41 protein-coding genes and 2 pseudogenes are annotated in these 45,277 nt (G+C 67.7%); 27 read left to right on the forward strand and 16 right to left on the reverse strand.

Annotation, left to right across the window (positions count from 1 at the left end):
* Positions 1 to 169 precede the first annotated feature (169 nt).
* Positions 170 to 288 (forward strand): annotated as a pseudogene (locus ACFV9O_RS25480) (LysR family transcriptional regulator); the annotation flags it as partial.
* Between the two features lie 101 nt (positions 289 to 389).
* Here ACFV9O_RS25480 and ACFV9O_RS25485 read toward each other — a convergent pair.
* Positions 390 to 2,765: a transglycosylase domain-containing protein gene (locus tag ACFV9O_RS25485; protein ID WP_385421508.1), complete on the reverse strand. Its 2,376-nt coding sequence runs from the start codon at positions 2,763 to 2,765 to the stop codon at positions 390 to 392.
* Positions 2,766 to 2,999: 234 nt separating this feature from the next.
* Between ACFV9O_RS25485 and ACFV9O_RS25490 the strand changes: the two genes are divergently transcribed.
* The 6 genes from ACFV9O_RS25490 to ACFV9O_RS25515 all read left to right on the forward strand — a co-directional run bounded on the left by ACFV9O_RS25490 (position 3,000) and on the right by ACFV9O_RS25515 (position 8,008).
* Positions 3,000 to 3,800 carry an ABC transporter permease gene (locus tag ACFV9O_RS25490; RefSeq protein ID WP_385421510.1) on the forward strand — a complete coding sequence of 267 codons (801 nt, stop codon included), beginning with the start codon at positions 3,000 to 3,002 and terminating at the stop codon, positions 3,798 to 3,800.
* Positions 3,793 to 4,596: an ABC transporter permease gene (locus ACFV9O_RS25495; RefSeq protein WP_385421512.1), complete on the forward strand. Its 804-nt coding sequence runs from the start codon at positions 3,793 to 3,795 to the stop codon at positions 4,594 to 4,596. Before ACFV9O_RS25490 ends, ACFV9O_RS25495 begins: the two co-directional genes overlap by 8 nt.
* Positions 4,597 to 4,602: 6 nt before the next feature.
* On the forward strand, positions 4,603 to 5,625 hold the full coding sequence (locus tag ACFV9O_RS25500; RefSeq protein ID WP_385421514.1) for an ATP-binding cassette domain-containing protein: 1,023 nt from the start codon (positions 4,603 to 4,605) through the stop codon (positions 5,623 to 5,625).
* A complete protein-coding gene (locus ACFV9O_RS25505) occupies positions 5,622 to 5,798 on the forward strand; it encodes a hypothetical protein (RefSeq protein ID WP_385421516.1) in 177 nt (58 codons plus the stop codon). Before ACFV9O_RS25500 ends, ACFV9O_RS25505 begins: the two co-directional genes overlap by 4 nt.
* Positions 5,799 to 5,811: 13 nt before the next feature.
* Positions 5,812 to 6,498: a DUF1707 domain-containing protein gene (locus tag ACFV9O_RS25510; protein WP_385421518.1), complete on the forward strand. Its 687-nt coding sequence runs from the start codon at positions 5,812 to 5,814 to the stop codon at positions 6,496 to 6,498.
* 73 nt (positions 6,499 to 6,571) lie between these two features.
* The gene (locus tag ACFV9O_RS25515; RefSeq protein ID WP_385421520.1) at positions 6,572 to 8,008 is read left to right on the forward strand and encodes a DUF445 domain-containing protein; all 1,437 of its coding nucleotides are present in this window, start codon (positions 6,572 to 6,574) and stop codon (positions 8,006 to 8,008) included.
* 186 nt (positions 8,009 to 8,194) lie between these two features.
* Here ACFV9O_RS25515 and ACFV9O_RS25520 read toward each other — a convergent pair whose 3' ends face one another.
* Both ACFV9O_RS25520 and ACFV9O_RS25525 read right to left on the reverse strand, forming a co-directional pair.
* The gene (locus tag ACFV9O_RS25520; RefSeq protein ID WP_385421604.1) at positions 8,195 to 8,497 is read right to left on the reverse strand and encodes a hypothetical protein; all 303 of its coding nucleotides are present in this window, start codon (positions 8,495 to 8,497) and stop codon (positions 8,195 to 8,197) included.
* A 137-nt stretch (positions 8,498 to 8,634) separates the two neighbouring features.
* The gene (locus ACFV9O_RS25525; protein WP_385421522.1) at positions 8,635 to 9,534 is read right to left on the reverse strand and encodes a CHRD domain-containing protein; all 900 of its coding nucleotides are present in this window, start codon (positions 9,532 to 9,534) and stop codon (positions 8,635 to 8,637) included.
* Between the two features lie 237 nt (positions 9,535 to 9,771).
* Between ACFV9O_RS25525 and ACFV9O_RS25530 the strand changes: the two genes are divergently transcribed.
* From ACFV9O_RS25530 to ACFV9O_RS25540, 3 genes are all read left to right on the forward strand, one after another.
* Complete coding sequence (locus tag ACFV9O_RS25530) at positions 9,772 to 10,272, forward strand: hypothetical protein (RefSeq protein ID WP_385421524.1); 501 nt, start codon at positions 9,772 to 9,774, stop codon at positions 10,270 to 10,272.
* 276 nt (positions 10,273 to 10,548) lie between these two features.
* Entirely contained in the window at positions 10,549 to 10,989 is a 441-nt protein-coding gene (locus ACFV9O_RS25535; RefSeq protein ID WP_385421526.1) for an SRPBCC family protein, read from the forward strand.
* A 65-nt stretch (positions 10,990 to 11,054) separates the two neighbouring features.
* Positions 11,055 to 11,318: a DUF1876 domain-containing protein gene (locus ACFV9O_RS25540; protein WP_385421527.1), complete on the forward strand. Its 264-nt coding sequence runs from the start codon at positions 11,055 to 11,057 to the stop codon at positions 11,316 to 11,318.
* A 162-nt stretch (positions 11,319 to 11,480) separates the two neighbouring features.
* Here the strand turns inward: ACFV9O_RS25540 and ACFV9O_RS25545 are convergent, their stop codons facing one another.
* Both ACFV9O_RS25545 and ACFV9O_RS25550 read right to left on the reverse strand, forming a co-directional pair.
* Entirely contained in the window at positions 11,481 to 11,759 is a 279-nt protein-coding gene (locus ACFV9O_RS25545) for an acylphosphatase (protein WP_385421528.1), read from the reverse strand.
* Positions 11,760 to 11,846: 87 nt separating this feature from the next.
* Positions 11,847 to 12,293: a hypothetical protein gene (locus ACFV9O_RS25550; RefSeq protein WP_385421530.1), complete on the reverse strand. Its 447-nt coding sequence runs from the start codon at positions 12,291 to 12,293 to the stop codon at positions 11,847 to 11,849.
* 403 nt (positions 12,294 to 12,696) lie between these two features.
* Between ACFV9O_RS25550 and ACFV9O_RS25555 the strand changes: the two genes are divergently transcribed.
* The 7 genes and pseudogenes from ACFV9O_RS25555 (at position 12,697) to ACFV9O_RS25585 (ending at position 16,705) form a co-directional block, all read left to right on the forward strand.
* Positions 12,697 to 13,932, forward strand: coding sequence for a damage-control phosphatase ARMT1 family protein (locus ACFV9O_RS25555; protein ID WP_385421532.1), 1,236 nt, complete (start codon positions 12,697 to 12,699; stop codon positions 13,930 to 13,932).
* Positions 13,933 to 14,187: 255 nt separating this feature from the next.
* Positions 14,188 to 14,394 carry a hypothetical protein gene (locus ACFV9O_RS25560; protein WP_385421534.1) on the forward strand — a complete coding sequence of 69 codons (207 nt, stop codon included), beginning with the start codon at positions 14,188 to 14,190 and terminating at the stop codon, positions 14,392 to 14,394.
* A 1-nt stretch (position 14,395) separates the two neighbouring features.
* On the forward strand, positions 14,396 to 14,932 hold the full coding sequence (locus tag ACFV9O_RS25565) for a DUF6879 family protein (RefSeq protein WP_385421536.1): 537 nt from the start codon (positions 14,396 to 14,398) through the stop codon (positions 14,930 to 14,932).
* The gene (locus ACFV9O_RS25570; RefSeq protein WP_385421538.1) at positions 14,929 to 15,594 is read left to right on the forward strand and encodes a Scr1 family TA system antitoxin-like transcriptional regulator; all 666 of its coding nucleotides are present in this window, start codon (positions 14,929 to 14,931) and stop codon (positions 15,592 to 15,594) included. The genes ACFV9O_RS25565 and ACFV9O_RS25570 overlap by 4 nt, the downstream gene beginning before the upstream one ends.
* Positions 15,595 to 15,828: 234 nt before the next feature.
* Positions 15,829 to 15,903, forward strand: a pseudogene (locus tag ACFV9O_RS25575) (hypothetical protein); the annotation flags it as partial.
* 25 nt (positions 15,904 to 15,928) lie between these two features.
* Positions 15,929 to 16,114 carry a hypothetical protein gene (locus ACFV9O_RS25580; protein WP_385421613.1) on the forward strand — a complete coding sequence of 62 codons (186 nt, stop codon included), beginning with the start codon at positions 15,929 to 15,931 and terminating at the stop codon, positions 16,112 to 16,114.
* Between the two features lie 27 nt (positions 16,115 to 16,141).
* The gene (locus tag ACFV9O_RS25585) at positions 16,142 to 16,705 is read left to right on the forward strand and encodes a class IV adenylate cyclase (protein WP_385421540.1); all 564 of its coding nucleotides are present in this window, start codon (positions 16,142 to 16,144) and stop codon (positions 16,703 to 16,705) included.
* A gap of 261 nt (positions 16,706 to 16,966) precedes the next feature.
* On the opposite strand, the gene ACFV9O_RS25590 is transcribed toward ACFV9O_RS25585, so the two are convergent.
* Together ACFV9O_RS25590 and ACFV9O_RS25595 are read right to left on the reverse strand one after the other, a co-directional pair.
* Positions 16,967 to 17,176 (reverse strand): DUF397 domain-containing protein, encoded by a 210-nt coding sequence (locus ACFV9O_RS25590; protein ID WP_385421541.1) that lies wholly within the window; start codon positions 17,174 to 17,176, stop codon positions 16,967 to 16,969.
* Entirely contained in the window at positions 17,173 to 18,021 is an 849-nt protein-coding gene (locus ACFV9O_RS25595; RefSeq protein WP_385421543.1) for a helix-turn-helix domain-containing protein, read from the reverse strand. Before ACFV9O_RS25595 ends, ACFV9O_RS25590 begins: the two co-directional genes overlap by 4 nt.
* 198 nt (positions 18,022 to 18,219) lie before the next feature.
* Here ACFV9O_RS25595 and ACFV9O_RS25600 point away from each other — a divergent pair, with 198 nt between their 5' ends.
* On the forward strand, positions 18,220 to 18,876 hold the full coding sequence (locus ACFV9O_RS25600; RefSeq protein WP_385421545.1) for an ATP-binding protein: 657 nt from the start codon (positions 18,220 to 18,222) through the stop codon (positions 18,874 to 18,876).
* Between the two features lie 5 nt (positions 18,877 to 18,881).
* Here the strand turns inward: ACFV9O_RS25600 and drmB are convergent, their stop codons facing one another.
* From drmB to ACFV9O_RS25620, 4 genes are read right to left on the reverse strand one after another with little or no spacing between them, the layout of a single operon-like run.
* Positions 18,882 to 20,735: a DrmB family protein gene (gene drmB, locus ACFV9O_RS25605; protein WP_385421546.1), complete on the reverse strand. Its 1,854-nt coding sequence runs from the start codon at positions 20,733 to 20,735 to the stop codon at positions 18,882 to 18,884.
* The gene (locus ACFV9O_RS25610) at positions 20,736 to 23,951 is read right to left on the reverse strand and encodes a helicase-related protein (protein ID WP_385421548.1); all 3,216 of its coding nucleotides are present in this window, start codon (positions 23,949 to 23,951) and stop codon (positions 20,736 to 20,738) included.
* Positions 23,948 to 25,840 (reverse strand): UvrD-helicase domain-containing protein, encoded by a 1,893-nt coding sequence (locus ACFV9O_RS25615; RefSeq protein ID WP_385421549.1) that lies wholly within the window; start codon positions 25,838 to 25,840, stop codon positions 23,948 to 23,950. Before ACFV9O_RS25615 ends, ACFV9O_RS25610 begins: the two co-directional genes overlap by 4 nt.
* Positions 25,837 to 30,522 carry a DEAD/DEAH box helicase gene (locus ACFV9O_RS25620; RefSeq protein WP_385421551.1) on the reverse strand — a complete coding sequence of 1,562 codons (4,686 nt, stop codon included), beginning with the start codon at positions 30,520 to 30,522 and terminating at the stop codon, positions 25,837 to 25,839. Before ACFV9O_RS25620 ends, ACFV9O_RS25615 begins: the two co-directional genes overlap by 4 nt.
* A 431-nt stretch (positions 30,523 to 30,953) precedes the next feature.
* Here ACFV9O_RS25620 and ACFV9O_RS25625 point away from each other — a divergent pair, with 431 nt between their 5' ends.
* From ACFV9O_RS25625 to ACFV9O_RS25635, 3 genes are read left to right on the forward strand one after another with little or no spacing between them, the layout of a single operon-like run.
* Positions 30,954 to 33,038 carry a helix-turn-helix domain-containing protein gene (locus ACFV9O_RS25625; RefSeq protein WP_385421553.1) on the forward strand — a complete coding sequence of 695 codons (2,085 nt, stop codon included), beginning with the start codon at positions 30,954 to 30,956 and terminating at the stop codon, positions 33,036 to 33,038.
* Positions 33,035 to 34,021 (forward strand): hypothetical protein, encoded by a 987-nt coding sequence (locus tag ACFV9O_RS25630; protein ID WP_385421555.1) that lies wholly within the window; start codon positions 33,035 to 33,037, stop codon positions 34,019 to 34,021. Before ACFV9O_RS25625 ends, ACFV9O_RS25630 begins: the two co-directional genes overlap by 4 nt.
* Complete coding sequence (locus ACFV9O_RS25635; RefSeq protein WP_385421557.1) at positions 34,018 to 34,953, forward strand: DUF6339 family protein; 936 nt, start codon at positions 34,018 to 34,020, stop codon at positions 34,951 to 34,953. The genes ACFV9O_RS25630 and ACFV9O_RS25635 overlap by 4 nt, the downstream gene beginning before the upstream one ends.
* Here ACFV9O_RS25635 and ACFV9O_RS25640 read toward each other — a convergent pair.
* From ACFV9O_RS25640 to ACFV9O_RS25655, 4 genes are all read right to left on the reverse strand, one after another.
* Complete coding sequence (locus tag ACFV9O_RS25640; protein ID WP_385421558.1) at positions 34,944 to 36,302, reverse strand: DNA cytosine methyltransferase; 1,359 nt, start codon at positions 36,300 to 36,302, stop codon at positions 34,944 to 34,946. The genes ACFV9O_RS25635 and ACFV9O_RS25640 overlap by 10 nt on opposite strands.
* Positions 36,299 to 37,312, reverse strand: coding sequence for a DNA cytosine methyltransferase (locus ACFV9O_RS25645; RefSeq protein WP_385421560.1), 1,014 nt, complete (start codon positions 37,310 to 37,312; stop codon positions 36,299 to 36,301). Before ACFV9O_RS25645 ends, ACFV9O_RS25640 begins: the two co-directional genes overlap by 4 nt.
* Positions 37,313 to 37,365: 53 nt before the next feature.
* Positions 37,366 to 37,788 carry a very short patch repair endonuclease gene (locus ACFV9O_RS25650; RefSeq protein WP_385421562.1) on the reverse strand — a complete coding sequence of 141 codons (423 nt, stop codon included), beginning with the start codon at positions 37,786 to 37,788 and terminating at the stop codon, positions 37,366 to 37,368.
* A gap of 97 nt (positions 37,789 to 37,885) precedes the next feature.
* Complete coding sequence (locus tag ACFV9O_RS25655; protein ID WP_385421564.1) at positions 37,886 to 38,890, reverse strand: SEC-C metal-binding domain-containing protein; 1,005 nt, start codon at positions 38,888 to 38,890, stop codon at positions 37,886 to 37,888.
* Between the two features lie 87 nt (positions 38,891 to 38,977).
* Here ACFV9O_RS25655 and ACFV9O_RS25660 point away from each other — a divergent pair, with 87 nt between their 5' ends.
* Complete coding sequence (locus ACFV9O_RS25660) at positions 38,978 to 39,772, forward strand: class E sortase (RefSeq protein WP_385421606.1); 795 nt, start codon at positions 38,978 to 38,980, stop codon at positions 39,770 to 39,772.
* Positions 39,773 to 39,950: 178 nt separating this feature from the next.
* Positions 39,951 to 40,505, forward strand: coding sequence for a hypothetical protein (locus tag ACFV9O_RS25665; protein ID WP_385421566.1), 555 nt, complete (start codon positions 39,951 to 39,953; stop codon positions 40,503 to 40,505).
* A gap of 62 nt (positions 40,506 to 40,567) precedes the next feature.
* Here ACFV9O_RS25665 and ACFV9O_RS25670 read toward each other — a convergent pair whose 3' ends face one another.
* Entirely contained in the window at positions 40,568 to 41,971 is a 1,404-nt protein-coding gene (locus tag ACFV9O_RS25670) for an MFS transporter (RefSeq protein WP_385421608.1), read from the reverse strand.
* 200 nt (positions 41,972 to 42,171) lie between these two features.
* On the opposite strand from ACFV9O_RS25670, the gene ACFV9O_RS25675 reads away from it, so the two are divergent.
* The 4 genes from ACFV9O_RS25675 to ACFV9O_RS25690 all read left to right on the forward strand — a co-directional run bounded on the left by ACFV9O_RS25675 (position 42,172) and on the right by ACFV9O_RS25690 (position 45,132).
* A complete protein-coding gene (locus ACFV9O_RS25675) occupies positions 42,172 to 42,699 on the forward strand; it encodes a winged helix-turn-helix transcriptional regulator (RefSeq protein WP_385421567.1) in 528 nt (175 codons plus the stop codon).
* 216 nt (positions 42,700 to 42,915) lie between these two features.
* Entirely contained in the window at positions 42,916 to 43,227 is a 312-nt protein-coding gene (locus ACFV9O_RS25680; RefSeq protein WP_385421569.1) for a DUF6412 domain-containing protein, read from the forward strand.
* A 212-nt stretch (positions 43,228 to 43,439) separates the two neighbouring features.
* Complete coding sequence (locus ACFV9O_RS25685; RefSeq protein ID WP_385421610.1) at positions 43,440 to 44,144, forward strand: YidC/Oxa1 family membrane protein insertase; 705 nt, start codon at positions 43,440 to 43,442, stop codon at positions 44,142 to 44,144.
* Positions 44,145 to 44,271: 127 nt separating this feature from the next.
* Positions 44,272 to 45,132 (forward strand): fumarylacetoacetate hydrolase family protein, encoded by an 861-nt coding sequence (locus tag ACFV9O_RS25690; RefSeq protein WP_385421570.1) that lies wholly within the window; start codon positions 44,272 to 44,274, stop codon positions 45,130 to 45,132.
* The last annotated feature ends 145 nt before the right edge of the window (positions 45,133 to 45,277 follow it).

Here is a 45,277-nt window from a genome sequence, read left to right on the forward strand (position 1 = left end):
ACCCAATGCGCCAGCTCCGCCCGCTCCTCGGCAGACAGCACGACTTCAACAGCACGAGGACCCCGAGACACCATGAAAACAGCCTACACACTTAGTCTCGTCATTTCTGGCGCAGGACACTAGTACCCAGTGCCGCAGTGCCGCAGCGTCCCTACCGTGGGGAGATGCCGTGGATGCCGACCTGCGCAAGCTGCGCTACTTCGTGGCCGTGGCCGAGGAGTTGCACTTCGGCCGGGGCCGCCGGAGCGGCTGCACGTCACGCGGCCGGTGCTCTCCCGGCAGATCCGCGTGCGTGCGGGGGGCGACTGCCGGCCCGGCCGGCGACGTCCGGCGCGCCGGCTCGCCGGGTTGCCGGTGGCATCGGCGGAGGCGCCTTTGGGGGAGACCCCTCACAGGCGGCGCGGGAAGACGCTCAGGTCGTCGTCCTCCGGGCTGCGCGGGTTGTGGGTGGGGGCCGGGTCCGTGGTGCCGGGCCGGTCCGTGTCGGGGCCGCGCCAGGGGTCGGCCTCCTCAAGACCGCCCCTGACGGGGCCACCCGTGGGCGACCCGGTCGCCGGACCGGAGCCCGACGGGCTCGGCGTCGGTCCGTCCGTGCGCCCCTCGGCGCCCGCCGGAGTGTCGTCGTCGTCCTCGTCGCCGGGCGACTCCGACGCGTCCGGCCACGACGACTCGTGCGCCGGAGGCAGTTCCTCGCCGGCGCCCTCCTCCAGCACCAGGTCGAAGTCCTTCGCCCCGCCCCCCTTCAGCGCGGCCGCCGTGAACTGCCCCCAGATCGCCGCGGGCCGCCCGCCCCCGTTGATCCGGGTGTCCCCGAGCGCCCCGTACAGCGGTTTCTGCTCCGCCGTGTCGGGGTCCTGGCCCATCACCGCGACGACCGTCGCCAGCTCGGGTGTGTAGCCCGCGAACCAGGCCGCCTTGTCCTCCTCCGCCGTGCCCGTCTTCCCGGCCGCCGGCCGGCCCGCGGACTGCGCCGCGGTGCCCGTGCCCCCCTCGACCACGCTCTGCAGCATCGACGTCGTCGTGTCGGCCGCCTCCCGGCTGACGACCTGCCGGATCGGCGCGCCGGGCAGTTCGATCTCCTCGCTGCCCTTGGTGATGCTCTCGACGAGCGTGTACGCGCCGCGCCTGCCGTGGTTGGCGAGGGTCGCGTAAGCCTCCGCCATGTCGAGGACGCTCGCGGTGGCGACGCCGAGCGCGATGGACGGGGACGCGTTCAGGTCGGGGGTGTTCGAGGGGATGCCGAGGGCGATGGCGGTCTCCTTGACCTTCCCCGGGCCGACGTCCTGCGCCATCTGCGCGTACACGGCGTTGACCGAGCGGTCGGTGGCGTGGCGGACGGTGATGGGACCGTACGAGCGGTTGTCCTCGTTCTCGGGGGCGTAGCCGGTGGGGCCGTGCGCGCCGTACACCTCGCGCTGGTCGGTGCCGTCGTAGACGGTGTGGGGGGTGATGCGGCGGCCGTCCTGGGTGTGCGAGCCGTGCTCGACGGCGGCGGCGAAGACGAACGGCTTGAAGGTGGAGCCGACCTGGTAGTCGCGCCGGGTGGCGTTGTTGACGAACTGTTTGGTGTAGTCGATGCCGCCGTACATCGCGACGACCTTGCCGCTGGCCGGGTCGATCGCGGCGCCGCCGACGCGGACGTTGCGGTCCTGGGGGCGGCTCGTGGCGCGCTTGGACATGACGTGGTCGTCGACCGCCTCGACGAAGGCGTCCTGCTTGGGCTTCTCCAGCGTGGTGGTGATGCGGTAGCCGCCGCGCGCCAGGGTGTTGTCGTCGATGATTCCGTTGCCGGTGAGGTAGTCCTCGACGGCCTGGACGATGTAGCCGCGCTGGCCGGAGAGACCGGTCGCGGGGCGTGCGGTCTGCGGCATCGGGAAGGTCGTCCTGGCGCGCTCCGTGGCGCCGAGCCACTGCCGCTCGACCATCCCGTCGAGCACGTAGTTCCAGCGGGCGAGCGCGGCCCCCATGTTCTCGGGGTGCGTGGTGACGTCGTACGCGCTGGGGGCGTTGAGCAGCGAGGCGAGATATGCGCCCTCGGCCGTGCTGAGCTCCCCGACGTCCTTGCCGTAGTAGGCCAGTGCCGCGGCCTGGACGCCGTAGGCGTTGCGCCCGAAGTAGCTGGTGTTGAGGTAGCCCTCGAGGATCTCGCTCTTGCTCGCCTCGCGGTCGAGCTTGATCGCGATGAAGAACTCCTTCACCTTGCGGGTGATGGTCTGTTCCTGGACCAGGTAGTAGTTCTTGACGTACTGCTGGGTGATGGTGGAGCCGGACTGCTTGCCCTTGCCGGTGAGGGTGTTCCAGCCGGCGCGGACCATCGCGAGGGGGTCGACGGCCCGCTCGGAGTAGAAGTCCCGGTCCTCGGCGGCGAGTACGGCGTGCTGGACGCTGCTCGGGACCTGCGCGAGATCGACGTTCTCGCGGTTGACCTCGCCGTCGCGGACGATCTGGGTGCCGTCCTTGTAGAAGTAGACGTTGGACTGGGCGGTGGCGGTGGCGTTGGCCGGCGGGATGTGGACGAGCATGTAGCCCGCGACGAAGCCGCCCATGAGGACGAGCGCGACGATCAGGAACGTACCGAGCAGCGTCCGCCACGTGGGCACGAGGCGGCGCAGGCCGCGGCGCCGGGGGCGGGGGAGGGGGTGGGCGTGGGGTTGGGGCGGCCTGCGGTAGTCCCCGGGTGTGTACCGGGCCGTGTGACCGTCGATCGTCAGGTCCCGGGGTTCCCAGCCTCGCTGCGGTGGCTGCTGTGGCTGCTCGTCGCTCATGTCGGTGGAGACTCCTCGGCCCCGTTGTCACAGACGCTGTCATATCGGGCGATTGGCTTGGTGTGCCCATACTGCACTTCTCGCCCTTCTAACCCCCGGACCCCCGGAAGGAATACGGTCGCGTGGCCGATCCCGCTGGACTAAGGTCGTGCGCTTCGGTGCCGGTGGGTGGCGACAGGTGCCGATGGGCGCCCCACGGGTGCCGACGGCGGCGATCGCGGAAGGGAGGCTGCGGTGCGGCTCTACGCGGTCGTCCTGGCCGGTGGGTTCCGGCGCTATGCGACGTACCGGGTGGCAACGGCGGCAGGGGTGTTCACCAATACCGTCTTCGGCTTCATCGTGGCGTACACCTATATCGCCCTCTGGGATGAACGTCCGCAGCTCGGGGGTTACGACCTGTCCCAGGCGCTGACCTATGTGTGGCTCGGCCAGGCCCTGCTGATGACGTGCGCCATGATGGGCGGCGGCTTCGAGGACGAGCTCGCCGAGCGCATCCGTACGGGCGACATCGCCATCGACCTCTACCGCCCCGCCGACCTCCAACTGTGGTGGCTCGCGGCCGACTTGGGGCGGGCCAGCTTTCATCTGGCCGGCCGTGGCATCGTGCCGATGCTGTTCGGGGCGCTCGCCTTCGACCTCGCGCTGCCGCCCGACGCGCTGACGTGGCTGGCCTTTCTGCTCGCGGTGGCACTCGGCACCGTCGTGAGCTTCGCGCTCCGCTACCTGGTGGCGCTGTCCGCGTTCTGGCTGCTGGACGGCGCGGGCGCCCAGCAGGTCAGCATGCTGGCCGGGCTCTTCTTCTCCGGGATGCTGCTTCCGCTCACCCTCTTCCCCGGCCTGCTCGGGGAGCTGGCGCTCGTCCTGCCGTGGTCGTCCCTGCTCCAGGTGCCGGCGGACGTCTTCCTCGGCAAGCACACGGGATGGGGGCTGGTCGGGGCGTACGCCTTCCAGGCCGGATGGGCCGTGGCACTGCTGGGCGCCGGGCGGTTGCTGCAGTCGGTCGCGACGAGGAGGGTGGTGGTGCAGGGTGGTTGACGGGCTGCGCGCGTACGGGCTCATCGCCATGATGTGGATGCGCTCGACGATGACGTACCGGGCGTCCTTCGCCATCACCGCGTTCGGGAACTTCGCCGGGACGGCGGCCGACTTCGTCGTGATCCTGCTGATGTTCGCCCACACGGAAGCGCTCGGCGGGTATACCCTGCCCGAGATCGCGCTGCTGTACGGGGTGTCGGGCACCGCCTTCGGCCTGACCGATCTGCTGATGGGGTCGATGGACAAGCTGGGGCGGCGGGTGCGCGACGGCACCCTGGACACCCTGCTGGTGCGGCCGGTCCCGGTCCTCGCCCAGGTGGCGGCGGACCGTTTCGCGCTGCGTCGCCTCGGCCGGATCACCCAGGGGCTGTTCGTCCTCGGCTACGCCCTCTTCGCGCTGGACATCGCGTGGACGCCGCTGCGGGTCGCGATGGTCCCGATGTCGGTGCTGAGCGGGGCGGCGATCTTCGCGGCGCTGTTCGTCGCGGGCGCGGCGTTCCAGTTCGTCGCCCAGGACGCCGCCGAGGTGCAGAACTCCTTCACGTACGGCGGGAACACGCTCCTCCAGTACCCGCCGACGATCTTCGCGAAGGACCTGGTGCGGGGCGTGACGTTCGTCGTACCGCTGGCCTTCGTCAACTGGCTGCCCGTGCTGTACGTCCTGGGGCGGCCCTATCCACTGGACCTGCCCCGGTGGGCGGCCTTCGCGTCGCCGCTCGTCGCGGCGGTGTGCTGCGGACTCGCCGGGCTGGCGTGGCGCGTGGGCCTTCGTTCGTACCGGAGCACGGGAAGCTGAGGCGTCATGGACATCACCGGCAAAGTCACCGGCAACGTCACCGGAAACTCCATCGACGACTTCACCGATGACTTCATCGAGCTGGACGGCGTCGAGAAGGTCTTCGACGTACGCCGCAGGACCGGCCTGCTGCGCCGCGAGCGCACCCAGGTGCGCGCGGTGGACGGGATCAGCTTCCGTGTGCCGCGCGGCGAGATGGTCGGCTACATCGGCCCGAACGGCGCGGGAAAGTCCACCACCATCAAGATGCTGACGGGCATTCTGACGCCCAGCGGCGGGCGGCTGCGCGTCGCCGGGATCGACCCGTCGCGCGAGCGGACACGGCTGGCGCGGCGCATCGGCGTCGTGTTCGGCCAGCGCACCACGCTCTGGTGGGACCTGCCGCTCGTCGACTCGTACCGCCTGGTCCACCGCATGTACCGGATCCCCGACGCGCGCTACCGCGAGAATCTCGACCGGTGCGTGGAACTGCTGGACCTCGGCGAGCTGCTGAACGTGCCCGTGCGGCAGCTGTCGCTCGGGCAGCGGATGCGCGGCGACATCGCGGCTGCGCTGCTGCACGAGCCGGAGGTGCTCTATCTCGACGAGCCGACGATCGGTCTCGACGTCGTGTCGAAGGCGAAGGTGCGCGGGTTCCTGCGGGACCTGAACGCCGAGCGGGGGACGACCGTGCTGCTCACGACCCACGATCTGACCGACATCGAGCAGCTCTGCAAGCGGGTGATGGTCATCGACCACGGCCGGCTGATGTACGACGGCTCGCTCGCCGGGCTCCACGAGGTGGGGGCGAGCGAGCGGACGCTGGTGGTGGACCTGGAGCGGGAGCTGCCGCCGATCGAGGTGGCGGGGGCGCGTCCGGTACGGGTGGAGGGGCCGCGGCAGTGGCTGTCGTTCCCGGCGTCCGACTCGGCGGCGCCGATCGTGGCGGCGATCGCGGCGGAGTATCCGCTGGTGGACCTGTCGGTGCGGGAGCCGGACATCGAGGCGGTGATCGCCACCATGTACGCCGAGAGGTCGGCGTCGCTGTGAGAACGGACCGTGACTTCTCCGGCGAACAGCGTGCCGATGCCTGGGCCGGCGTCTGCGGCGAGTCCAGTGCCGGCGTCTGCGGCAGGTCCCGCGCCGAGGGCTGCGCCGGCGTCCGCCGCGAATTCTCCGGTGCGGGACGGCGCGAGACCAGGGCGGCGCGCCACCCCCTTTGATTACGCTTCTCATATGACGAGCGATCTTCCGGAGATGCGTGCCTCCGATGCCGAGCGGGAGCGGATTGCCGAGCGCCTGCGCGAGGCGGTGGCCGAGGGCAGGCTCGACATGGAGGAGTTCGAGGAACGGCTGGACGCGGCGTTCAAGGCGCGTACGCACGGGGAGCTGGAGCCGCTCGTACGGGACCTCCCGGTGCCGGACGGCCCGGGCGGGATCGGCGGTCCTGGCGGGAGCTCGGCCCGGCTCGCGGTCACGACCCCAGCGGGCGGCCTGTCGAACTGGTCGGGCCGTATCGGAAAGCCCGCGACCTCGAGCGGGGCGTTCGCCTTCTGGGGCGGATTCGGGCGCAAGGGCACCTGGACGATCGCCCGCAGGTTCACCGCCGCCGTGTTCCAGGCGGGCGGCGAGATCGATCTGCGCGAAGCGAACTTCGAGGACCGGGAGATCGTGATCCGCTGCTTCACGATCATGGGCGGCATCCAGATCACGGTCCCGCCGGACCTGGACGTCAACGTCAAGGGCTTCGGCCTCATGGGCGGCTTCGGCGAGGCGGGCGCGGGTGACGCCGTGCCCGCGCCGGGCTCACCCCGCGTGACGATCACCGGCTTCGCCCTGATGGGTGGCGTCGGCGTCGAGCGCAAGCTCCGCAAGGCCGACAAGCAGCGACTGAAGGAGGCCCGCAAGCGCGAGCTGGAGTGAGGGGAACTCGACGTGCGTCCCGGGAGTACCTCAGGTAGGGAAGGGACGATACGTACAGGGACGGGTGGAGCGGATGGAACGCACTGACCTCACCAAACCGGACGCGGCACCAGAACCCGGAAAGGGGACCGGAGCCCGGGACGGGGCCGATGCCGACGCCGGTGGCGGCCGTCGCCGTGGCGGCGGCGGTGGAGCCGGTGCCGATGCCCGTGCCGTCGGGGGCCGCGGCCGCACCGCCCCCCTCCCCTCCTTCGCGTACACCGCAGCCGACGAGGAGAAGCGCCGCGGCGTCCGCCATATGAAGCTCACGGCCACCGGCCTGCTCCTCCTCGTCGCGGTGATCTTCGTGCTCGCGACCTGGGCGAAGAACTCCGGCATCGACGGCTGGCCCGGCTATGTCGCCGCGGCCGCCGAGGCCGGCATGGTCGGTGCGCTGGCCGACTGGTTCGCGGTCACGGCGCTGTTCAAGCACCCCCTCGGTATCCCCATCCCGCACACCGCGATCATCCCCACCAAGAAGGACCAGCTCGGTGCCTCGCTCGGCTCCTTCGTCGGCGAGAACTTCCTGTCCGGCGACGTCGTACGGGCCCGGCTCCACGCCCTCTCCCTCGGCGGCCGCCTCGGCGCCTGGCTCGCCGAGCCCGCGCATGCGGACCGCGTCACCGCCGAGCTGTCCACCGCGCTGCGCGGCGCCCTCACCGTCCTGCGCGACTCCGACGTCCAGGCGGTCGTCGGCGAGGCCATAACGCGCCGCGCCGAGGCCGCCGAGATCGCCCCCGGCATCGGCAAGACCCTCGACAAGATCGTCGCCGACGGCGCCCACCACCGCGCCGTCGACCTGATCTGCGTCCGGGCCCACGACTGGCTCGTCGAGCACGGCGACTCGGTCATGGACGCGGTCCAGGGCGGGGCCCCCGGCTGGACCCCGCGCTTCGTGGACCGCAAGGTCGGCGAGCGGGTCTACAAGGAGCTGCTTCGTTTCGTCACCGAGATGCGCGACGCCCCCGCACACCCCGCGCGCGGCGCGCTCGACCGCTTCCTCGCCGACTTCGCCGCCGACCTCCAGGGCGACACGGACACCCGCGCGCGCGTGGAGCGCATGAAGTCGGACATGCTGGCCCGTCCCGAGGTGCAGGACATCATCGCCTCCGCATGGTCCTCCGTACGGGCCATGATCATCTCGGCGGCGGAGGACGAGCGCAGCGAGCTGAGGCTGCGCGCCCGGGCATCCCTGATGTCCTTCGGCGCGCGCCTGGCGACGGACGGCAGGCTGCAGCAGAAGCTGGAGGGCTGGGTCGAGGAGGCCGCGGTGTATGTGGTGACGACGTACCGCGCGGAGATCACGTCGCTGATCAGCGACACGGTCGCCAGCTGGGACGCCGAGCACACGTCCCGCAAGATCGAGGCCCACATCGGCCGTGACCTGCAGTTCATCCGTATCAACGGCACGGTCGTCGGTGCGCTGGCGGGCCTGGCCATCTACACCGTGGCGCATGCGCTGGGCGGGTGACTCCTGGGGCCTGTGCACATGCCGGGTGCGTAACCGGACCCTGTCGTCCGGTTACGCACCCAACCACCGTGGGGAGTGCCCTTATGTACGCAGGGGATGCCGCGGCCGTTCAACGCGGTCCCGAATTCTCCGCGACGACCGCGACTTCTCCGCGACGACCGCTACCGGCCGGATCCCCGTGCGGGGTCAGTGCTCCCCGCGCGTGACGGCCCACGACGCGAGCGCCACACCACCGGCCACGGCGAACACCGCGGGCCACGCCCCCACCTTCTTGGCCAGCGGGTGCGATCCGGCGAAGGCGGCGACGTACGCGGCGCCCAGCCCGGCCGCGGCCTTCGCGCCCGCCTCCTGCTGCCACTGCCGGGCGGCGACCGCACCCGCGGCGGCCAGTGCCACCCCGCCGAGCGGGCGCTTCCCGGTCCAGCGGGCGATTCCGTAGCCTCCGATGAGGCCGCTCGCCGCGACTGCGCCTGCCGGAATCCTGGCCATGGTGTGCTGCCCTTCGTCGGGTCTCATCGGCTCTTCGCGTGGGTTTCGAGCCTAAACGAGGGGTTTCGCCGACTGCCGGCCGGGGCGAAGAGCCGCGCGCTCGGCGGAAAGGCCGCGACGCTCAGCGGAAGAGACGCTCAGCGGAAGAGCTGCCCCCGAACGGCCCCGTCGGGGAACTCCGCGGTGTGGATGTTGGAGTAGTAGTTGCGCGGGTTGTCGCGGACCCGCTTCACGACGTCCGGGTTCTGCCCTGCGAGCCGCCCGGAGACGGCGAAGATCCCGTCGGGCACCGGCCGGTTGAAGAAGTCGAAGACGACGTCGCCGTTCGTGCCGAAGCGCCCCTTGTGAAGGTGCCCCTTGGACGGGCTCTGGATGTTCACCCAGGCGAAGGAGTAGTCGACGGCCGTGCCCTTCGGGTGCAGGAACGTCACCGCGTGCCCGTCCGGGTCGCCGACCTTCGACGTGTCGTTCTTCGGGACCTCCTGGTCGCCGTTGGAGAGCGCCCGCAGCTTGCCGCCCTTGATGATGTCGAGCGGGTTGACGCTGTGCTTGAGCGGCTTGAGCTGGCCGCGGACCGCACCGCCCGGGAACTCGGCGCTGTGGAGGTTGACGTAGAAACCGGACGGGTTGGTACGGATGCGCTCGGCGAGTCCGGCGTCGGTGATCGCGACCTGCCCGGCCGCCGAGTGCACCGTGTCGGGCATCGCGCTGCCGAACAGCGGCACCTTCACGGCGCCGTTCTTTCCGGCCGCGCCCTCGTGGATGTGGCCGAGGCTCGGTACGAGGCCCTTCCAGCGGAGCGCGAACGTGACCCGGTCGCCCTTCACCTTCACCAGGGCGACGGCCTTGCCGTCGGGGTCGTTCACGGCGGGACCGCCCTGGACCGGGACCTCGTTGGCGCCGGAGAGCTCGGCCGTGAAGGACACCGCCTTACCGGTGGCCGGCGTGGTGAACGCGGCGGCGACGCCCGCCTTCGTACCGCCGCCGCCCGAGCCGTGGCCCCCCGAACCGGGGCTGTGCGGGCCGCCGTGAGCCATCGCCGGAGCAACACCCGTAACACCGGCCACAATTGCCGCGGCTGCCACCGCAAGAATCCGCTTCTGCATTGTTCTCATCCTCCCGTTGGGCCCGGCCCGTGTGGCGCCGGGTTCGCCGGGAAGTACGCAGGGGAACTCGGCCTCGTTCAACGGAGAATTTCTCGAATTCGATTGAACCGTCGGTCAGTTGCCGGCGTACTACCTGGCGTAGGCACACACATCACAACGGGGGACACCATGCGCAGGACACGTACCAGGACGACGCTCGTCGCGGCACCGGCGGCCGCTCTCGCTCTGCTGATGCTGAGCGCCTGCGGCGGCTCGTCCGAGCCGGCGGACGACAGGCCCACCGGCTCGCCGTCCCGGCCCGGCACGGCGGCCGCCTCCGTCAAGATCGCCGATTCGTCCTTCGGCCGGATCCTGGTCGACGATTCGGGCCGTACGCTGTACGGATTCGCCAAGGACAAGCCCGGCGCCGGGAGCGCCTGCGACGCCGATTGCATCGCGGTCTGGCCGGCGCTCACCTCCGCCAGGGACGTCACGGCGGGCAGCGGCACGGACGCGTCGCTGCTGAAGGAGATCAAGCTGGCCGAGGGCGCCGAGCAGGCCACGTACGGGGACTGGCCGCTCTACTACTACGTCGGCGACGCGACGCCCGGCGACGTCAACGGGCAGGGTCTCGACGGCGAGTGGTTCGTGATCGGAGCGGACGGCAAGCTGATCAAAAAAGCACCCTGACGTCACCTGGAATTCACCGCTCCAATCGGTCGGAATGATCGGGATGATCGGGAATCCCCTCCCGCCGATCGGGAATCGTCCTCGCCCGATCCATAAGCCTGCGGCGGCCGGAATTCAGCTCCCTCTCCGCCCGCCGCGCCCCGCATTCCCGGTGGTCGCTCCGCCCAACTCCCCCACGGCGGACGACCACCGGGAATGCCGCTGTTCGCCCGCCCGGGACCTGGTTGCGGTGGCGGGCTGCGGAACGCACCCTGGAGGTGGAGACGGGAGTCCGATATGCCCAATCTCGAGGAACAGATCGACATCACGGCGCCTGGTGAGGTGGTCTGGGACCACCTGCATCAGGTCGAGGACTATCCACGCTTCGTCGGTGGAGTCCGAGATGCCCGGCGCGAGGGTGCGTCGGGCGTACATATGGATCTGGAGACCCGCGGTGCGGTCCAGGGAATCGACGCCGACACCAAGGATCTCAGACCCAACGAGACCATGACCTGGACGACCACGGAGGTACCGCACCTGAGCGGCTCCGTTTCGCTGCTCCCGATCGACGCGACCCACACCCGCGTGCAGGTACGCATGGAGTACGACCCTGCCGAGGCGCACGACGCCTTCGGGGGCCCCAAGGGATTTGCCCAGTCGTCCGCCATCGAGCGGACCATCCGGGAGGATCTCCACCAGTTCAAGGACCTGGTGGAACAGTCGCACCCCACCAGGTGACCATCCATCCCGCCCAGGCCCCGCGCGCCGGGGCTGACGGAACCGTACGGCGAAGGTGATCCGTCATGACGCAGCACTGGAACATCGATTTGTCGTTCGAGGAAGACGGGACCCGCACCGCCTGCACGGCTTCCCTCCAGGGCCCCAATGCCCCCGGCATCGAGGGCAAGGGGATAGCGAGGCGGAGCCCGGGCGACACCCCGGACGCCAAGATCGGCGAGGAACTCGCCGCCGCCCGCGCCTGCTCCGAACTGGCCCATGAGCTCGTGGGCCGCGCGGCGCAGGACGTGGAGAGCCACACCCACAGGCCGGCCGACATCGCCATGTGACCGACTACAGCACCAGGGGCCGGGCGTCCGCCCGGCCCCTGGTGCCTTCCTCACGACGTCCTCGGCGTCCTCGCGACGCGTCTGCGTCCTCACGCCCACGTACTGCGAACCTCGAACCCGGCGAGCCCACGTCCTCGGCGTCCTCACAACGCGTCTGCGTCCTCACGCCCACGTACTGCGAACCTCGAACCCGGCGAGCCCTTCGGGTGCCTCCTCCGACACCTCCACGCCCTCCACCACGGCGGCCGGCGGCCCCTGCCGCGCCCACCGCACGAGTGTCTCGACGGCATCCGGTTCCCCCTCGAACACCGCCATCACGCTCCCGTCCGCCAGATTCTTCACCCACCCGGCGACCCCGTACTCCTGGGCCACACGCCTGCACGTGTCCCTGTAGAACACGCCCTGGACCCGCCCAGTCACGACCACGCGCTTCCGCACCATGACTCCGGATCGTACGAGCCCCGGGAGCGCGGACACGGGGACGACGCGGCGCGTCGCGCCTCGGCGCCGATGGGCGCCGCACCCACGTCAGGGCCAGAGCTTGTACGTCACTTCCTGCTGTGCATGCGCCGGCTTGCTGTCGGTGGTGAAGACGATGCGCAGCTGAGTGAACCTCAGTTGCCCAGGATGCTTCTTCCACGGCTCCGGGCGCTCGAGCGTGACGTTCACGGGGTAGGAGTGGAACTTGCCCGCAGCACAGTAGGGGATGCAGTCGTTCACGTAGTTGAGCCCGTGGCCCTTGGCGGAGCTCGATCCCCACTCCGACCACTTGAGTTCGGTGAGGCCGTTGTTGCCGTCCCCGCAGGCGATCAGGTACTCGCCGGGACGTACCTGCGGATTCGAGAAGCAGTCGATGACCACGACGTGATCGCGCGGCTGTGACCCTGCGGAAACGGACGCGGATGCCGGTACAAGTGCTGCCGCGAGCGACGTAGCGGCAACCAGGACCGCTGTCATCAGCTTGTGTCTCTGCATGTCTGCTCCCCAGCGTCTCTCCGAGCCCACGTGGCCCTGCGTGTACACCTTGCCTCGCTGCGCCCTGCGATCTCCGCACCCGGAACGCGTGCCGGACGGGCGCCGCCGACCTCCTCCCACCGGTTGCTCCTGTTTCGACGCTACGACCGCACCCGGGGACTCACCACCCGCACGGGTGAAAGCTTCACGAATCAACAAATACCCGGCCGTGTGTCTCCCGCTGCATCAGACGGGAGCACGAGCGCTGCCGGCCGGTACGCGGGCCCCCGCAGCCGGGCCCGGCCTCCTCGCCGCCGCGACCGCTCCACCAGCGAGGAAGGTCGTCTAGTGTCGGCTGCGGCGGACGCGTCGTGGCCCTGGACATCAAGGGACACACGAGCGATATGCGAAGGGCTCAGACACCATGACAGCGAATACGCCCCGCGCCTCGGACGGCCGGACTCGCCCGACGCCCGGACAGACCTCCGAGCGCAGCGCTCCGGTGATCCGGAGCAACGAACCCGGCACGTTCGCCTGGGGTGTGATGGCCAAGCGCCATCCAGCCCTGATCCAGCAGGTGCGCAACGCCTTCCCGTACGGCCCGCGACAGCACCAGGCGCTCGACGCTCTGCGGGAGCAGACCACCAACGGGGTCATCGAGCCTCCTGACGCCTCGGAACACGACCACGACCTCTGGTCGGCCTGGGGACGCGACCACTTCGGACAATCGTGGTTCGACGCCCCGTTCCTGTGGGCCGAGAGCTACTTCTACCGCAAGCTCCTCGCGGCCCTCGACTACTTCGGGGACGGTCCCTGGCGAGGAGTCGATCCCTTCGCTCCCTTCAAGGCTGCCGAGCTGAGCAGCGCAGCAGTGGACGAGGAACTCGAGGCCCTCGACGCACTCGCTGCCGAACCCGCCGACGAGCAGGCCACTGCGCTCCTGCACGCTTCGCTCTGGGGCAACCGCGCCGACCTCGGTTTCCGCGTCGCGGCCGCGGAGCCGGCACAGGGCGATACCGATACCACCGATACCGGCCTGGTCGCCGACGACAGCGCCTTGCTGTGGTCGCTGCTGCCCGTGAGAGCGTCGGCCACGGTCGCCGTGGTGGCGGACAACGCGGGACGGGAACTGATCCCCGACCTGATCCTCATCGACCACCTCCTCGACCGCGGCCACGCGAGCCACGTCGTACTCCACGTCAAGCCCTACCCGTACTACGTCTCCGACGCGACGACCGCAGACGTCATCGACGGTCTCCGCCGTCTCGTCCAGGCACCCGGCCGGGCCGGCGAGATCGGCAAGCGCCTCTGGGAGGCCATGGGAGCCGGACACCTCGAGGTGCGCACTCACGCGTTCTTCTCTGCGCCGCTGCCGTACGAGGAGATGCCCGAGGACCTGCGCGACGAGTTCGAGGCCGCCACGTTGACCCTCTTCAAGGGCGACCTCAACTACCGTCGGCTCGTGGGTGATCGGCTATGGGATGCGACGACGCCGTTCACGGACGTCACGTCGTACTTCCCCGGGGCCGTGGCTGCTCTCCGCACGCTGAAGTCCGACGTCATCGTCGGCCTGGACGAGCAGACGCTGAGCGCCCTTGAGCGATCCGGCCGGGCGTGGCGCACCAGCGGGACGCATGCTCTGATTCAGGTCCGGCGGTAGGGACTGCACTGGCTTGCCTGCCTCTCCACACCTTGACCGCTGAGGCGGCCCGGGACCACGGGGGCCGAGGCCGCCTGGCCGGACTTCTCGGACTCGTACCGCCCCTGTCCTCGTCGGGCGCTACGGGCTGTGAGGCACTTGGCCGACTCCGCGGGCGGCGCACTCATCAGCCGAATGCGCCTCTTTCGTGTTTCTTGATCACCGAACTACGGTGCTCGTCCTGGCACCCCCGCCGGACCACGAGAGGGGACGACCATGAGTCGACTGCGTTTCGTCGGAAGTACGTCGGACAAGACGGGATGCCCGGCCGTCTTCGAGGACCTCGACACCGGAGACATCATCATCCAGGGTGACGAGGTCACCGACCCCGAGGATCGCGCGCAGATGTACGGCTACCGCGAGGGCGAAACCCTGGTTCGGGTTCCGCGCGAGCTGCTCACCCGCTTCGCACCCAAGGAGTGACGTGCCGAGCCTGGTTCCCTTCGCCGCCGCCTCCCACTTCTTCGACACCTTCCAACACACTGCATGGCGCCTCGAGTCGCGCCGCGGCTATGCCTCCGACCGGGAAACGGAGGAGTACGCGGCCTTCCTCCGCGGAGAGATCATCACGGAGGACATGACCGATCCGTACTACGTCGCCCGCCGCCGCCAAGCCGACGAGGGCAAGCGGTTCGAGCGAGTGCGCGTGGTCGACAATCCACCCACCGAGGGACAGCTGTACCTCCTGCACCGAGCGCAGTTCAACATCGCCGCAGGCGAGGACATCCGCCACCTGACCCGGACCGAAGCCCTACAACTCGACCTGCCGAACGCCGACGTCTGGTTGTTCGACTCTCGCACCCTGGTGACCATGCACTTCGATGGAGCCGACGAGATGCTCGGTGTCGAGATCACCGAAGAGCCGGTACACGTCGTACGGGCATGTCAGATCCGCGATGCGGCTTGGCACTATGCCGCCCCGCACAATGAGTTCAAGACGCGGGTACTTTCCCATGTGTGAGCACTGACTATCAGCAAGCCAGAATCGCCCTCGGTGCGCGGCTGCGCGAGCTGCGCACCGAGGCCGGGCTCACCGTCCGTGCCTTGGCCGCCGAGTGCGGCTGGGCGCCGTCGAAGATCTCCAAGCTGGAGAACGGCAAGCAGACCGCGACACCGGCGGACCTCGACGCATGGGCTATGGGTGTCCAGCGGCCCGAGTCCGCCGAGGAGTTGAAGGGACGCCTGGCAGGTCTGGAGTCGACGTACCGTTCATGGCGACGCCAGTTGGCAGGCGGACACAGGGCGGTTCAGGACGCAATCGGGGCGCAGCATCAGAGGACGCGCTCGTTCAGGGGCTTCACCGCCTCGGTCATCCCAGGGATATTCCAGACCCCTGAGTACGCCCGAAGCGTCCTGTCCCGGTACGCCGAGTTGCACGGCGTGGTGCGGGACATCGAGGCCGGTGTCACGTCCCGGCTGCGCCGGGAAGAGGGGCTGTACTCCCCGGAGAAGCGCTACCACGTGCTCTTGTGGGAGTCGACATTGCACGTGCGGATCTGCTCGCCGGCAGTGCTCGCCGACCAGCTCGACCGGCTGATGTCCATCAACGGGCTGTCGACGGTCGAACAGCGACGACAAGACCCTTCGCGAGGACCTGACCAATCGGCTCGCCGCCAGTGGTGATCTGCGATCGCCGCAATGGCGACGGGCTGTGCTCGACATCCCGCGCCACGAGTTCCTGCGAGGAGGCTTCTTCCAACGAGTGGACGGCGATGGCCCGACCAGCTGGGAGCCGGTCATGCCCGACGACCCCGCGTGACTGCTGGCCTGCTATTCGGACGTTCGCTGGTGACCCAGTCGCGGGCACTATCCCAGCCTCTCGTCCGCATGCTCGAGGAACTCCGCGTCGAGGACGGGATGCGGGTCCTCGAGATCGGCACCGGCACGGGCTACTCCACCGCGCTCATGTGCCACCGGCTCGGCGACGAGCAAGTGACCTCGGTCGAGGTCGACGAGGATGTGTCGAGCCGCGCCCGAGGTGCACTCGGCACGGTCGGCCATGCTCGGCGGCCACTTCACCGCCGGCTGGAACGTTCTGCTCACGCTGCGAACGAACGAGTTCACCGAACAAGCCCACGTCGGCGGGCTCCAGAACCACACCCACCGCATGGGCCTGCTCCTCGCGGCCCGCACCGCCAAGTAGCCGAGTACAGCAACCGAAAAGAGGACCATGAAGCACGAGTACGAGGCCAAATTCCTGTCCGTTGACGTGGTCGCCCTCCAGACCAGGCTGACCGCCATCGGTGCCATACAGGCATTCCCCCGGACCCTCCTCACCCGCAAGATCTTCGAGAACGACGCCCTCGACAACGGCCAGTGGGTCCGCCTCCGCGACGAAGGCACCCGCTCCACGCTCACGCTCAAGCAGGTCACCGACTCCACCACGATCGACGGCGCCACCGAGATCGAGACCGAGGTCACCGACCTCCACGCCATGGCCGAGATCCTGCGCCGCCTCGGTCTGCGCGAGGTCCGATACCAGGAGAACTACCGCGAGGAGTGGCGCCTGGGCGAGGTCGCCTTCGACTTCGACACCTGGCCCGATCTCCCCACCTTCGTCGAGATCGAAGGACCCGACGAGGCGTCGGTCCGCCAGGCGGCCTCCCTGCTCGGCCTCGACTACGCCGAAGCCCGCTTCGGCAGCGTCGACGAGATCTACAAGAGCGAGGCGGGCCGCGACATCCTTGCCGAACCCACCCTGCTCTTCGCCGAGGCCGAGAGGAGTACGAGCTGACTGGATGTCTTGGACGTGAGGGCCGGCCCCTGGGCTGCGCTGAGCCGAGACGGCAAACGGTGACTCGTACGACAGAGCGGCCCGGGCCGTTTGTTGGACGAGTCGAGGACTACGTTGCACGATGGCGCCGGGACTATGCACCTGGAGTCGATCAGTTCCTGATCACGGCGAGCCTCGGATGAGCAAACGATTGAACGGCCCCACCTGACAGGGCCAGCCGTCACGCCTCGTCAACCAGGACGAGGCCGGTCCGGCTGCCGGTCAGCCGAGCCGGCCCTCTCGCAGGGCACCGACAAAGTACTCCCAGGCTTCAGGGGTGGCGCTTACATGTGGGCCCCCGGGGCGCTTGCTGTCCCGTACTGCCGCTCGGGCGGTCACGAGGTGCACCTCGACGCACTCGCCGCCGGAGCCGTTGCTGTAGCTGCTCTTGAACCACCCGTCGTGGTCCCCGGGGCTGTTCGTGGTGCTCATCGGGAGTGCTCCTCCAGTACACGCTTGATCAATGCGGCCGATCGCGGCGGGCTGGAGGCGACAGCTCGCAGATTGTCGAACGCTCTCGTGTACTGGTTCACGTCGCCAGGTGTCTCCAGATAGATGGCGTCGGTCAGTCCGTCTCGATACACCACGTCGGGGTCCTCCTGCTCCGGGAAGCCGAGGATGGTGAAGGCACCGGTCGCGGGATAGGTTCCGGCGTCGAACGGAAGAACCTGCAGTGTCACATTCTTCAACTCGCCAACTTCCAGCATACGGTTGAGCTGTCGCCGCATGAGAGCTCGGCCTCCGACGACGTGGTGCAGCACACTCTCGTGAACGATGCACCAGAGGTCCGGCGCGCCCTCTCGGGTGAGCATCGCCTGCCTCTCCATACGTACGTTCACCGCCCGTTCCAGATCCGCAGCTGCGAGCTGGTTGGAGACCCGGTGCAACTCGGCGGCGTAGTCGGGTGTCTGCATCAGACCCGGGATGAACTCGCATTGGTACTGCCGCAGACTGGATGCGTCCTGCTCCAAGCCGATGTAGACGGAGAACCACTGGGGAACCCCCGCCCCGTGGGCCTGCCACCAGCCGCGGACCTTCGACTCCTTCGCCAGGGACTTCAGGAACTCGCGGAGCTCGTCCGTCGTGTCGTAGAAGCGGCAGAGCGCGTCCACATCCGAAGGTTGTACGCGGCCGCTGCCCGTCTCCAGCCGGTTGACCTTGGAACCGCTCCAGTCGAGAGCCTGACCGACCTGATTGCAGGTCAGCTTGTTGTCCTCGCGCAGCTTCTTGAGCTCGATCGCCAATCGGCGGCGACGCGCGGTCGGGGACCCGGCCAAGGCGACTCCTCGTGCGTTAGGGGATGTTCAGTCTCCTGGGAAGCCGGCGCGCAGCCAATCACTCGAACCGGCGAATCCCTTCGTGCACATTGCACGAGGGGATGTGCGCTGCCATGCTCACGCATGTCGACACGCCACGTAGTCGACAAATGTCATTCAGTAGCCGACCTTGAGTCGGCGCCGTGAAAGGGGTGCGGCATGGAAGTCGATCACTGCATGCCGAGGAAGCCTTGGGAACTGCCCTTCCTGGCAGAGCCTCGGGAGGTGGCCGGTCTGCGCCGCATCGTGCGGTTGCATCTCACAAGATGGGGACTTCATGAGTCGGTGGAGGCTGCCCAGCTTTGCGTCAGCGAGCTCGTGTCCAACGTCATTACGCACGTCGGCCGTGGCACGCCGACGACCCTCGTTGTCGCGATGCGGGGCACCCGGCTGCGAATCGAGGTCCACGACCCGGACACCCGCGCGCTGCCGACTCTCCTCGCTCCCGAACGGGAGGCGGAGGCCGGGCGAGGGATTGCCCTGGTCGATACTGTCGCAGACGCGTGGGGCGTCATTCTGCGCGCGGACACGAAGGTCACCTGGTGCGAGCTGGTGACCAGCCTCAGTTCAACCGAGGGGCATGCAGGCAGCCTCCATGTCACACGTGCAGAAGCATTGCTTGGTTTCTACACCGTCCCCGAGCTGCCGAGGGCTGAGGCGCGCGGCAGGCTGCGCCTCGCCACTGCGGAGGAGGCGGCGATCGATGTGATTGCCGACCTCCTCCACTGGCTCCACGCCCACGGATGCGACCCGGATGAGGCATTGGATCGCGCTCAGATGCACTTCGAGGCCGAAGCCCAAGGAGCCGTGCCGTAGAACGATCAACCCTTGCGGTAGAAGAAGCCGCTTGCGGGATCCTCGGGCGTACCGACCAGCATGCCGCGATCCAGGAACCGATTGAATTGCTCGCAGCTGGTCTCGGGGAGGAGAACACAGCAGTGACATGCGGCGAGGTTGACGTTGTCCGCACCGCTCACGGGCGACTCGATGCACAGGGGGTCCGCAGAGCACCACGTGGCTCGCGCGAGTGCGGTCTCCAGCGACCTGCGCAGGGCATCGGGCTTTCCCTGATTGACCAGCCCACCAAGACTGCCGGCCGAGTCACTGGTAGCCGTGTAGATCAGTACTCCGGTCATCTCGTCATCGACGTACAGCCGCTCACGCAAGGCGGAGGCGGGATATCCGCAGTCCAGGCTCCATTCGTTGATCAACACATGGGCCAAGGTGTGGACGAGCATCAGGCGCGGCGTGACAGGAGACAGTTCAGGATCCCCGTCCGGACCTGCTTGCGCGGCCAGAAGCTCCATGTGATGCTCGCGTACGACATTGGCCCGCCGGCGTACTTCGGCCTGCTCCTGTTCCCATCGGGCGACGCGCTCTCGGTCGAAGCGCAGGAACACCCCCTCGCCGATGACCTCTATGGCAGGCAGCCATCCCTGTGGATTGCGCGCCAACCCGGAATGCCGCTCGGGTGCGGCAGGACTCGGAGCGGTGAGCCGAGTGAAGTGGGTCATCGCACGCACTTCCCGCAGCCGGGGAACGAGCATCACCTGCTCGATGCCGAGGTGGTCCGCCAGATCACCCATGGGCCCGGGATCTTCCGTCTCGAAGTCAGGGCTGATGAGGTGATCGTGGACCGTGGCGCGCTGTAGTTGCTCGTACTCGTCTCGGCGCAGCGGGTCGATCAGGACCGCAGCGGTGTTCTCCTCACTCAACTCACGTGTCTCGGCAGCGCGCTGTGCGACACGAACCGCGGCTAGCAGATCCGTAGCCTCGTAACCGGATCGTGCCAGCTGGGGTGTCATCTCGATGTACGTCAGAATCTGCTCGTCAGTCCGATCACGGAACTTCGACATGTAGGGACGTATGAGCTTATTGGCGCCCTGCGACCACGGAGGAATCGTCAGTGCCGATGCGACCTGGGGGAACCAGGCAGCAGAGGAACCACGTTGGATGGCTCGCGGTGCTGCGGTGCAGCCCTCCGGATTCTCGTCGTTCTTGAGCCAGGGGCGCCGCCCCGTGCATCGGATGCCCAGGGATACGAGGGCCTTGCGCCCGAGGGCGCCTTCGAGGGACTTGGGGGCCACTCCGCACGAGCAGCGGATCTGAATGGATCGCAGGGACGCGGTGCGACCGGACATGTGGATCTCGAGCTGGTGGGTTCCGGAGCCTCCGTCCGAACCTTCTGCTTTGTGCACCCACTGCCAGTACGGAAAGTCGTCCAGGTGCCCGTTCTCGCAGGCCATGACGAATCGCGAGGGGGTGAGCTCGGTCGTCTCGCACTTGCCGCACTTGTTCTTCTTCGGCTCCGCCGTCAGCCGGCGGTGTTGGCTCAGGGCGTGGCACGTGGAGCAGGAATACCACTCGGGGAACCTCGCGACGTGGACGCCGTCCTTGGTTGCCCGGTCGTCGGTGGCAGCGGGCGGTAGATGGAATCCGTCGACGTTCAGCTGCTGCTGGAGCCGCGGTTCGGTGAGCTCGAATTCGGACGGCACATGCCAGGAGTCGATACCCCGCACGATGAAGGACTCGCTGTCGATGGCGATCATCGAGCCGACACCGTAGGTGGTGATCATTTGGGCGCGGCGGGCGGACCCCAGCTTGCGCGGACCATTCTGTGCGCGCAGCTGCTGCAGTCGGGAGCCGGAGCGCGCGCGCCGGGAGGGCTGGGGCATCTACTTCTCCTCGAACAGGTCGGACTCGGCGTCGACGTCGCGCATGCTGGTCAATGTGGGGAAGGCCTCTGCGTTCTCGGCCTCGGCGTACGGAACCAGCAGGGCCGGGCGTCTGCCGAACCACCCCTCGTAGACCAGGTCCTCCGGGTGGCTCTCGGCGAGTGTGTGCCAGTCGTTGATGATCTCTTCGAGTTCTTCCCTCACGTTGCCGGCGCGATCCTCGTCGATCGCCTCCGCGCGTGCGGTGATGGCTGCGCAGATGTCCCTGAGTTCTTGGTCGAACCGTGCGATCTTCGAGGCCCCGCTTTTGGGGCGGGCCGTCTCGATGGTGAGCCGGGCGAGGCCGATGAGGACGGCGTGCAGGGCGCGGTCGCGGGCGCGCGGTGAGAACGGAGTGACGCTGGTCGACTCGACCTGCCGGTAGAGGGCGGAGTGATAGGTGACGAAGTTCTCGTAGTGCGAGCGGTCCCGCGAGCGTGCCGAGTTGAGCAGCGTCACGACAAGACCGGGGTGGCTGCGGCCGACGCGGCTCGTCGCCTGGATGTATTCCGCAGTTGTCTGCGGCTGTCCCATGACCGCCATGAGGCCGAGCCGGTCGATGTCCACGCCGACGGAGATCATGTTTGTGGCGAGCAGTACGTCCACCGCGTCCGGGTGAGGCAGGCGTCGTTCCAGGTCCTTGAGGTACTTGGGAATTTCGCTCGCATCGACGCGGCTGGTCAACTCGGTCGGCTCGTTGATCTCGCGGGACTTGCCGTCCTCCTGGGCGGCCAGCAGCCCGAGCCGGTCATGGACGTCGTCCCTGACCTGCAGTTCCGCCGCAGCAAGCAGACGGAGACTGTTGAAGTACCCCACGAGTGTCCAGTAGGCGTCGCGGACTTTCTCGTCACCTTCGATCCGTATGGCGTTGTGCAGGAGGGCGGCGTAGGCACGCACCAACAGCGTTGCTTGACTCGTGGACGGCGTCAGCAGACCCACGTAGCGTCGCGTGGCTTTGCGTTCGCCGGGAGCCTCCCGGGAGAACCAGGAGTCACGGGAGTCCAGTCCGGTCGGCGGGAACTGCTGGACTTCCCGATGGAACAGCGCGGTTACCTGTGCCTTGGCTCTCCGGATGGTCGCGGTCGATGCGATGACCTTGGGGCGCTTCGCGGCCAAGTCGACCATGGTCTCGTACAGCCCTGTCATGGTCCCCAGCGGGCCGGAGATCAGGTGGAGCTCGTCCTGCACGATCAGCTCGGGCGGAGGCGTGTCGTCGGCTGGGCGGTTGCGGTTGAACAGAGCAGCCGTCCGCTCCTCCCACGGGATGAGGGCAAACTTGTCGACCGTCGCGATGACGAGTGTGGGGCGAGCCTTGTAGACGGTCTGGTCCACCACGTGTACCGGTAGGCCCTGATGGAAGTCGCAGGCATGGTTCGGGCAGGCGACAACCATGGCGGCCGGCTCCAGCGTGACCACGTAGTTGTGTGCGTCCAGGACGGATCCGCACCACGGACAGGCCCTCAGTTGGACGGGGTTTTCCTTGACGACCGGCAGCCCATTCCGAAGCTTCTGAAGACTCTTCTCAGCCTTGTCGAGGTCATTGGGTGTGGCGGACTGGCCGACCCACATGCCGATGGAGATCTTTTCGGTGCCGAGGGGGCGGTCTGTGCCCCTTGCCTCCAGACGAATGCGTTCCATTGCGCAGATGAGGGCGGTAGCGCGCTCGAACTGCTGCAGTGTCAGCAGGCGCAGGGTATAGCGCATGAACACGGTCACCCCGCCGCCGGACTCACCACGGCGCAGCCGCCTGAGGAAGACGGTGAAAGCGATCAGACCGAGATACGCCTCGGTCTTGCCACCGCCCGTGGGGAACCAGAGGAGATCCGCGACGCCCCGGTCCGTGTGGTTGGGGTCCGCGATCCCGTCGAGGCACAGCAGCAGGAAGCCGATCTGAAATGGGCGCCACTCATTGGGCTTGTCCAAACGCCCGTGCTTGATCGTCATACTGCGGGTCCGCTGGTCGTCCATGGCACGGTTGGCCAGCTGGAAGGCCTTCAGGCACTCGTCATTGGTGCCGAGAAGCCGCACACCGCTGCGCATCCGCTTGAGGGCCGCGCGGCAGTTGGTGATCTGCTCCTGTGCCAACTCGGCGAACTCGGAGGACCGCAGTGCCTCGGCCCCGACGAAGCGTTCCTCGATCCACTCCTCGTACGAGGACAACAGTGCGTGCAAGGCCGGCACGGCATCATCGCGATGGGCTGTCGACAGCCACTTCATGCCGAGCGATGCCGTATCGATGTCCGGGTTGGAGTCCGTGAGCAAAACTTCGTATGTCGGAAGGAACTCGGTGTTCACCTGGTCAATCCGACACGGGCCCCCATCGACGGGCATGCGGTTCGCCGGATACGCCACCCAGTTCCAGTCGGCCGCGCAGCCGTGGCCTGTGGCGAACGAGGGGGCATGGCGGTGGAGGAGCCTGTTGAGATCCACCTCGGGGTCCTGCGACCGTCCGTGTACACGCCGCTCGACGAGCCCGCCCGATCCGATGGGCGCGGATACGGTCAGTCGAGGCTGAAAGAAGCACAGTTCGTCCTGGGGGCGGCCTCCAGGGGCGACTGCTGTGTTGATCAGAGTCGCGGTGACGGCGACGGCTCCGGACTCGTCCTGCTTCCGGACGATGACCCTGAGTTTTAGGCCGGGCAACACGTCTTCGGTCACCGAACCCGGTGTCGTCACCGGGATGGGCAAGTCCTTGGGCGGGATGGGCCTCCGTTGCCACCGGACGCCCTCATCCTCCGTGGATCGCTGTTCGGCGCGCTTGGCCGCCGTGGGTCGGCCCTCGGCGTCCACAGGTATGTACTTGGCGGCCTCCACACGCACGGTGATCGTGGGCGCCGCAGCCGGATCCACGGCGAAGCTGATGCCCATCGCGGAAGGACGACGGACGTTGGTGAGGGCGACACCTGAATCGTCGCAGTCGCCGCCGTGCAGTTCTCGTCGGGCAACATCGGGGGCGGGGTCCGGGTCCTGGTCGGCGTCCTGATCCGAACGCTCGACCGGATCCGAGTCGGAGTCGGAATCGTCGCGAGGGAACAGCACACCGATGGGGTACGTGGTGACGGGGGGATCGGCCAGGAGTTCGTCGGCCCCTCCCTTGGGGCCCATCAGGTCGAGTGCGAGTCGATCCACCAGCTCGTCCCGGAACTCGTAGTGCTCATCGTGCGGGCTCTTCGTCACCCTTCACCGTCCTCTGCGGTCTTCTTGTCCCATTCGAAGCGCCCCATGCCGATCGGCCGGGGGACCAGCCACACACCTCGGTCGCCGAGGCCGGCAGAGAGGGCGGCGCTGTCGTTTCCCACGACCGTCTCCACCGAGTCCAGGAACAGGTCAGTGATGGTGCGTGGCCAGTTGAGGTCGTATGCGTCCTTGCCGCTCTTGCGGAAAGCGTATAGATGCTTGCGGAGCGTTTGCGAGGCAGATCCGATTGGCCTGCCCCGATGCATGAGGGTGTACGGCGGGCTCTCCTTGGCACCGGACGGCAGATCGTGCTGGCGTACGAACTCCACGCCGTCTCCGGCGTGCACTTCGCTGGACAAGTAGTGCTGCAGCTCCTCCGGATCGGCGTCGACGCCGCCCGTGCCGGCAGGACGATCCCGAGCCACGTCTCCCCCCACGATCTCGATGGCGTACCGCTGTCCCCTCCTGGCACCGTTGCCGCCTCGGTACCAGCGCTGGGTGGCGAAGTACCCCTTGCCGTCCTTGCGAAGGAACCAGTCGCGCTTCGACGGCAGGTGGAAGAGTTGCGCACGGGGTCTCGTCATCGCCACGTACAACACTCGGGTGATGGCAGCGGGGTCGGCCTCCGCCTTGTTCCAGTCGTCGACGGGGCCCGCATCCATCACGATGACTCGATCGAACTCCAGGCCCTTGGCGCGATGCACGGTGGAGACGACGAGGCGTGCGGACTCCTGCGCCATCAGTTCGTCGGGGACGCGCCCCACCGCGAGCGCGGTCTTCACACGGTTGAGGTCGACGCCCGTCCGATGGCCGCGGCCGTCCAAACGGACGAGCGCGAACCAGAGAACGTCGGAAACAGCACCCTCCATCAGGCCGAGACAGGAGGTGAGTTCGTCGAACCTTCCCCTGGTGAGCGTCGACCCCTCGCAAACACGGTAGAGCCGGCCGATCCATGCGGGCAGGACTCGGTCATCGGCCGAACGCCTCACCTGGTGGGGGACACCCGAGATGCGCAGCGTGCGGGACAGCGACAGAACCTCACCGTTGGTTGTGCACAGCACAGCCGTGGAACCGCGGTGGTTGCGGATCGAGGAGATGCCGAGCTCTGTGTCGAGAGCGGAGAACGGGAGCGTACTGAGAAGCCTTGAGCGGAGCTCCGAGTGAATCTCCTCGTAGTCCCTCACACAGAGATCGTCGCCCTGAAGCCGGGGCCCAAGCGACAGAGCTGTTCCGGTTTCGTCGTTCCCGGCGCGGAAATTCTCTGTCAGTCGCAGTTCGTGCAGGCTGCCGGGAAAACTGTTTCGCAGCCACGGGAAGAGGCTGTTCACCTCGACGAGCCGCTCGGCCACGGGAACCTGAAAGCCGAATATCGATTGGGCGGGATCGCCCACGATGGTGAAGCCGGCCTCGCGATGGTGATCGAGCAGCGCCTGCACCATGAGCTTCCGATCCCCGACCAGATCCTGAACCTCGTCGATGACGACGTGAGCCAGATCCTCCGTGAGGAATTCCTCGAGCCCGCCTTCCTGAATGGCCTCGGTTGCGTTGCGGATCCGCTCGTCGAACGCGACGCTTGTCCACTCACCGTCCGGAGCCACTGCGGACAGGAGTGCCGTGGCCCACCCGTCGAAGGTCTGCACCCGCACGCGGTCCGCCGCCACGGCGTGCCGGGCAATGCGCTCACGCAGCTCCTTCACGGCTGCCCGGGAGAAGCTGAGCACGAGGATCTCACCGGGAAGCAGCTCATCGCGTTCCACTAGGGCATCGAGCCGTCGTACCAGCGTGTGTGTCTTACCTGCGCCTGCGCCTGCGATAACGAGGCATTTGGCATCCCAGGGAAGGTCCACCACTGCCCGCTGCTCATCGGTGAGCGACGAACCCGTCGTCACTTGCGCCCCCACAGGTACTCGAACTCGGTAAATGCGAGATCGTGACCGTAATTCTCGATGTTATCGGCGACATTGAGAATCAGGCAGGTCTCCTTGCCGCCGTTCTTGGGACCGCGTAGACCACGACCGATCATCTGCTGGTACACGTTCGGGCTGTAGGTGGGACGCGACACGATCACCACTCGAGTGGCGGGCGCGTCGAAACCCTGTGTAAGCACGCCGTAGTTGGACAGCACCCGGATGCGTCCGGACCGAAAATCGTCGATTCGCTTGCGTCGCTCCGACGTGGAGGTCGACGCATCAACGGCCTCTGCGGATATGTTGATGTCCGTGAGTTTGGCCGCGATCAACTTGGCGTGGGCCACGGAGGTGGCGAAGAGCAGCACTGGCCAGTCGGCCGGCAGCGACGCGATTTCGTCCACCAGCATGCGATTGCGTTCGTGGTTGTCGGCCAGGCGTTGCTCCACCGAACGTGGGAGCATGCCTCCGAATGTGTCCATGGAAGCGAGTTCGGCCTCGCTCATGCTCACAGTTGTGCCGAGCAGCAGTCGCTGCTCGACTTGGGCGAGCACACCCATCTCCTGCAGCTGCGGGTACGGGTTCTCCTCGAGAACGCCTCGATCCAAGCGTGTACGTCCGTAGCGCTGGACGAGCCGATCAGTGTCGTGGACGCTCCTGCCCCTGAACGGAGTGGCGGTGAGGCCTACCAGCGGGCGCTCGGTCTTGCGGGAGGTCAGCCCGAGGTGCTCGAACAGCTTGGTGTAGCGGGGTGCGAGCGACGTGTGTGCCTCGTCGACGATGACAGCCGCGGCCTCCCGAAGCCAGGCGTACTCGTCCGTGTGGAGACAGTGCTCGAGCTTCGCGTCAGTTGCCACCACGAGATGGGCATGGGAGCGGATGTCCGTCGCCGAGTTGGAGCTCCAAAGACGGCTAATGGACAGGTTTTCGCGCTCGGCGCCGACCTTCTCCCAGACGAACTTCCAGCTCTGTACTGCCTGCTCGCACAGTTCCTCGCTCTGCGCGATCCACAGAATCGGGCCTCTGGGCCGGCGATGCTTGATGGCCCGGATGACTGCTTCGGCGGCGACTCGGGTCTTTCCGGAGCCGGTGGGCATGCACAGCATGGCGCGCTTGGGGTCAGGGTCTGTCAACAGGTAGAAGAGGTTGCCGGCGAGACGCTCCTGGTAGTCATGGAGCCTGGGAAAATCGACGGGGCCACGCACGGTCTCCACCTGAGGCGGGCTAACCGTCTTGGCTCCCGCGAAGGCCTCGGGGAAGCGGTGCGTATTGACGAACCGACGTGCGCCTGCGTCTCCGTGGTAGCTGGAAGGTGCCTCCGGCCATCGGGACGCGATGTCCTTCGAGTACTTCTGAAGGATCTCGTCCTTGTAGGCGTTGTATGCCAGCTCGGCGATGCGCCGACCCTGCGGGTCGGCCTTCGAGTTGACCCGCTCGTCCTCCAGCAGCCCGTCCGGTAGCCCGGACCGCAAGGCGTCCTCGCCGACCAGCAGGAGCAGCTTGTCGATGACGCTCTCGGCTCGGGTGACCTGCTGGAGCCGCTCATTGGCTCGCTGGCGCTCCTGAAGATCGAGTACCTGGCGACATTCGGTGGCGGAAAGGCGCCACCCGAACACCTTGGATGCCTCGATGAGGATTTCCAGGTCGTCCTGGGGGCGCTCGATGAGAGCGACCCGGCCTTCGAGCGCGCTCTTCAATGCCACCGGACGGGAGCCGGTCGGCGTTCGAATGACCTGCTCAAGACGTGAGCAGGACTGGAACCAGGCGTCACCGGCCTCCACATCCGACCGCAGACGGAGGGCCGGAAAGCGTCCCAGGATCAATTCGGGCTCTGCCTCACTGGCGTAGTCCAGTTCCTTCTGGATCTTGTCTTCAGGGCGGCACATGCCCCACCGGTCCCTGAGGAGCACCGCGTCCTCTTCAGCGCCGACTAGAAGCGCGGGGACCTGCTCCCGCACGAGCGCGTCATACTCCTCCCGCGCTGAGGTCACGGCGATGTCCGTGTCCGGGCGGCTGCCCCACTCGGAACCGATGCGGCATCGCGTCTCGACCCCCTCGGGGAACTCGGCCTCGGCACGGGTGAGCAGGGCATACGCCTTTCCGACGAAGGAGTCGTCCTCGCTCGAGGTGATCCGCTCGTGGACGCCGTCCCAGACCCGTGCTCCCACCTCGTCGAGCGCGGCGGGCATGTTCAACGCCTCGGCCTGAGCCGGCGAGAGCTTGGCCACCGGCAGGACGGCCGAGTGCTCGGCGAGGGTCGGGCCGACACACAGGTCCTGAGACAGGAGGCCGTGATCCGTGTGGAAGCGCCCGTACTTTGCGACGACCCAGCGCAATGGCGAGGCGACAGCCTGCTGTGTACTTGCCTGCCTGCCGACCTGGAGGGTCCAGTTGCGAACCATTCCGCGCTCAGGAAGGGCGGCGACAAAGGCAGCGCGGCCCTCGTCGCTCAGACGCATGAGGAAGCCCAGAGGGCCCGCGGGCGAAGCACCGACGAGCCGGATTGTCGTCTTCTGCGGGCGATGGGCGTTGGTCGGCAATTTTGCGCAGTATGCCCTGTGCCTGTTGTCGATGTAGTCCTCGAACCAGCTCTCGTCGCGAGGGTCCTGCTCGAGCTCCGGGCCGCTGCGCGCGCCTAGGTCACGCAACACGCGGATGTCGTCGCGGTGAAAGCGCCCGTCAACGGCAACCGAACGGTCGCGGGAGCCGTCCGCGGGAACGACAGGGCCGGGCAGCAGACAGGATGCAATGATGCGAAAGTCTCCGGAGCCGTTCCGAACCTTGAGGGTGCTGGTCGGATGCGCCACTTTCCTACGGATGATCGCCACGGACTGATCACTCCCGGCCTGACGGGAGAGCTTCCAGAACTCCTCCCAGGAGGAGTCGCTGTACCGCGCGAAGCCTTGGTCGACGACCGCCTCGAAGCGACCCATAGCGTCGGCTTCGTGGATACCGATCAGGTCGAGGTCGGACCCGAGGCCCCGATCCGCCGCGAGGTCGGCGTGCACATACACCATTTCATTGGGGAGGGTGTCGTCCAGCACAGGTCGGAAGACTGTGTTCGGCTTCGGGGCCACCAGACCGTGCTGCTCGGTCAGCAGAATGCGTGCCTCACGAGCTTCGGCGATGTGCCGGCTGCCCGCACGGATCATGCCGGCGAGAATCCGCAGTGCGCATGCGGACGCCTGTGGCGTCCCGTCCACCACAAGGGCTTCGAGCCAGTCCTTGACGGATGTGCGCTCACGTTTCGCCGCCTCGATGATGTGGCCCAGCTTGCCACGGCGCTCCCGGTCGACTTCCACCGAGCGATGCACCCAGGCGGTCGGTCGCCCCGGGTGCGCGGCCCACATGTCGAGCCAATCCAGCTGGAGCTCGTCCGGGTGGATGTGGAGATCATCGGGCTTTCGCAGGATGCCGTCCTGGTCAGGCAGGGACGGCTTGGTCGAGGCCGCGCGCCACACGCCCTGGATCATCCGCCCGTCGGCCCAGTTGCGCCGCTCCTTGAATCGGCCCGGCAGATGGGCGAGGTGGCCCGCCGGGTCGCCGGGATCGGTCAGATGCTCCAGCGAGTCCGCCACCAGGTTTGCAGCGGCGTGCAGCAGTTCCTCGTTGAGCGCAGTGCCGTCGACCAAGTGCTGGCGGTCCTCATTGGTCTTCCAAGCGGCGTTCAGGATGCCGCGCAGCGTCATCGGATAATGAGTCGGAAAGTAAGCCCAGAATGCGCCGAGTTCGCGTCCACTGTCGGGAACGGCCCAGGTGATGTCGATGACCGGTCGATCGTGCAGTTCACCGGAGGCTTCACGCGTCTTGTCCGTGGGCGAGTACGGCAGTGTGAAAACCCGCCAGCGCTCCTCGACGGGCGGCTCGGTGTTCTCCATGACGTGCAGGGTGTGGATGCTTCCGTTTCGCACCCCGCTCAGCGTGCGGTGGTATTCGGCCCCGACTCGCCGATCGACGAGCTCGATCGTACCTACGTGCGGGGAGAACAACGGGAACTCGCGAGGGAATGAGCGGATGTCCCGCCCCAGCCGCGCTGCCGCGCCGTGCAACAGGGGGAGACGGACAACCGTGACCGCCCCCCTGCCGAACAGCTCGTTGAGTATTCTGTCGTCACGACGCTCACGAGCGAGGTCGAGCGGCCGGGCCATGCGTAGTACGGGGGTCTCCTCCGCATGGGGGTGTACCCCATGGATGAGGTTTCGGGACCATTCGCGATCGAAGCCGAAACTGCCCGTGATGCTGAAGAACTGCGGGGTGTCGGTGACTGAGAGGACCGACTTCACGCCTACGCCGAAGCGACCGATCTGCCCGCCACGCTTCTTCGAGACGCTCATGCGGAGGATGGTCTCCGCTCCCTCGGCGGTGACAGGAGCTCCCTCGTTCGCGCAGTACAGGTGATCCTGCGTGAGGATCACCTCGATACGACCGGACATCTCTCGATTGCGCAGTTCGTCCGCGCCGTTCTGCACGAGCTCGTAGAGCTGACGTTCTCCGTAGCCTCCCTGCTGGATACGGCGTTCACCGTTTGCGTCCTCGAGGATCCGGCCAGGATCGGTGCGGTAGGTCCCCAGACTTCGATCCGACTGTTCCAGGACCACGCGAAGCACGTCGGACAACCGGCCGGACTGCTCGTTCGAGGGCGAAAGGGACACGAAGGCGCTCACTCTCCGAGATGGGCTACATAGTTATGGATCGCCTCATCCGCAATCGATCTGCGTCGGGGTGGCCGAACGGCAGAATGCTGCGGGTCCAAGTCGCTGCACGGGGACCGGCGTTGACAAGGTGGCGGTCTGGCCGGACGGGCGTGTACGGGCCCTGTCGCGGCATGCCGACTCCTCGCCGGATCCTCCCCCCGGGCGAGTGCTCGAAAGGGTTTCACGAGGGCAGGATGCGACACAAGGTCCTATCGCCGGGCATCGAAGACCTGTCCTTATTTCTCCAGGAACATCCGCTTTGTCTATTTCCCGCGGAGGAGGATCCAGCTTGCCGAATTCATCGTCGATGAGCAGTTTTTGACATTTGGCCAGCTGTCAAATGGACGGTTGTATGATGCGATCGGTCGATTCCGCTCGATGACTTGGGGTGCTGACTGATCGTGGTCGACAACTACGGAGCTTGGTTGGGGCGCCAGTTGGAGCGGCAGAGGCTGACCCAGACGGAACTCGCCTTGAGGGTGGGAGTTACTCGAGCCGCCGTGTCCACATGGGTTAGCGGTCGAGTCATGCCCCGCCCCGAGACGCTGAAGGCGATAGAGCAAGTGCTGGGTGTGGCACCAGGCGCCTCCATGTCGATGGACGAGACGGTTGGTCAGGAGCGTCTCACCTGGTATCACCGTCCCGCGCATGCCGACGGCGGACGTGAATACGGTAATGCCGCTGCCTTCGCATTCGATGCAGATCTCTCCGTGCTTGCCCGCGAAGCTACACAGAACAGCCTCGACGAAGTCCTCGACATTGCACGCCCTGTTCGTGTTCGTCACGTTCTCCACGAGATTTCTAGCGAACGGCTTGACCAATTCCGTCGCGTTCTGCGATGGGATGACCTGAGGGCCCATTATGAGGCAGCTGCTAACGCAGGTCGCAAGGTATCGAGGGCCCTGGCACGCGGACTGCGGGAAATGGAGGAGCGAGAGAGTCTGGTCCTGCTCCGCATCGACGACTACAACGCGCATGGGCTTACAGGCGATGACTACGACGACGGAAGATTCTCCGCAGTCGTGCGCCGGCAGTTGGACAGCGTCAAGTCCAATCTGAGCGCTGGTGGTTCGTTCGGTCTTGGCAAAGCAACGCTTTGGTCCGCAAGCTCGCTCGGAATGGTGCTCATCAACAGCACGCTCGGCGAGCCCCACGACGGTCACTGCGAACGACGCCTGATCGGCCGCATCGATCTGCCATGGCACACCCTTGGGGAGGATGCCTTCGCGGGTCCTGCATGGTTCGGCGAGCCGGACAACGCCAGGGAAGGCGCAACCCGCTCATGGTGGGCCGACGAGGCCACTGTCGAGGCGCTGCATCTCAAGCGTGACAGCGACGAACCGGGCACGTCCTTTCTGGTTGTCGGTGCTCACCAGGGGGATGACGAAGACGCCGATCTCGAAGTGCTCTACGAAAAGTTGATGCATGGGCTCGGGCGCAACTTCTGGGCCTCGATGATTGCAGCCCCGGGAGGGATCCCGCTGCTCGAAGCCTCGGTCGTGGCCATGCGTAACGGTGTGGAGGTCGTGACGGAACGACGCGTTGTCCCGGACGATTACGAGCCGGCCCGATCCCGCGCGTTGCGCGCCTTTCTCGAGGGCAGCACTGTGGACCGTTTGACCACCCACGAACAGGTCGTCGAACGGCGCATTTCCCTCAGCGTGCCGGCGCTCCGCAATCCGGAGTCGGCTACGGAAGGCAGGTCGGTTCAGCACGAGGCGGTGTTGCTCCTAACCACGGCCGAACTCGATGATCCGCGTCCGAATCAGCTTGTGTGCATGCGGGGAAACCGCATGGTGGTGATGGCGCAGACGATCAATCCTCCGCTGGGAGGGAATCCCTATCAAGCTCTGCTCCTGGCAGGTACGGCGGCGGGCGATTCCGTAGTCGGTGCAAGCGCCGCAGAGCACTTCCTCCGGACGGCTGAACCGCCGGAGCATGACACCTGGAAGCGCACAGAGGACCTAGTGGTCACCTATGCACGGGGCGCGGTACGCAGCATCAATGACTTCCGTTCCGCGATGCGCGAGGGTGTCCTGGCGCTTGTCTCCACCCAGAAGGATCACCCGGCCGAAGAGGGGGAGGAGATTCCTTCCATCCTGCGAGAATCTCTGCGAATGGATCCCCCCAAGGGCCCGCCGCGCAACGCCCGTAGCTACCCCCAGGTCGACGATGTTGAAGGACATATCGACGAGGCAGGTGCCTGGCAGGTGAGGGTCGAGGTAAACCTGCCGTCACAGGAGGACCCGTGGACGCTGATCCCGGTCCTCCGCTTCGCCACTCGCTCAGGCCCGAAGCCAGTCGTGAAGTGGGCCAAGCTGATCGCGGAGCGTAACTGCGAAGTCACGCCAGACGGCTCCCTTCTGTTCAGGGCAGGAGTTCGCACTGCTGCCTTCCTCGGTGCGAGCGATGTGCAGGACCACCCGGTGCCGGCGCGCATGGCCCGTCTCGAGGTAGATGTGCAGCGGGCGAAGGAGTCGATGTGAAGCAGCTCGTTCCGTATCAGCAGCTGCGCCGCTCCGACGGTGCTGTCACGCTGGAGGTTTTGGGGGGACGTGTCGACGAGGATGCGCTGCCCCTCGAACTCGTCAACCGTCAGAAGCGTCTTGTCGCCGTGCACGGCCTCGGATATGCAGACTGGCACACCGCGCGCGTCGACGTACGTATGCGCGTGCCCGAGGTCGGGGACGCACCCGATCGGGGGTGGTGCGACATACAGGCCTCGGTGGCCATTGCCAACAGGGCCTCCAACGTCCGTTCGGTGACACGCCTGCGCAGCGAGGCGCCCGGTGTGTGGGTCGGTACTGTGCGCATCGACCGTGATGACCACTTGGGGCGCATGCAGCTCACGGGCCTGGTTACGGCAACGGCCGATGACATACCGGGCAGGCTGATCGGCACTGTCGACGAAGGGTGGACCGTCGACGTCGATGCCCGAACCGCCCACAGCGAGCAGGATATTCGCCTGGTCGAGGTGGACTTCGCCTCGCGTGAGGCTCCCCCACACCTGCACGACTTCCGGCAGGACGAGTGGACCGTAGACGCTAGCGGCGAAGTGCCTACCGTTTACATCAATAAAGGCATCGAAGGAGTCGCGCGGCTCATCAGCGCAGGTTCCCGCGACATGTCTCCGGTGGAAAGAGCCTTGCAGAAGGCGCTCGCAGCCAAGCTGGGAACCGAAGTATGGGTGACCCTGTTCAACAGCGCGGCCGACGAGGTGCGTTCCGAAGGGAGCGAGCCGCAGTGGCCGGGTGGTTGGCGTGACAACGTGCTCAAGCGGATGCTGCCCGATGTCTGCCCCGACCGCTCGCCGCAGGACGCTTTGCGTGAGCTGGTGTCACGCCGTCTCGAAGGTGGTGGCAGCGAGCTGCACGCACGAGTGCTTCATGCGGCGGGAAGACAGTCCCGATCGGCCCGATCGCTGGGCGAGGCGATGCGAGAGACCATGAAGGGGAGCGGAAAGCATTGAGCTGGGAAACCGTCTACGAGGGTGCGTCGGCGGCCCCCGAACGGCTTGCACTCCTTCCGGATGCCATCGCCCGACGTGAGCTCGACGACGAGGTGCTGAGAGGACGGACGGCCCTGCCCCTTCAGAAGCTGGATCAGACGTCCCGCGCCGCTCTGGACGGCAGTGACCGGTGGCTTGTGCGTCCCGTACGAGAGCTTTTCGACGCGGCCATGCGCCGATTCGTCGAGGAGTATCCCGGTAACAGCGACGCCTGGTTGGCTCCACGACTGCATGCAGCACTTCGGCTCACCAGACGAGAGGCGGGCAACCCCGAGCTCTGGAACTTTCTGGCGCTACGTGTTGCCCCTGACTACGTGCTGTGGCGATGGCTCGGCGGAGCCACCGACGGGGACGATGCCGCCGTATCCAAGACCGAGCCCAAGGTGAACCTGCGTCGCTTCATCGGGCCATTCCACGTCCAGGCGATGGCTCGGCTCTGGTGGGCGGCCGAGGTATACCGTAACGGTCGCAGCTATGCCACGGCAGTCGCGGCCTGTTCCAACCAGGAGATGTTCAACTCCGCACTCCGGCAAGATGTGTTCCTGCACCGACCCACCGCGCAGGCGGTGATCCGCATGCTCCGCGACGGGACTGTGGATAGCACCCGGGCGGCGAACGCGCTCATCAAGGCGGTCAATGCCGCAGGCAGCACTATCCAGTACGAAGTGGTCGCTCCCGATGAGCCCATGGACGCTAAGGCCCGCCGCCTGTGGATCGAGGATCTCGCCTTCGCCCCGCCGGTTCCGCACGATTCCTTGCCGGAGGGGCCGGACGACGGCGAGGTTGATTTCTCCTCGATCGCTCGGCTGCTGCCGATCTTCGAGGATCTGTTTCGTGCCGCCCCTGTGCGGGGGAAAAGGCAGGGGCCGGAAGGGGAGAATCCCTACGCCTGAGGTTGCTCCAGACCTGCCCCGCCTCGGAGAGCCTCGAAGACGCGCTCGGCCAGTGCCCGTGCCAGCTGCACGGGCACTGCGTTGCCGATCTGGCGCGCGATCTGGGTCTTACTGCCGCACCAACGGAAATTCTTGGGGAAACCCTGGATGCGCGATGCCTCGTAGTGGGTAAGCGGGCGATCCGCGACCGGGTGGAGGTATCGTCCCTTTTCCGGTTTGAAGAACTCGGTGCGAATGGTCACCGAGGGCTTGTGCCACTCTAGGCGGCCCATCACATCGCCGGAGCCGTTGTTGTGACGATCCCAGCTCTCCGTGGAGAGCGGGACCCACTTTCCTTTGGGGAAGGCGGGGGGCTCGTCGCGCACCCAAGCGGGCGAGGCATTGCGAAGGGCGCGCCGATTCTCTCCCGGAGCAATTGCGCGGTAGCGAGCGAGCGAGAGATCGGTCGGTTTGCGCCCGATGTGCAGTGCATCGCTCCTGAAAGGGCCGGGAATTCTTTCATGGAGCCTAGCTTGAAACTCCTTGTCGAGAACTCCGGTTTCGGTCACCTGGCGGGAAACAGAAACTGTGGGAGTGTTCTCGTCGTTGAGAGCTGGAAGGTCGACCGACAAAACGTTGTCAGGAATCGGGTCCTCTTTTTTCCTAAGGCACTCCCCGAGAGTTACCCACTTTCTGAGTTTCCTGTTGTCGATGTCGGCAGCATCGAAGATTCCGTCGTCGGACCGTTGCTCTCCGTCGGCGCTGTGCGACGGCGCCGGGTAGTCGATGTGCTTCCTTCCGCGTACCCCGATGACGATGGTGCGCTTACGGAGCTGCGCAGCACCGTAATTGGCTGCATTGAGAACCTGCGGCTCCTCGAGGGTGTATCCGATGTCCTGGAAGTTATTCTTCAGCTTGTCGATCTGTGTGGACGAGTTAAATCTGTCCACATTCTCAATGATGAAGATGCGCGGCTCCACAAGCCGGACTATTTTGAAATACTCCTCCCAGAGTTGATTGCGAGGGTCATCGGGATCGCCCTTCCCCAGCCCGGAGAAGCCCTGGCATGGAGGGCCGCCGAGGATGACGTCGGCCTTGAGGCCCGTCGACTCCACAATCCCCACCCAGTCCGCGATATCACCTAGAAAGAAGTGATGTTCTGGTCCGGTGGTCTCATCCGCCCACTTCTCAAAATTAGTGAAGTAGGTCAATGCGGCAGCTGGGTCGATCTCCACACCAGCTACCGGGGCGAAGGCGTGAATTCCGTTCTCGGTGTTCGCCTTCGAGAACTCATAGAATCCCTGCGTGAATCCCCCGCACCCTGCGAAAAGGTCGATGATTCTGTAGGGAGGTTCGTTCTCGGAGTTCATGGCGCGAGTGTAGCCGGCGCGGAGGGCTCGGGTGACCTCAGGGCTGCAGCAATCGCAGTGCCGATGGCCGAAGCCACCGGTGGCGGGCAGGCGTTGCCGATCTGGCGGTACGAGGACGTCTTGCGACCGTACAGCGTCCAGTCCGGTGGAAATCCCTGGAGGCGAGCCACCTGCTGCACTGTGAGTTTGGGCAGCAGGTCGACCGGATCCGTGGCGCTCGGCACGTCGTCCGCGATCCCTCCTCCGTTGACGCCGAGACGCTCCCAGGCGCGCTTCGAACCGGTGGGCCCGAGGTCGGGGCCACCGCGCTTGTCCGACCCCCCCACGATTGTTGGCGCCGGCTCGGAGGCGCGCCTAGCCCAAGCGGCTGCGCCCGGCCACCCCTTGGATGCCATCGACGCATACAACGTCGTACCGACGTCCGGTGCTGATCTGTCGGACGGCTCCGGCCATTCGAACCGGCTGAACTCCAGATCGGGCAGAGCGACCAGGAAGCCGTGTGGTCGATGTTGGGGCACCCCGAAGTCGGACGCGTTCAGCACACCCCACGAGACGCGATAGCCGACTTCGCCCAGGTTCTCCTCCACCCAATGCCGTGCCGGTGCGTATTCGTCGGCCTGCGCAAGCCCCGGAATGTTCTCGATGAGAACTGCTCGTGGGGCTGTCGCCTGGGCGAGCCAGATGGTGGCCTTCAACAGATAGTGCTCTTCGTCGGCGTTCTTGCGCATGATCGAGGCCGCGGAGGGGAGACGGGGGAGGCCGGCCACAAGGACATCGAGGGAGGTGGCCTCAGGGAAGAGGTCCGGGCGGTCGGACGGCAGGAACTGCACAAGGTCCTGCTCGAGGACAGACCAGTCCGGACGATTGGCGCGCAGCGTGGCACAGGCGTCCGGCTTCGAGTCCAGCAAGGCAATCGGGTCGAACCCAGCGTGGTCCAGTCCGAGTGTGAGCCCTCCGGCGCCCGCGCAGAGCTCCAGGGTGCTCAGTCGGGCCGATCCAGTGCGCGTCATCGTGTCCCGTCGACGTTGAAAGGGATGGGGTGGTGCTGGTGCCACACGCACACTCAGGAGTGGGCCGTACCTCGTCGTGCTTCGATGATCACTTGCGCCACGGCCTCGGGCGTCTCATGCTCCCAGAAACGGAGTACGGTCCAACCGGCTTTTGCCAATTGCTCGTTCGTCTCGCGATCTCGTGCCATGTTGCGGTCCAGTTTTTCCCGCCACCACACTGCGTTCGCCTTGGGATGGGTGGCGTGCAGAGGACAGCCGTGCCAGAAGCAACCGTCCAGGAAAACCGCGACCTTGGGCCCCGGAAAGGCGATGTCGATTGAGCGTCGTGGCATGTCAGGTACTCGGACGTGCAGGCGGTAGCGGAGGCCTGCCGCATACAGGAGCTTCCGTACGGCCATCTCTGGAGTGGTGTTCCGATTGGTCTGTCGACTCATTCGGACGGAGACGGCGAGGGAGGACGGTTTTGCCGTGACCATGGCACTCCTCTCCCACTCCATATCTCGCTCCGACTCAATTCGATGGTACGGAATCTTGTCGGGCGGGGGCCGGCGGGAGGGCGGTCGTGGCGCAGGCTCAAGACGCTGACGAGCCGTGACACTCCCGGTAAGCCTGCCCCGACCCGCACCAGCAAGGCGCCCCCTTCGCCGGAGGCCACGCCACCGCCCGCCCCCTCGCCGCCAGGGTCGTCGCGTACTGCGGCAGCAGGTTCGGATCGGCCGGGGAGGCGGCCTCGGAGGCGGCGAAGGCTTCGTAGGACGGGACCGTGCCGGTGACGATGCCGAGGTTGCCCGTGCCGGTGGCGGAGAGGTCGCGGAGGGCGGACTCGATCGACGTGAGGTGGGCCTCGTGGGTGGAGTACTCCGCCGCCAGTGAGGGGTACGCGGCGAGGAGTTCGGTCAGTTCGGGGGCCGGCCAGTGGAGTATCGCGACCGGGAAGGGGCGGGAGAGGGCCGCGCGGTAGGTGCCCAGCTCGGAGCGGAGGCGGTCGATCTCGGCGCGGAGTTCGATGGGGTCGGAGGAGCCCAGGGACCAGAGGCGCTTGGGGTCGTGGAGCTCGTCCAGGGGGACGGCCGCGGTGTGGAGGCGGTCCGCGAGGGAGTCCCAGGTGTCATGGGGGAGCGCCAGGAGGCGGCGGACGCGGTGGCGGCCGGCGAGGAGGGACTGGGAGGCGTACGAGATCTCGTCGTCCGGGTCGACGAGGCGGGCCACGGCCGTCGTGAAGGTGTCGTGGGCCGCGTCGAGCTCGTCGTGGGCCTCCAGGGTCTCGGCGACGATCTCCCACGAGGCCGCGTCGTCCGGCGCGGCCGCGCGGATGCCGTCGATGATCGCGCGGGCCTCGGCCTCGTGGCCGTACTCCCACAGGTTCGCCGCCTGCAACGCCTTGATCAGATGGGGGTTCTCCGGGCCGGCGGAGAGGAGGCGGTCGTAGAGGCCGGTCGCGCTGGCACGGTCGCCTGCCAGCTCCAGATGGGCCGCGGCCTGGAGCAGCAGCGGTTCACGGTCCTCCGGGTACTGCTCCGCGGTGCGCAGCAGGCGCTCGGCTTCGGCGGTGTGGTCGGCAGGCGTGTCGGGGCGCATGCAGCACACCGTACTGCTGTACGGGCCCGCGCAGGGGCCTGGTTACTTGGAGGGGCTGCCCTTATCGTGCGGGCCGTGCGGGAGCGGATGCTTGAGCGGATACCTGTGGTCGTCCAGCGAGGGCGGACCCGAGGGCGGGTGGCGCTCGCCCGCGGGCTGTGGGCCGCTGCCGAGGTCGCCGTGACCCTCGGTGTGGTCGCCCTGCTCCTCGTCGTACACCAGCTGTGGTGGACCAACCGCCAGGCCACGGAAGGCGCCGAACGCCAGGTGCAGGCTCTGGAGCGGGAATGGGAGGGGGAGCAGGCCGCTCCCGGGGCTGCCGAGGACTCCGGCGCCGCCGGCGCTTCCGAGGGTGAGGCGGAGGCCGACGAGCAGGGCGGGGGCGGCACGGGGCGCGGTGCCGGGGCCGCGCGGCGGTCCGCACCCCGCTGGGACCAGGCGTACGCCGTCCTCCGCATCCCGCGGATCGGGGTCGTCGCGCCCGTCGCGCAGGGGGTCGCGAAACGGGGCGTACTGGACAAGGGTTACGTCGGTCACTATCCGCGGACCGCCCAGCCCGGGCAGGCCGGCAACTTCGCGGTCGCCGGGCATCGCAATACGCATGGCGAGCCGTTCCGGTACATCAACCGGCTGCGGAGCGGGGACAAGATCGAGATTCAGACGCGGGACGCCGTTTTCACCTATCTGGTGGACAAGAGGCTGCCGCAGACGTCCGCACGCGACAGCGGGGTGATCGCGGCCGTTCCGAAGAGTGGGGTGAAGCCGGGGTACGGGTACGGCGAGCCCGGTTATTACGTGACGCTGACGACCTGCACGCCCGAGTACACGTCCAAGCACCGGCTCGTGGTGTGGGGGAAGCTCGCCTCGATGCGGCCGCGTTAGGCCGTCAGCCGTCAGCCGTCAGCCGTCAGCCGTCAGCCGTCGGCGGTCAGGGGTCAGCGGTCAGCGGTCAGCGTCAGCGGGCACCGGTGGATCGTCCCGTCGTCGGTCCGGTGTGCCCGTTCCCACATCTTGGCTACACGCCTACCCGTAGGGGTTGGGTGGTTGTCATGATCCGTGCATGAGCGACAGAAGAGCGGCCGTCTACGAGGCGCGCTACGGGTTCGACCGTCGGACCGTCGCGGTCCTCGCGGTCTCCGTCCTGTTCTGTGCGGGGGCGTTGATACCGGGGGCCGACTTCTCCTTGGGCTTGCAGATCGCGATCTTCGTCCTGTTCGGCGACGGAGGGTTGTTCATGGCCGCCGGGGCACTGACCCGGAAGGTGGCGTTCCGTGTCGACGAGTCCGGCGTACTCCTCGGCGGAAGCCCTCTGCGCTACCGGGCCACCACGGTCCATGTGCCCTGGGAGGACATCACGGCCGTGGTGCTCTGGCAGCAGCGCGTGCCCCATACGACGATCCCCTGGGTCGGAGTGGCTCGCCCCGAGGGCGCGCCCCCGCTGCCGGGGCCCGGGCAGGGGCGGTTCGCTCACGCCGTGGGCGAGGCGCTCGCGCCCGTGCCGATCGATCTGCTCGTGGCGTCCCGGGCCGTCAACGGCTGGCGGCTCGACAATGGGCGGCTTGCTGCCGCCCTCGCCCACTTCGCGCCGGGCGTGGAGCTCGTCGACGGCCATTAGGCCCCCATCAGGCCGTGTCCGGCACATCCCGCCCGACGACGGCGCCATGCGTCGGCCACGGCCTAGCGGGTGGCAGCCCGAACCGCGCGCCGTGGGCGGAACGCCAGCACCGCCACCGCGCCCAGCAGTGACAACCCCGCAGAGACGGTCAGCGCCGCGTTCGCGCCCGCCGTCGCCACCGCGATCGTGAGGGCCACGCCCGCGGACGAACCGATGTAGCGGGCCGTGTTGTTGGCGCCCGAGCCCATCGCCGCGCGCTCCGGCGGCACGGACTCGACGGAGAGGCGGGGGAGGGCGGCGTTGAGCAGCCCGCTGCCCGCGCCCGCCACGGCGAGGCCCGGAAGCAGACGCACCCAGCCGGCCGTTGCGGACACCGCGCCGAGCATCGCGAGCACCCCTGCCGCCGACAGGACGAAACCCAGGACCAGTTGGTGGCGGGCGCTGACGCGATCCGCCAGTCGCTTCGACTGAAGGGCGACCACGAACGACGTACCGGACCAGAACAGGAACAACCACGCCGTGCCGAGCGGGGAGATGCTCGTCGCCTGCTGCAGCATCGTCGGCAGGTAGGTGAACAGGCCGAGTACGGCGAGGCCGGTGAAGAGCGCGCCCGACGAGGTCGAGAGGAAGAGCGGCCGGCGGAACAGCCCGAGGTCGATCATCGGGGTGGGGCTCCGGCGCTCGACCAGGACGAATACGGCGAGCAGGGCAACGGACGCGGCCGCGAGCACGCCGACGGGCGCGCGCAGCCAGCCGTCTCGGCCCAGAGTGAGGGCCGTGAGCAGAGCGGTCAGCGCCAGGCCGAGGACCAGCGCGCCCGGCAGATCGGGGCGGCCGCCGCGCGGCGCGCGGGACTCCGTGAGCGTACGGAACGCGACCGCGCCGGCCGCGAGGGCGGCGAGTGCGAGTACCTCGTACACGAGCCGCCAGTCGATCGTGCCGAGCGCACCCGCGAGCAGCGGGCCGATGGCGATTCCGGCGCTGACGAACGCGCCCCAGACGCCGGTCGCCCTGATCCGCGCGGTGCCGGCAGGGAAGGCGTGGACGAGGAGGCCGAGGCTGCTCGCGAGGATCGCCGCGCTCGCCGCGCCCTGGGCGATACGGGCCAGGGTGAAGGTCAGGGTCGAGTCGGCGAACGCCGCGACGCCGGTCGTCACGCCGAGCGCGAGCGTGCCCGCGAGGAACACACGGCGTCGGCCGTAGTCGTCGGCGAGGCTGCCTGCGACGAGGAGGAGGGCGGCGAGGCCGAGCGGGGTGCCGTTGAGCAGCCAGGCCTGGGCGGAGGGCGGGGTTCCGAACGCCGCCGCCGTGCTGGGGAGCGTCAGGGCCGGCGCGGTGTAGTTCATCAGCGCGACGGCGGTCGCGGCACTGGTTACTGCGAGTGTCGCGCCGGGACGGGAGCGGGGGTGCCTGCCTGGGGCCGGATCGGGGCGGGTGCCTCGGGGGGAGAGGTGGTCGGTGGCCATTTCGGTGCCGGCGCTGGTGGTGGCTCCGGCAGTGGGGCCGGAGGCCGGGGCGGGGCGGCTGTCCGGGGCGTGTGCCATGGGGTTCCCAAGTCGATTCGGATCGTCACGGTTAGATTGGTTCGATGAATGAACCTAGCTGCTCTCTCCGACCCTAACACGTTGAGTTCGTTCATTGAACCTTCGATGGGTACACTCGTGCCATGGCTCTGGGTAAGGACTACGCGGCACAGCAGTGCTCCATCGCCCGTGCGCTGGAGGTCATCGGTGAACGATGGACACTGCTCATCGTGCGCGACGCTTTTTACGGTGTGCGCCGATACAACGACTTTCTGGTGCACCTCGGCGCCCCGCGTGCCGTGCTGGCCGGGCGCTTGACGGCGCTCACCCGGGCCGGGGTGCTGGAGAAGCGCCGGTACCAGGAGTCCCCGCCGCGCGACGAGTACGTGCTGACCGAGCGCGGCCTGGAACTCTGGCCCGTCCTGCGCTCGCTCGGGCTGTGGGGGCGCGGCCTTTCCGGCGCCCCGCCGATGCGGATCTTCCGGCATGCCGCGTGCGGCACGGAGCTGGGCACGTACGGCGAGTGCCCGGCCTGCGGCGTCGGCGTGCCGCCCGCGGACATCGAGATGCACCCGGGGCCTGGCCTCGACCCGGACCCCGGGGATCCGCTCGGCCGCGCGCTGCTGCGGCCGCGACGGCTGCTGGAGCCCCTGGAAGCGGAGCGTGTCTGAGCGTCCGGCACGGCATTCGGCGCGGGATTCGATGCAGGCCCGAGGTAGGCCCGAGGTAGGTCCGATGCAGGTCCGATGTGGGCCCGATGTGGGCCCGATTCAGGTTCGGTGCGGGGTTGTCCACAGGGAACCCGGGGGCGTTGTCGCTCGTGTATAACGAATGAAGGAGCGAATGAAAGTTCGCACAGCCCGACGGAGAGAGCGAAGGGGGCAGGTATGAACGGAAGTTCGTGGCGGATGCTGCGGCCGCTCGCGCTGCTGCTCTTCATCCTCGTCGAGGTGTTCCTCGCGGAAGGGATCGGCTTCTCCACCGCCGTCGCCCTCGCAGCCACCGCCGCTGTCGGTGCGGCGCTCGTCGCCTGCGCGCTGGTCCTCTCGCGGTCGGTGCCGCGTGTGCCGCCGACGCGAATACGGACCGCGATACGCGACCGTGAGCAGCGCACGGCCTTCCTGCCGCAGCGTGACCCCGATGCCTCGGGCCGCACCAGGCCCCGAGCTCCCGGCCGTCCTTCCACGACGGCCGCGTAGGGGCACACCCGAGCTCACCCGGACCGAGCTGACCACCCACATCCGGGCTCACCCGCTCGTGGGCGCGCTCGTTCCTTCGGTGAATCCGTCCATGGGCGCACCCCGCTCACGGGGCGCACTCGCCCACCCCTTCGCGATGCCGTCATGCCGACATGTCTGTTCGTTTCCGGCACGACGAGCCCCGGAGGGCCTCCATGTCCGCTTCTCTGTCCATCGCATCCGTCACGTCGTTCTTCGCTGCTCCGGTCGACCGGCTCGCCGACCTCGTGCAGCCCGTGTTCCACGGTTCCGCGACCGCCGCGGCGGTGGTCCTGCTCACCGTGCTGGTGCGGGCCGCCGTCCATCCGCTCTCGCGGGCGGCCGCACGCGGGCAGAGGGCCCGGGCGCGGCTCGCGCCGCAGATCGGCGAGTTGCGCAAGAAGCACGGCAAGGACCCGGAGCGGCTGCAGAAGGCGGTCCTGGAGCTGCACGCGAGGGAGAACGTGTCGCCGCTGTCCGGGCTCATGCCCGGCCTGATGCAGCTGCTGGCGTTCTTTCTGCTCTACCACCTGTTCTCTGGCGGCAGAGTGACCGGTGAGCTGTTCGCCGCGCCGCTCGGGGGCCGGTGGGCGGATGCACTCGGGGACGGCGGGGTGTTCGGGGCGGCAGGGCTCGTGTACGTGGCGCTGTTCGTGATCGTCGCCGCGGTGGCCACGTTCACGTATGTGCGGACGAGGCGGCAGCTCGTGGCCGCGGGTCAGCAGGACCAGCCGCGACTGCCGGGCATGGGGGCGATGACGAAGGCGCTGCCCCTGCTCTCCTTCGTCACCCTCGTCACCGTGGCGGTCGTGCCGTTGGCGGCCGCGCTGTACGTGGTCACGAGCACCACGTGGGGTGCCGTGGAGAGGGCGCTCCTGTACCCGGCTACCGGGGGGTAACGGTCCAGTGTGTGAACGGGGTCTTGCGGGGTGGTCGGATGTCTTGGAGGATCGACCAACCCTCTGATTCTCCGATGGCCGCACCCCATCGGCCGGGGCCACCTCGACCACCACAGGGAGAGAGATCATGAAGCTGCTGCGTGTCGGTACGGCGGGCTCGGAACGTCCGGCGCTGCTCGACCAGGACGGGACGACACTCCGCGACCTGTCCGGGCTGGTGGCGGACATCGATGGGGACCTGCTCGCCGACGATGCCGCACTGGACCGGATCCGGGCCGCGGCCGAGGCCGGCGAGCTGCCCGCGCTCGACGCGACCGGGCTGCGCATAGGCCCGCCGCTCGCGCGCATCGGCAAGGTCGTGTGCATCGGGCTGAACTACCACGACCACGCGGCCGAGACCGGCGCCGCGACCCCGGCCGAGCCGGTCGTCTTCTTCAAGGCCGCCGACACGGTCGTCGGTCCGAACGACACCGTGCTCGTACCGCGCAACAGCGTGAAGACGGACTGGGAGGTCGAGCTCGCGGTGGTCATCGGACGTACCGCGCGCTACCTGGAGTCGGCCGAGGAGGCACTGGCGCACGTCGCGGGCTACGCGGTGGCGCATGACGTGTCGGAGCGCGAGTTCCAGATAGAGCGCGGCGGTACGTGGGACAAGGGCAAGAACTGCGAGACCTTCAACCCGCTGGGCCCCTGGCTGGTGACGCGGGACGAGGTGCCCGACCCGCAGGCGCTGTCGCTGAAGCTCTGGGTCAACGGCGAGCTGAAGCAGAACGGGTCCACCGCCGACCAGATCTTCCCGGTGGCCGAAGTGGTGCGGTACGTCAGCCAGTTCATGACCCTGTACCCGGGGGACGTCATCAACACCGGTACGCCGGCGGGCGTGGCCTTGGGGCAGCCGGAGCCCAAGCCCTACCTGCGGGCCGGGGACGTCGTCGAGCTGGAGATCGAGGGGCTCGGGCGGCAGCGGCAGGAGCTCAAGGACGCGTAATGCCTCTCCGGGGGGGCCTCGGCCAGGCGGCCGCGGCCCCGCCGCCCCGGCCCCGGGGGGGGGGGGCGGGGTGGGGTGGTGGGGCGTGGGGTGGAGAAGAAAGCCAAGAGCAAGACGATTTGCTTGGATGGCCGCCGTTCCCGAT

Origin of the sequence: Streptomyces sp. NPDC059909, assembly GCF_042730885.1 — a bacterium.
GTDB lineage: Bacteria > Actinomycetota > Actinomycetes > Streptomycetales > Streptomycetaceae > Streptomyces.

Bases quoted from the DNA above. Each gene is read 5' to 3' on its own strand.
- ACFV9O_RS25485 (WP_385421508.1), bottom strand. From the start codon at position 2,765: ATGAGCGACGAGCAGCCACAGCAGCCACCGCAGCGAGGCTGGGAACCC.
- ACFV9O_RS25500 (WP_385421514.1), top strand. From the start codon at position 4,603: ATGGACATCACCGGCAAAGTCACCGGCAACGTCACCGGAAACTCCATC.
- ACFV9O_RS25510 (WP_385421518.1), top strand. From the start codon at position 5,812: ATGACGAGCGATCTTCCGGAGATGCGTGCCTCCGATGCCGAGCGGGAG.
- ACFV9O_RS25515 (WP_385421520.1), top strand. From the start codon at position 6,572: ATGGAACGCACTGACCTCACCAAACCGGACGCGGCACCAGAACCCGGA.
- ACFV9O_RS25520 (WP_385421604.1), bottom strand. From the start codon at position 8,497: ATGGCCAGGATTCCGGCAGGCGCAGTCGCGGCGAGCGGCCTCATCGGA.
- ACFV9O_RS25525 (WP_385421522.1), bottom strand. From the start codon at position 9,534: ATGGCTCACGGCGGCCCGCACAGCCCCGGTTCGGGGGGCCACGGCTCG.
- ACFV9O_RS25530 (WP_385421524.1), top strand. From the start codon at position 9,772: ATGCGCAGGACACGTACCAGGACGACGCTCGTCGCGGCACCGGCGGCC.
- ACFV9O_RS25535 (WP_385421526.1), top strand. From the start codon at position 10,549: ATGCCCAATCTCGAGGAACAGATCGACATCACGGCGCCTGGTGAGGTG.
- ACFV9O_RS25540 (WP_385421527.1), top strand. From the start codon at position 11,055: ATGACGCAGCACTGGAACATCGATTTGTCGTTCGAGGAAGACGGGACC.
- ACFV9O_RS25545 (WP_385421528.1), bottom strand. From the start codon at position 11,759: ATGGTGCGGAAGCGCGTGGTCGTGACTGGGCGGGTCCAGGGCGTGTTC.
- ACFV9O_RS25550 (WP_385421530.1), bottom strand. From the start codon at position 12,293: ATGCAGAGACACAAGCTGATGACAGCGGTCCTGGTTGCCGCTACGTCG.
- ACFV9O_RS25555 (WP_385421532.1), top strand. From the start codon at position 12,697: ATGACAGCGAATACGCCCCGCGCCTCGGACGGCCGGACTCGCCCGACG.
- ACFV9O_RS25560 (WP_385421534.1), top strand. From the start codon at position 14,188: ATGAGTCGACTGCGTTTCGTCGGAAGTACGTCGGACAAGACGGGATGC.
- ACFV9O_RS25580 (WP_385421613.1), top strand. From the start codon at position 15,929: ATGTGTCGAGCCGCGCCCGAGGTGCACTCGGCACGGTCGGCCATGCTC.
- ACFV9O_RS25585 (WP_385421540.1), top strand. From the start codon at position 16,142: ATGAAGCACGAGTACGAGGCCAAATTCCTGTCCGTTGACGTGGTCGCC.
- ACFV9O_RS25590 (WP_385421541.1), bottom strand. From the start codon at position 17,176: ATGAGCACCACGAACAGCCCCGGGGACCACGACGGGTGGTTCAAGAGC.
- ACFV9O_RS25600 (WP_385421545.1), top strand. From the start codon at position 18,220: ATGGAAGTCGATCACTGCATGCCGAGGAAGCCTTGGGAACTGCCCTTC.
- drmB (WP_385421546.1), bottom strand. From the start codon at position 20,735: ATGCCCCAGCCCTCCCGGCGCGCGCGCTCCGGCTCCCGACTGCAGCAG.
- ACFV9O_RS25640 (WP_385421558.1), bottom strand. From the start codon at position 36,302: ATGAACTCCGAGAACGAACCTCCCTACAGAATCATCGACCTTTTCGCA.
- ACFV9O_RS25645 (WP_385421560.1), bottom strand. From the start codon at position 37,312: ATGACGCGCACTGGATCGGCCCGACTGAGCACCCTGGAGCTCTGCGCG.
- ACFV9O_RS25650 (WP_385421562.1), bottom strand. From the start codon at position 37,788: ATGGTCACGGCAAAACCGTCCTCCCTCGCCGTCTCCGTCCGAATGAGT.
- ACFV9O_RS25655 (WP_385421564.1), bottom strand. From the start codon at position 38,890: ATGCGCCCCGACACGCCTGCCGACCACACCGCCGAAGCCGAGCGCCTG.
- ACFV9O_RS25660 (WP_385421606.1), top strand. From the start codon at position 38,978: ATGCTTGAGCGGATACCTGTGGTCGTCCAGCGAGGGCGGACCCGAGGG.
- ACFV9O_RS25665 (WP_385421566.1), top strand. From the start codon at position 39,951: ATGAGCGACAGAAGAGCGGCCGTCTACGAGGCGCGCTACGGGTTCGAC.
- ACFV9O_RS25670 (WP_385421608.1), bottom strand. From the start codon at position 41,971: ATGGCCACCGACCACCTCTCCCCCCGAGGCACCCGCCCCGATCCGGCC.
- ACFV9O_RS25675 (WP_385421567.1), top strand. From the start codon at position 42,172: ATGGCTCTGGGTAAGGACTACGCGGCACAGCAGTGCTCCATCGCCCGT.
- ACFV9O_RS25680 (WP_385421569.1), top strand. From the start codon at position 42,916: ATGAACGGAAGTTCGTGGCGGATGCTGCGGCCGCTCGCGCTGCTGCTC.
- ACFV9O_RS25690 (WP_385421570.1), top strand. From the start codon at position 44,272: ATGAAGCTGCTGCGTGTCGGTACGGCGGGCTCGGAACGTCCGGCGCTG.